The 55549-nt window shown below is 64.2% G+C and carries 56 protein-coding genes and 1 pseudogene (1 of these 57 cut by a window edge); 19 read left to right on the forward strand and 38 right to left on the reverse strand.

The window, feature by feature from the left end:
• The 6 genes and pseudogenes from ACFVTG_RS19300 to ACFVTG_RS19325 form a co-directional block, all read right to left on the reverse strand.
• Positions 1-338 (reverse strand): annotated as a pseudogene (locus tag ACFVTG_RS19300) (urocanate hydratase); the annotation flags it as partial.
• 45 nt (positions 339-383) lie between these two features.
• Positions 384-1301, reverse strand: a complete 918-nt coding sequence (locus ACFVTG_RS19305; RefSeq protein WP_284753631.1) for an ABC transporter substrate-binding protein — start codon at positions 1299-1301, stop codon at positions 384-386.
• 120 nt (positions 1302-1421) lie between these two features.
• Positions 1422-2150 carry an ABC transporter permease subunit gene (locus ACFVTG_RS19310; RefSeq protein WP_284753633.1) on the reverse strand — a complete coding sequence of 243 codons (729 nt, stop codon included), beginning with the start codon at positions 2148-2150 and terminating at the stop codon, positions 1422-1424.
• Positions 2147-2797: an ABC transporter permease gene (locus ACFVTG_RS19315; protein ID WP_059389395.1), complete on the reverse strand. Its 651-nt coding sequence runs from the start codon at positions 2795-2797 to the stop codon at positions 2147-2149. Before ACFVTG_RS19315 ends, ACFVTG_RS19310 begins: the two co-directional genes overlap by 4 nt.
• The gene (locus tag ACFVTG_RS19320; protein ID WP_390282482.1) at positions 2794-3900 is read right to left on the reverse strand and encodes an ABC transporter ATP-binding protein; all 1107 of its coding nucleotides are present in this window, start codon (positions 3898-3900) and stop codon (positions 2794-2796) included. Before ACFVTG_RS19320 ends, ACFVTG_RS19315 begins: the two co-directional genes overlap by 4 nt.
• Positions 3897-4628 carry an IclR family transcriptional regulator gene (locus tag ACFVTG_RS19325; RefSeq protein WP_284753635.1) on the reverse strand — a complete coding sequence of 244 codons (732 nt, stop codon included), beginning with the start codon at positions 4626-4628 and terminating at the stop codon, positions 3897-3899. The genes ACFVTG_RS19320 and ACFVTG_RS19325 overlap by 4 nt, the downstream gene beginning before the upstream one ends.
• Positions 4629-4829: 201 nt before the next feature.
• Here ACFVTG_RS19325 and ACFVTG_RS19330 point away from each other — a divergent pair, with 201 nt between their 5' ends.
• Complete coding sequence (locus tag ACFVTG_RS19330; protein ID WP_390282485.1) at positions 4830-6029, forward strand: allantoate amidohydrolase; 1200 nt, start codon at positions 4830-4832, stop codon at positions 6027-6029.
• Positions 6026-7384 (forward strand): formimidoylglutamate deiminase, encoded by a 1359-nt coding sequence (locus tag ACFVTG_RS19335; protein WP_390282488.1) that lies wholly within the window; start codon positions 6026-6028, stop codon positions 7382-7384. Before ACFVTG_RS19330 ends, ACFVTG_RS19335 begins: the two co-directional genes overlap by 4 nt.
• Positions 7385-7574: 190 nt before the next feature.
• On the opposite strand, the gene ACFVTG_RS19340 is transcribed toward ACFVTG_RS19335, so the two are convergent.
• From ACFVTG_RS19340 to ACFVTG_RS19380, 9 genes are all read right to left on the reverse strand, one after another.
• Positions 7575-8501: a carbohydrate ABC transporter permease gene (locus ACFVTG_RS19340; RefSeq protein WP_390282489.1), complete on the reverse strand. Its 927-nt coding sequence runs from the start codon at positions 8499-8501 to the stop codon at positions 7575-7577.
• Positions 8502-8512: 11 nt separating this feature from the next.
• Positions 8513-9469, reverse strand: a complete 957-nt coding sequence (locus tag ACFVTG_RS19345; protein WP_390282490.1) for a carbohydrate ABC transporter permease — start codon at positions 9467-9469, stop codon at positions 8513-8515.
• Between the two features lie 31 nt (positions 9470-9500).
• Positions 9501-10463: a phosphodiesterase gene (locus tag ACFVTG_RS19350; protein WP_390282491.1), complete on the reverse strand. Its 963-nt coding sequence runs from the start codon at positions 10461-10463 to the stop codon at positions 9501-9503.
• A gap of 29 nt (positions 10464-10492) precedes the next feature.
• A complete protein-coding gene (locus ACFVTG_RS19355; protein WP_390282492.1) occupies positions 10493-11287 on the reverse strand; it encodes a tyrosine-protein phosphatase in 795 nt (264 codons plus the stop codon).
• Positions 11288-11317: 30 nt separating this feature from the next.
• Positions 11318-12673, reverse strand: a complete 1356-nt coding sequence (locus ACFVTG_RS19360) for an ABC transporter substrate-binding protein (RefSeq protein ID WP_390282493.1) — start codon at positions 12671-12673, stop codon at positions 11318-11320.
• A gap of 62 nt (positions 12674-12735) precedes the next feature.
• Positions 12736-13887, reverse strand: a complete 1152-nt coding sequence (locus ACFVTG_RS19365) for an ABC transporter ATP-binding protein (RefSeq protein ID WP_390282494.1) — start codon at positions 13885-13887, stop codon at positions 12736-12738.
• A 159-nt stretch (positions 13888-14046) separates the two neighbouring features.
• A complete protein-coding gene (locus ACFVTG_RS19370; protein WP_390282495.1) occupies positions 14047-14937 on the reverse strand; it encodes a MurR/RpiR family transcriptional regulator in 891 nt (296 codons plus the stop codon).
• A gap of 94 nt (positions 14938-15031) precedes the next feature.
• On the reverse strand, positions 15032-15505 hold the full coding sequence (locus tag ACFVTG_RS19375) for a sensor histidine kinase (RefSeq protein ID WP_390282496.1): 474 nt from the start codon (positions 15503-15505) through the stop codon (positions 15032-15034).
• Between the two features lie 221 nt (positions 15506-15726).
• Positions 15727-16563: an alpha/beta fold hydrolase gene (locus tag ACFVTG_RS19380; RefSeq protein ID WP_390282579.1), complete on the reverse strand. Its 837-nt coding sequence runs from the start codon at positions 16561-16563 to the stop codon at positions 15727-15729.
• Between the two features lie 177 nt (positions 16564-16740).
• On the opposite strand from ACFVTG_RS19380, the gene ACFVTG_RS19385 reads away from it, so the two are divergent.
• The 6 genes from ACFVTG_RS19385 to ACFVTG_RS19410 all read left to right on the forward strand — a co-directional run bounded on the left by ACFVTG_RS19385 (position 16741) and on the right by ACFVTG_RS19410 (position 23339).
• On the forward strand, positions 16741-17781 hold the full coding sequence (locus ACFVTG_RS19385; RefSeq protein WP_390282497.1) for an LLM class flavin-dependent oxidoreductase: 1041 nt from the start codon (positions 16741-16743) through the stop codon (positions 17779-17781).
• A 189-nt stretch (positions 17782-17970) separates the two neighbouring features.
• Positions 17971-19704 (forward strand): ABC transporter ATP-binding protein, encoded by a 1734-nt coding sequence (locus tag ACFVTG_RS19390; RefSeq protein ID WP_284753759.1) that lies wholly within the window; start codon positions 17971-17973, stop codon positions 19702-19704.
• The gene (locus tag ACFVTG_RS19395; protein ID WP_390282498.1) at positions 19701-21671 is read left to right on the forward strand and encodes an ABC transporter ATP-binding protein; all 1971 of its coding nucleotides are present in this window, start codon (positions 19701-19703) and stop codon (positions 21669-21671) included. Before ACFVTG_RS19390 ends, ACFVTG_RS19395 begins: the two co-directional genes overlap by 4 nt.
• A 5-nt stretch (positions 21672-21676) precedes the next feature.
• The gene (locus ACFVTG_RS19400; protein ID WP_390282581.1) at positions 21677-22438 is read left to right on the forward strand and encodes a formylglycine-generating enzyme family protein; all 762 of its coding nucleotides are present in this window, start codon (positions 21677-21679) and stop codon (positions 22436-22438) included.
• Positions 22439-22495: 57 nt separating this feature from the next.
• Positions 22496-22828, forward strand: coding sequence for a metalloregulator ArsR/SmtB family transcription factor (locus ACFVTG_RS19405; RefSeq protein WP_284753649.1), 333 nt, complete (start codon positions 22496-22498; stop codon positions 22826-22828).
• A gap of 13 nt (positions 22829-22841) precedes the next feature.
• Complete coding sequence (locus ACFVTG_RS19410; protein ID WP_390282500.1) at positions 22842-23339, forward strand: SRPBCC domain-containing protein; 498 nt, start codon at positions 22842-22844, stop codon at positions 23337-23339.
• A gap of 89 nt (positions 23340-23428) precedes the next feature.
• Here ACFVTG_RS19410 and ACFVTG_RS19415 read toward each other — a convergent pair whose 3' ends face one another.
• The 13 genes from ACFVTG_RS19415 to ACFVTG_RS19475 form a co-directional block, all read right to left on the reverse strand.
• Positions 23429-23641: a hypothetical protein gene (locus ACFVTG_RS19415; protein ID WP_284753651.1), complete on the reverse strand. Its 213-nt coding sequence runs from the start codon at positions 23639-23641 to the stop codon at positions 23429-23431.
• Positions 23642-23790: 149 nt separating this feature from the next.
• On the reverse strand, positions 23791-24678 hold the full coding sequence (locus tag ACFVTG_RS19420) for an N-acetylglucosamine kinase (protein ID WP_390282501.1): 888 nt from the start codon (positions 24676-24678) through the stop codon (positions 23791-23793).
• 3 nt (positions 24679-24681) lie between these two features.
• Positions 24682-25761, reverse strand: coding sequence for a hypothetical protein (locus ACFVTG_RS19425; RefSeq protein ID WP_390282503.1), 1080 nt, complete (start codon positions 25759-25761; stop codon positions 24682-24684).
• Positions 25762-25799: 38 nt separating this feature from the next.
• Complete coding sequence (locus ACFVTG_RS19430) at positions 25800-27884, reverse strand: hypothetical protein (protein WP_390282504.1); 2085 nt, start codon at positions 27882-27884, stop codon at positions 25800-25802.
• Between the two features lie 55 nt (positions 27885-27939).
• Positions 27940-29022: a glycosidase gene (locus ACFVTG_RS19435; protein WP_390282505.1), complete on the reverse strand. Its 1083-nt coding sequence runs from the start codon at positions 29020-29022 to the stop codon at positions 27940-27942.
• Between the two features lie 5 nt (positions 29023-29027).
• Entirely contained in the window at positions 29028-29783 is a 756-nt protein-coding gene (locus ACFVTG_RS19440; RefSeq protein WP_390282582.1) for a carbohydrate ABC transporter permease, read from the reverse strand.
• A gap of 214 nt (positions 29784-29997) precedes the next feature.
• Positions 29998-30960 carry a sugar ABC transporter permease gene (locus tag ACFVTG_RS19445; protein WP_284753657.1) on the reverse strand — a complete coding sequence of 321 codons (963 nt, stop codon included), beginning with the start codon at positions 30958-30960 and terminating at the stop codon, positions 29998-30000.
• A gap of 13 nt (positions 30961-30973) precedes the next feature.
• A complete protein-coding gene (locus ACFVTG_RS19450; protein ID WP_284753659.1) occupies positions 30974-32284 on the reverse strand; it encodes an extracellular solute-binding protein in 1311 nt (436 codons plus the stop codon).
• A gap of 124 nt (positions 32285-32408) precedes the next feature.
• Positions 32409-33434: a LacI family DNA-binding transcriptional regulator gene (locus ACFVTG_RS19455; protein WP_390282506.1), complete on the reverse strand. Its 1026-nt coding sequence runs from the start codon at positions 33432-33434 to the stop codon at positions 32409-32411.
• Between the two features lie 258 nt (positions 33435-33692).
• Positions 33693-34172: an RpiB/LacA/LacB family sugar-phosphate isomerase gene (locus tag ACFVTG_RS19460; protein WP_284753661.1), complete on the reverse strand. Its 480-nt coding sequence runs from the start codon at positions 34170-34172 to the stop codon at positions 33693-33695.
• The gene (locus ACFVTG_RS19465; RefSeq protein WP_390282507.1) at positions 34169-35899 is read right to left on the reverse strand and encodes a dihydroxyacetone kinase family protein; all 1731 of its coding nucleotides are present in this window, start codon (positions 35897-35899) and stop codon (positions 34169-34171) included. The genes ACFVTG_RS19460 and ACFVTG_RS19465 overlap by 4 nt, the downstream gene beginning before the upstream one ends.
• 33 nt (positions 35900-35932) lie before the next feature.
• Positions 35933-36709 carry an SDR family NAD(P)-dependent oxidoreductase gene (locus ACFVTG_RS19470; RefSeq protein WP_390282508.1) on the reverse strand — a complete coding sequence of 259 codons (777 nt, stop codon included), beginning with the start codon at positions 36707-36709 and terminating at the stop codon, positions 35933-35935.
• A 29-nt stretch (positions 36710-36738) separates the two neighbouring features.
• Positions 36739-37563 (reverse strand): sugar phosphate isomerase/epimerase family protein, encoded by an 825-nt coding sequence (locus ACFVTG_RS19475; protein WP_390282511.1) that lies wholly within the window; start codon positions 37561-37563, stop codon positions 36739-36741.
• 193 nt (positions 37564-37756) lie between these two features.
• On the opposite strand from ACFVTG_RS19475, the gene ACFVTG_RS19480 reads away from it, so the two are divergent.
• The 6 genes from ACFVTG_RS19480 (at position 37757) to ACFVTG_RS19505 (ending at position 43817) form a co-directional block, all read left to right on the forward strand.
• Positions 37757-39094: an MFS transporter gene (locus ACFVTG_RS19480; RefSeq protein ID WP_390282513.1), complete on the forward strand. Its 1338-nt coding sequence runs from the start codon at positions 37757-37759 to the stop codon at positions 39092-39094.
• Positions 39094-40008 carry a transketolase gene (locus ACFVTG_RS19485; RefSeq protein ID WP_390282515.1) on the forward strand — a complete coding sequence of 305 codons (915 nt, stop codon included), beginning with the start codon at positions 39094-39096 and terminating at the stop codon, positions 40006-40008. The genes ACFVTG_RS19480 and ACFVTG_RS19485 overlap by 1 nt, the downstream gene beginning before the upstream one ends.
• On the forward strand, positions 40005-41012 hold the full coding sequence (locus ACFVTG_RS19490; protein ID WP_390282517.1) for a transketolase family protein: 1008 nt from the start codon (positions 40005-40007) through the stop codon (positions 41010-41012). Before ACFVTG_RS19485 ends, ACFVTG_RS19490 begins: the two co-directional genes overlap by 4 nt.
• Before the next feature lie 123 nt (positions 41013-41135).
• Positions 41136-41795 (forward strand): GntR family transcriptional regulator, encoded by a 660-nt coding sequence (locus ACFVTG_RS19495; RefSeq protein ID WP_284753764.1) that lies wholly within the window; start codon positions 41136-41138, stop codon positions 41793-41795.
• A 182-nt stretch (positions 41796-41977) separates the two neighbouring features.
• Complete coding sequence (locus ACFVTG_RS19500; protein WP_390282518.1) at positions 41978-42304, forward strand: type II toxin-antitoxin system PemK/MazF family toxin; 327 nt, start codon at positions 41978-41980, stop codon at positions 42302-42304.
• A 112-nt stretch (positions 42305-42416) separates the two neighbouring features.
• Positions 42417-43817 (forward strand): MFS transporter, encoded by a 1401-nt coding sequence (locus tag ACFVTG_RS19505; RefSeq protein ID WP_390282520.1) that lies wholly within the window; start codon positions 42417-42419, stop codon positions 43815-43817.
• A gap of 15 nt (positions 43818-43832) precedes the next feature.
• Here the strand turns inward: ACFVTG_RS19505 and ACFVTG_RS19510 are convergent, their stop codons facing one another.
• A complete protein-coding gene (locus ACFVTG_RS19510; RefSeq protein ID WP_284753671.1) occupies positions 43833-46223 on the reverse strand; it encodes an excinuclease ABC subunit UvrA in 2391 nt (796 codons plus the stop codon).
• A 57-nt stretch (positions 46224-46280) separates the two neighbouring features.
• Positions 46281-46640, reverse strand: coding sequence for a VOC family protein (locus ACFVTG_RS19515; RefSeq protein WP_284753672.1), 360 nt, complete (start codon positions 46638-46640; stop codon positions 46281-46283).
• A 215-nt stretch (positions 46641-46855) separates the two neighbouring features.
• Between ACFVTG_RS19515 and ACFVTG_RS19520 the strand changes: the two genes are divergently transcribed.
• Entirely contained in the window at positions 46856-47287 is a 432-nt protein-coding gene (locus ACFVTG_RS19520) for a YybH family protein (RefSeq protein WP_390282521.1), read from the forward strand.
• Here ACFVTG_RS19520 and ACFVTG_RS19525 read toward each other — a convergent pair.
• Complete coding sequence (locus ACFVTG_RS19525; RefSeq protein ID WP_284753675.1) at positions 47284-47754, reverse strand: NUDIX domain-containing protein; 471 nt, start codon at positions 47752-47754, stop codon at positions 47284-47286. The genes ACFVTG_RS19520 and ACFVTG_RS19525 overlap by 4 nt on opposite strands.
• Before the next feature lie 19 nt (positions 47755-47773).
• Entirely contained in the window at positions 47774-48406 is a 633-nt protein-coding gene (locus ACFVTG_RS19530; protein WP_390282522.1) for a TetR family transcriptional regulator, read from the reverse strand.
• An 82-nt stretch (positions 48407-48488) separates the two neighbouring features.
• Here ACFVTG_RS19530 and ACFVTG_RS19535 point away from each other — a divergent pair, with 82 nt between their 5' ends.
• Positions 48489-49268, forward strand: coding sequence for an SDR family NAD(P)-dependent oxidoreductase (locus ACFVTG_RS19535; RefSeq protein WP_390282523.1), 780 nt, complete (start codon positions 48489-48491; stop codon positions 49266-49268).
• 6 nt (positions 49269-49274) lie between these two features.
• Here the strand turns inward: ACFVTG_RS19535 and ACFVTG_RS19540 are convergent, their stop codons facing one another.
• Positions 49275-49526, reverse strand: a complete 252-nt coding sequence (locus ACFVTG_RS19540) for a DUF2630 family protein (protein WP_059389430.1) — start codon at positions 49524-49526, stop codon at positions 49275-49277.
• Positions 49527-49684: 158 nt separating this feature from the next.
• Between ACFVTG_RS19540 and ACFVTG_RS19545 the strand changes: the two genes are divergently transcribed.
• The gene (locus tag ACFVTG_RS19545) at positions 49685-50302 is read left to right on the forward strand and encodes a DUF1992 domain-containing protein (RefSeq protein WP_390282524.1); all 618 of its coding nucleotides are present in this window, start codon (positions 49685-49687) and stop codon (positions 50300-50302) included.
• Positions 50303-50539: 237 nt separating this feature from the next.
• Positions 50540-52012: a DUF222 domain-containing protein gene (locus tag ACFVTG_RS19550; protein WP_390282525.1), complete on the forward strand. Its 1473-nt coding sequence runs from the start codon at positions 50540-50542 to the stop codon at positions 52010-52012.
• Here the strand turns inward: ACFVTG_RS19550 and ACFVTG_RS19555 are convergent.
• The 3 genes from ACFVTG_RS19555 to ACFVTG_RS19565 are packed head-to-tail and all read right to left on the reverse strand — an operon-like array spanning position 52009 to position 53819.
• Entirely contained in the window at positions 52009-52230 is a 222-nt protein-coding gene (locus tag ACFVTG_RS19555) for a nuclear transport factor 2 family protein (RefSeq protein WP_390282527.1), read from the reverse strand. The two genes, ACFVTG_RS19550 and ACFVTG_RS19555, sit on opposite strands and share 4 nt — an antisense overlap.
• A gap of 33 nt (positions 52231-52263) precedes the next feature.
• A complete protein-coding gene (locus ACFVTG_RS19560) occupies positions 52264-53079 on the reverse strand; it encodes an SDR family NAD(P)-dependent oxidoreductase (RefSeq protein WP_390282528.1) in 816 nt (271 codons plus the stop codon).
• Positions 53076-53819: a hypothetical protein gene (locus ACFVTG_RS19565; protein WP_390282530.1), complete on the reverse strand. Its 744-nt coding sequence runs from the start codon at positions 53817-53819 to the stop codon at positions 53076-53078. The genes ACFVTG_RS19560 and ACFVTG_RS19565 overlap by 4 nt, the downstream gene beginning before the upstream one ends.
• 98 nt (positions 53820-53917) lie before the next feature.
• Here ACFVTG_RS19565 and ACFVTG_RS19570 point away from each other — a divergent pair, with 98 nt between their 5' ends.
• Entirely contained in the window at positions 53918-54439 is a 522-nt protein-coding gene (locus ACFVTG_RS19570) for a MarR family winged helix-turn-helix transcriptional regulator (protein WP_390282531.1), read from the forward strand.
• 4 nt (positions 54440-54443) lie between these two features.
• Here ACFVTG_RS19570 and ACFVTG_RS19575 read toward each other — a convergent pair whose 3' ends face one another.
• Positions 54444-55505, reverse strand: coding sequence for a Gfo/Idh/MocA family protein (locus ACFVTG_RS19575; protein WP_390282532.1), 1062 nt, complete (start codon positions 55503-55505; stop codon positions 54444-54446).
• 1 nt (position 55506) lies between these two features.
• Positions 55507-55549: the 3' portion of a sugar phosphate isomerase/epimerase family protein gene (locus ACFVTG_RS19580; protein WP_390282534.1), read on the reverse strand. It continues 812 nt past the right edge of the window; 43 of the gene's 855 nt are visible here — the last part of the coding sequence; the start codon falls outside the window, past its right edge; the stop codon is at positions 55507-55509.

The following is a 55549-nucleotide window of genomic DNA, read 5'->3' on the forward strand; positions in this document are numbered from 1 at the left end:
CAGTCGCCCACGAGGTTGGAGTTGGCCAGCAGCACCCGCGGCGCCCACTCATGGGTGCGGAACACCCCGACGGGCTTGCCGGACTGGACCAGGAGCGTCTCATCCTTCTCCATGGTCTCCAGGGTCCGGGTGATCGCGTCGAACGCGGCCCAGGACCGGGCGGCCCGGCCCGTGCCGCCGTACACGACCAGGTCATCCGGGCGCTCGGCTACCTCCGGGTCCAGGTTGTTCATCAACATGCGCAACGGCGCTTCGGTCTGCCAGCTCTTGGCCGTCAGCTCGGTGCCGCGGGCGGCCTTGACCGGACGAGCTCCGGTGGTGAAATCGGCGGGTGCCATTCTTCGTACTCCTTAGTCTTCTGGACTAGTTGCTTCTTGCTCGAACTAGGCCAGGTTCTTGGATTTGAGCCAGTCTTGGGCGATTTGTCCCATGTCCTCGAACTTGGCGGTCCTGCCGTTCATCTGGATCAGGTCATCGGTGGTCAACGCTGCAGACACCTTGTCCAGCACGCTCTTGACGGTGTCCGTGGACTTCTTCTGGTTGATGAGGGGGACGATGTTCTCGGACAGGAACAGGTTCTTGTTGTCATCCAGGGCAACCAGGTTGTTGGCGGCGATTGCCGGATCGGTGCTGAAGAGATCGGCAACCTGTACCTGACCGGAAAGGAGGGCGTTCAGCGTCAGCGGACCGCCGGCGTCGAGCGCTGAGAAGTCCTTGAAGTCGAGGTTGTAGACAGACTTCAGGCCGGCGACACCGTTAATACGGGTCTTCCACTCCGGCGGGCCGCCCAGGACCAGGTCCTTGGCAGCAGGCTGGAGGTCGCTGATGGACTTGAGGTTGTACTTGTCGGCAGTTTCCTTCTTGATGGCCAGGACGTCCTTGTCCTGTGCCTTGGATGCCGTCAGCTGGGTCAGTCCGGAAGGGATCTTGGTGCTCAGCTCTTTGGTGACTTCATCCGGGGTGACCGCTTTGGTGGCTGCGTCAAGATACTGCAGCAGGGCTCCGCCGTATTCCGGCATGAGGTCGATGGAACCGTCCTTCAGCGCCGGGATGGTGACTTCGCGGCTGCCGATGCTGGGCTTTTCGGTGACCTTGACGCCCTTGGCCTTGAGGGCCTCGGCGTAGATCTTCGCGATGAGCTGGCTTTCCGGGAAATCAGCGGAACCCACGATGATGCTGTCCGTGGAACCCGCGGCCTGGGAGTTGTTGTTGGAGGAGCTCATGGGATCCCCACCGCCACAAGCGCTCAGGGCGATGGCGGTGGCTGCCGCGAGGGCGAAGCCGCTCAGGTACTTTTTCATGTCAATTCTCTCTGGGGAGGGCCGTTGCAAAGGCATGCGGTGGCCAAGTGGGGGTGGATTGGGTGGTGTTGCCGCCGCGGGACGAGGGCGCCCGACGACGGATGAAGCGGGGGGAGATGTCTAGGCCGCGACGGGGGTTTTCACGGTGTCGGTCGCAGCGGTCGGGGCGGCCGCCTTGACGGTGCGCCGGGTCAGTCCGGGTGAGACGACCCTGCGGGTGATGAAGGCGAGCAATTGGTCGAAGAACAGGGCCAGCAGCGCAACCAGCACGGCGCCGGCAACCATCTGGCTGTAGTCGTTCTGGGCTTTGCCGTCGATGAGCAGCCGTCCGAGGCCGCCGAGCGAAATGTACGCGGCGATGGTCGCCGTCGAGATGATCTGCAGCAGTGCGCTGCGGACGCCGGACAGCATGAGCGGGAGTGAGCAGGGGAGCTGGATGTCCGTGAGGATTTTCATGGTGCGGAAGCCCATGCCCTTGGCGGCGTCGACGGCGGCAGCATCCACAGCGCGGACGCCGGCGTAGGTGTTGGTCAGGATGGGTGGGACCGCGAGGAGCACGAGGACGATGAGGCTCGGCAGGATGTAGCCCATTTTGGACGGGAACGCGGGCGAGATCAGCAGGACCAACAGGATCAGCAGGCCCACGCTGGGGAGGGCACGGAGGGCGTTGGCCAGGCCTGCGATCATGAAGACGCCCTTGCCGGTGACGCCGATGTAGATGCCGAGTGGAACCGCGATGATTGCCGCGACCGCCAGGGCGATGAGGGAGTAGAGCAGGTGCTCCCCGATGAGGGTGGGGATGCCGTCGGCGCCGCTCCAGTGCGCGGGATTGAACAAGTAGTTGATCATGATGCCACCACCTTGGGGGTCCACGGTGTCAGCCACCGGTTGAGGAGGATGATCAGTCCGTCGAGGATCATGGCCAGGACCACACAGAGGATGATGCCGGCGATGATCGGGGTGAAGAACCGCAACTGGAAGCCTTGGGTGAAGAGCGAGCCGAGCTGCGGGATGCCTAGCAACGCTGCCACGGAAACGAGGCTCACGTTGGAGACCGCCGCGACACGGAGTCCGGCACTGATGACGGGGACGCCCACGGGTAGTTCCACTTTCACCAGGCTTTGGTAGCCGCGGTAGCCCATGGCCTTGGCGGCTTGGACCGTGTCTTCCGGCACGGAATCCAAGGCATCGGCCACCACGCGTACGAGCAATGCGACGGTGTAGATGGTCAGGGCCGCCACGATGTTGAGGGGGTCCAGGATCTTGGTGCCAAGGACCAGCGGCAACAGGACGAACAGGGCGAGGGAAGGGACCGTGTACAGCAGGCCTGCCACGCCCACCAGAAGGGGGTAGATCCGGCGGCTGCGGTGCGCCCACCAGCCGAGCGGCAGCGCGATGAGCAGTCCCAGGATGAGGGGAGTGACGGCGAGCAGCACGTGCCAGCCGAGGAGGAAGACGATGTTGTCGGACTGACGGCCGAGCCATTCAAAGTTCATCGCGCCGTCTCCAAGTGCGGCTCGGCCTCGATCGCCTTGACGACGTCGGTGGCCGTCACTGTGCCGATGAGCTCGCCGTGTTCATTGACGACGACGCCACGCCGGCTGGGGGAGGAAAGCGCCGCGTCGAGCAATTGGCGCATGGTCCCGGACGATGATGCGGAGGTGCCGCTGAGGTTGAGGTGCTCCCTCTTGAGTTCGCCCTTGATGAGATCGGCTTGCGCCCAGCCGAGCGGTTTCCGGCCGCCGTCGACCACGAGCACCCAGGCTCCCGTGGCCTTGCTTTGCGCCTCGGCGGCGGAGGCGCCGATGGTGACTACTGCTTCCTCTGAAACAGTTACCGTGCCGGCCGCGTTGGTGAAACCGAGCGAACGATAGCCACGGTCACGTCCCACGAAATCGGCCACGAATTCGTCAGCCGGGGAAGTCAGCAGCTCCGACGGCGTCGCCATCTGGGCGAGTTTTCCGCCGACGCGCATCACGGCCACCTGGTCGCCGAGCTTGAGGGCCTCGTCGATGTCGTGGGTGACCATGATGATGGTCTTGCCGATCTCGCGCTGCAGCCGGAGGAACTCCTCCTGGAGCTGTGCCCGGACCACGGGGTCAACGGCACTGAAGGGTTCGTCCATGAGCATGAACGCCGGATCCGAAGCTAGGGCCCGGGCCACGCCGACGCGCTGCTGCTGTCCGCCGGACAGTTGCCACGGGTAGCGCTTTGCGAAGCTCGCGGGAAGGCCGACGCGCTCCATGAGTTCGAGGGCTTTCATGCGGGCCTTCTGCCTGCTCTCGCCGAGCAGAACGGGCATGGTGGCCACGTTGTCGATGATGGTGCGGTGCGGAAAGAGGCCTGCGTGCTGGATGACGTAGCCGATCCGGCGGCGCAGCAGCGCCGCGTCCATGCCCGACGTCGGCTGGTCATCGAGGTAGATGGTTCCGCTGGTGGGTTCGATGAGGCGGTTGATCATCCTCAGCGAAGTTGTTTTGCCACAACCGGACGGGCCAACCAGGATGGTCAACTTGCCGGTGGGCGCCTCGAGGTTCAGGCCATCGACGGCGACCGTCCCATCGGGGTACGCCTTGGTGACATTTTCGAACTTGATCATTTCTTTTCCATGCTTTCCTGGGGCACTTCATGGTTTCCGGAGGGTTCCACGAGGATGTTGTTCGCCACCCTCGCCAGTTCCTCGCCAAATGTCTGGGCCTTCGCTTCGCCCAAGCGGTAGCTCGGTGCGACGATGCTGAGGGCTGCCACGGTGCGGCCGCCGATCACGATAGGTGCGGCGACGGCCGTAATGTCGTCTTCTACGCCGCTTCGCACGATGGCGAAGCCGCGGCCGTTTTGTCCGCCAGTCAGGACCTTTCCGGCGGCGGATCCTTCCAGCGGAATGCTCCTGCCGACCCAGCTGGTGTGTCGGACAGAGTGGGTACCTTCGACAATGGCGATGTAGATTCCGGTTTCCCCAGGACCGGGAATGCTCAAATAGCAGGACTCGCCCGTGTCGGCCACCAGCCTCTTCATATGCGGTGTGCATAGAGACACGAGGGATTCCTGACCCAGCGCGAGTGCTCCCAACTGGATCACACTGGCGCCGGGCCGGAAGTTTCCGCTCGGATCCCGCTTCACGAATCCGCTGCCCTCCAGTGTGCGGAGGAGGCGGAGTGCGGTGCTGGCCGACAAGTCGACAACGCGTGCTGCGTCGCTCAAGCTGATGGCGCCATCGGTGCAGACCGCGCTCAGGAGGGCCAACGCCCTTTCGACCGTCCGGGTGGAAGAGTCTGCTGCCACTGGCTGACCTGCTTTCAAGTGGTCTGAATCACCATGTCTTGCCACTTAGTAAAAATCAACTTTCATCGAATGGCAATAGATTTCGAGAAATTACCTGAGATTCCGGGATTTGAGACGCTCAGTGGGAACAAGCCGTTTCGGCGGTGTTTCAGGCCTGTTAATTGTCATGCTTCTACGCTCAAGGTCTTGTCATTGGGTGACATGTGGTTTTTACTTGGTGGCAGTCTTCATTAATCGGAGGAACACGTGGAAACCGTCAATCAGCTCCTTGACTCAATCAAGGACGTGGGCCGCGATGCGGTTCGCGGAGGATACTCCAGGGCCGTCTACTCGACACCCGAGCTCGACCTCAGGCACTGGTTCATCGAACAGGCCCAGCAGCGCGGCCTCGGCGTCGAGACCGACCGCAACGGCATTATCTGGGCCTGGTGGGGAAAGCCCCAGGACGGTGCGCTCGTTACCGGCAGCCACCTCGATTCCGTCCCGGGCGGGGGCGCCTTTGACGGGCCGCTTGGCGTCGCGTCCGCACTCGCCGCCGTCGACATACTTAATTCCCGCGGTCTTGAGCCTGGACGTTCCCTGGCCATCACGGTCTTCCCGGAAGAAGAAGGATCCCGCTTTGGCGTGGCCTGCTTGGGCTCGCGGCTCCTGACCGGTGCCATCGACGTCGACAAGGCGCTGAACCTGCGCGACGTCGACGGCAACACCTTCGCCGACGTCGCGCGCGGTAACGGCATGGATCCCCGGCACGTTGGTCCCGACCCGGAAACCATGGCTCGAATCGGCGACTTCGTTGAACTGCATGTGGAACAGGGAAAGGGGCTCGGCCAAGGCGGTCCGGCCATCGCCGTCGGAAGCTCGATCCTGGGCCACGGCCGCTGGAAGCTGAGCGTCAGCGGCCAAGGCAACCACGCCGGGACCACGCTCATGGCCGACCGCGCCGATCCCATGGTCGCGGCCGCGCAGATCGTCGTTGCCGTCCGCGACGCCGCGGCGAAACAGCCGGATGCGCGGGCCACGGTCGGCCGCTTGACCCCGGTACCGGGAGGCACCAACGTGATTGCCTCCAGGGTCGATCTGTGGCTCGACGCCCGCCATCCCGACGACGCCGTCACGGCGCAACTGATCGAATCGATTTACCGCGCGGCCCGGGAAATCGCGGCAGGTGAGGGGTGCACTGTCAGCCTCACCGAGGAGTCCTACAGCGACACCGTGCACTTCGATCCCGAGCTGAGCCGACGCGTTGGCGAACTCCTGCCGGGCGCGCCGGTGCTGGCAACCGGCGCAGGGCACGACGCCGGAGTCTTGGCTGGACATGTCCCCTCGGCGATGCTTTTCGTCCGCAACCCGAGCGGAATCTCGCACTCCCCGGAAGAATACGTCGCTGACGAGGATGCCTCAGCCGGCGCCGTTGCCCTCGCCGACGTTCTGGAGGGACTCCTGTGAGTGGGATCTGGTGTGAATCGGCGCTATTGAACGTCGACGGCGGTTCTGTCGGGGGCGGCGCGGTTGTCGCCACCGGTGTTCGGCTGGAAGTGCACGAGGGCCGCATCTCCGGGATCTCTACCGGGGTCCAGCCCGAAGCCGCTGACCGGATATTGAACGGGGTCGTCTTCCCCGCCGCGGCCAACGCCCATTCGCACGCTTTTCACCGGATCCTGCGCGGACGGACGCATGACGGGCGCGGTGACTTCTGGGTGTGGCGGGAGCAAATGTACCGGAGCGCTGCGGAACTGACACCGGAGAAATACGAGAAGCTCGCCACGGCAGTCTTCACGGAAATGGTGGTCTCGGGCTTCAGCAGCGTGGCGGAGTTCCACTATGTCCACCACCAGCCGGAAGGAACGCCGTACCCGGAGCCGCACGCGATGGAACTGGCGTTGGCCAGGGCAGCCGTGGCGGCCGGGATCCGCCTGACATTGCTGGACACCCTGTATCTCGCGGGAGGGATCGGGACGCCGCTCAGTCCGGAACAGGCACGGTTTGGCGACGCCGACGCCCAGGCCTGGCTGGACCGGCTCGCCTCGTTGCGGGCCGAGGTGGCTCGGACTTTCCCGCCGGACAGGGTGAGCGTGGGAGCCGCACTGCATTCCGTCCGCGGCGTACCGGAGGAGGCTCTCAAGACTGTCGCACAGCAACTGCCTGCGGACATCCCGCTGCACATCCACCTCAGCGAACAACCGGCGGAGAACGAGGCCTGCCTGCAGGCTTACGGTGTCACACCGGCCGGACTTCTTGCCCGGCATGGCCTACTGTCCGGGCGGCTTTCCGCCGTCCACGCAACCCACCTGACGCCGGACGACATCCAGCTCCTCGGGGATGCTGGATCTACTGTGGTGATGTGTCCCAGCACTGAGGCCGATCTCGCCGATGGCATCGGGCCGGCACGCGCATTGTCCGACGCCGGCTCCACCATCGCCCTGGGCACGGACCAACACGCGGTGATTGATCCCTGGGTTGAAATGCGCACCTTGGAACACGGGGAACGCCTAGGTTCCGGTCAGCGGGGCAGGTTCTCACCCCAGGAGCTGCTCCGTGCCGCTACGGTTGGTGCGGCGGCATCCATGGGCACACCCGTCGCATCGGCATTGGAAGTCGGTGCAATCTGCGACTTGATGGCCGTGGCCCCGGACTCGGTTCGAACCGCGGGCTCCATGCCGCAACAGTTCGCGTTCAGTGCGACGGCGAGCGACGTCACCGCCGTCGTCATAGCTGGCGAACTCGTGGCTTCGAACGGAGCCCATGTTCGGCTCGGGTCTCCGGGCAGCCTGCTGACCGAGGCGTTGAAGGAGTTTTCCTAGGGGGCTTCCTTAGGTGATATGACGGGACTCCTTGGCTTGACTCGCTCACCCAAGACGCTCGCTCACTTATGTGGTTGTTTTCCGGATCCCTCGCTCACATCTAGTGAGCGAGGGATCCCGGAATTGGGCCTGTATGTGAGCGGGCGTCGGCCGAAACGGCCCTATATGTGAGCGGGCGTTCGGGGCGGGGCTACTTCAACCCTGAGCGGACAAAGGCGTCCACCACGTATCGCTGGAGGAAGATGTAGATCAGGAAGATCGGCAGGCAAGCGAGCGAAGACGCTGCCATGATGGCTCCCCAGTTGTTGCCTTCGGCGCCAAGGAAGCCGCGGATGCCGACCTGGATGACGGCGTCGGACTTCTGCATGATCAGGGAAGGCCAAAGGTATTCGTTCCAGGCGCTGATGAACAACATGATGCCAAGGGCCGCTAGTGCTGGCCGCAGGTTCGGAACCACCACTTCCCACAGCGTCCTCCACGAAGACCGTCCATCCATCTGGCTCGCATCCAGGAGGTCCTTCGGGAAGGCCTCGAGGTGCTGGCGCAGCATCATCACGGCGAAGGCCGAACACAACTGCGGGATGACGACGCCGGTGATGGTGTTGAGAAGACCCATCTGGGACACCAGCAAGTAGTTGGGAATCATGGTGACTTGGAAAGGCACCAGCCAGGACCCCACAAACAACAGGTACAAGGCCTTCTTTCCGAGGAAGTCCCAACGTGCGAAGCCGTAGGAAGCCAGGATGGCCACGAGCAATTGGGACACTGCCAGCGTCAGCGCCATGCCGAAGGTATTCGCCAGCATGCCCGCGATGGGGATGGTCTTCAGGACGTACTGGAAATTCTCCAGGCTCAGCGGTCCCGGCAACGGGTTGGTGGACAGGGCGTCCGACGACGGCCGGAAGGCCGTGACGAACATCCAGTAGATGGGGAAAATGGAGACGACCGCGAGGGCGATCAGCAAAACGTGGCTGGGGACCGTCCGCAGTGAAGCCGACCGCAGGCGTCCGCGCCCGGCGGCGGGCGCCGTCGTCGGCCCTGGGACTTTCGTCGGCCCTGAAAGGGGAGCATCCAAGGAACCAGGCTGGGCCGGCGGGGCGATGGTGATGAAGGCCATGGTGGTTCTTTCTAGTTGTCGTAGAAGCTGAGTCGCTCCGAGAGTTCCACGAAGACCAAGGCGATCAGCCCGAATCCGAGGAAGAAGAGCGTGCCCGCCGCGGAGGACAGGCCGGCGTCGAAGTTCCTAAAGCCGAACTGGTACAGCAGGTAGTAGATGTTCGTTGATGAATTGCCCGGCCCGCCCTGCGTCACGAGGTCGATGATCGGATATGTCCACTGCGCGGACAGCAGGATGGTCATGAGCGAAAGGAACACCAGGCTCGGCGAAAGCAGCGGGATGATGATCCGCCACGTGATCTGCCTGCCGCTGGCGCCGTCGATCGAAGCGGCTGCGGCATAGTCGGGGCTGATGCCTGCTAGTCCGGCCGAAACCACCAGCACGCCGAAGCCGAGCATCTGCCAGCCGACGATCACGATCACCGCCGTCATCGAACTGTCGGGATCGCGGAACACGTTGCCCATGGGTGCGCCCAGCGCGGCGGCGATCGCGGGAATCGTTCCGCCTTCTGGAGCGAACAGCCACCGCCAAATGGCGCTGCTGGCAACTGGAGTGATGAGGAAAGGAACGAAGATCAAGGCCTGGTACGCGGTGCGGGCCTTGCCCTGGACCTTGCGCGAGAGCAGCGCGAACACGAGCGGCAAGGCAACCGAAATACCCAGGAACGCCAGGATGTACAAGCCGGTGTTGATGAGCGCTTGGTGCAGTTCGGGCAGGCTCAGGACCTTCGCGTACTTCTGCACGTCAACGTATTGCTTGGGCTTGGTGGGGATCAGGTTCCAGTCATTGAAGGACAGGTTGACGGTCTGTCCCAGAGGCCAATACGTCCAGACGAGCAGCAGGACGACGGCGGGCAGGATGTAGAGGTAGGGGCTCAGGGCGCGGCGCTTGGGACGCCTGTTGGCCGGGAGCCCCGCCGGGCCGGCAGGGGCAATGCCCGTTGCCGGCCCGGCAGTCTCGATGAACATTCTTTAGGCTTCCTTCCGGTGCTGTGACTGGTTAGCGAACGCTTTCGGCGAGTTCGCCGTCGCCCGCTTCGGCAGCGATGGAGGGCTCGACGTCGGACTCCTCACCGGGAGCGGTCATCGCTGCGGTCGCCTCTTCGAGGGTCATCTTCTCGAACGCGGCCATCTGCTCAGCCGTGACGGAGTACACCGTGGAGAACTCGCCGATCGGCACAACCGAGCTGAGCATCTTGTCCTGGTGGAGATGGATCAGGTTGAACGCCTGGGCACCGTTCTGGCCGCGCATCGACTTCGGCGCAACGTTCAGGTCCTGCGTGTAGCACGTAGCCGAAGCGACCGTCACGGGGGCGCCTCCGAAGGTGCTGAAGGTGGAGTAGTGCAGGTGGCCGGCCAGGATGCCGCGGACGTCGGTGCCTTCGATGACCTTCTCGAAGCGGCTCTGCTCACGCAGTTCGAACATGGCCATCATCTCCAGCGGGCTGGGAACCGGCGGGTGGTGCAGGGCAATGAGGGTGCCATGCGGGGCCGGGGTGGCCAGGACATCAGACAGCCAAGCGAGCTGCTCGTCCGAGATCTCGCCGTGGTGCTTGCCCGGAACCGTGGAGTCCAGGGCGATGATGCGCAGGCCGTTGACATCGTGGACCATGTCCACGGATTCCTCGCCGGCGTCGGAGTCAAGGAGGCCCGAACGGAAGGCGGTGCGCCCGTCGTGGTTGCCCATGACCCAGATGATCTTGGCGCCGAGTTCCTCGGCCACGGGCTCCACGATGTTGCGGAGGCGGACGTAGGCGTCCGGGCGGCCGGTGTCGGCGAGGTCGCCGGTGAACACCAGCGCTTCGGGCTTGACCTGGGCCTTGACAAAATCGCGGAACAGCTGGCGGAGGTTCTCGTCGCTGTCCACGCTGCCGTGCAGGAGGTTGTTGTCGGCCACGAAGTGAGTGTCGCTGATGTGCAGGATGAAGTGCTCGGGGGCGGGGTGCTGGAGTTCGGCGTTCATGGTCTTGTCTCCTTGTAAGTGAGTGCTTCTTAGCGGATGGAGCTGATGGTCAGGACATCCCTGAGCCGTTCGAGGTCGGCGTCGCTGAAACCGTGTGCCTGGAGAAGGCCGGTAGCGCTGCCGTACATTTCGTCCACGAGGTCCAACGTGGTTTCCAGGACGGCGGCGGGGCTCGCGGAAATGATTTCCCGGAGGTCCTCGCCGATGCCGGCAAGGCCCGGGTGGCTGGAGGCGGCGGCCATCATGGCCTCGCTCCATTCGCCGCGAAGGTTTTCCTCGCTGGCGGTGTAGTCGAGGATCACCTGCTCGCGGTCCACACCCGCGGCCAGGAGGGCCAGGGCGATCACGACGCCGGTGCGGTCCTTGCCCGCGGTGCAGTGCACCAGGACGGGGTCCGTTCCGGAGCTGGCTATGAGGCGAACGGCGTCGGCAAGGCGCTGGGCGTGGCCCTGGATCATGAGCCGGTAGATGTGCGCGAGGGTGGTGGTCTCCGCAGCACCGGGGACGTTGCCCTCTTCGAAAATCTGGTTGTGCCTCGTGTCGACGGCGAGTCCGTCAAGGTTGCTGGGCGCCTTCGCCAACTCCGTGCGATCGCGCAAATCGATCACCAAGCGGATGCCGAGCTCGGAGAATTGCCGGCGTCCGGCGTCGGTCAGTCCGTGCAGCGCGTCCGAGCGGTACAGCTTGCCCTCGCGGATGGTGCGCGCGGAGGCGGCATCGCTCCCCGCGGCATAGCCGGCCGTGCTCCGGAAGTTGTAGGTGCCCTCCACGGGGTAGGGGCGGTTGCGGGTTCCGAAGACAGCGTCCTCGGTAGTGGTTGTCACAGTTGGTGTCCTTCCGGATGGGCAGGGAGCTTAGGGGATCAGGTCCTGGGCGCGTTTCTGGGCGTCGGCCATGGTGGTTTTTGCGTCCTTGCCGTAGTAGACGACGTTCTCGACGGCCTTGCCGAGGATGTCGTCGATCTGTACGTAGCTGTTTCCGGGGTAGGAAACCCACGGCTGGAGGCGGTCAAGCTGGGTGAGGTTCGGCGCCAGGAGCGGGTTCTTCTGGGCCCAGTCGTAGAGCGAGCCGCCGGGAGCGGTCAGCGAGGTGCGCAGCGGCAGGTAGCCGATCTTGGTGGAGATCTGCTCGTAGGCGTGGTCGCTGGTCATGAACTTGATCAATTCCCAGCCGGCGCGCTGCTTCGCGGGATCCTGCGAGAGGACGAACAACGCCGAGCCGGAGTTGGTGGGCACTGCAGGCTTGCTACCGAAGGAGGGCATGCCGGCGGCCTTGAGCTGCCATCCGCCCTTCGTCGCGGCCGACATGAATGAGCCCTGCAGCGCCGAAGTGGTGAGGATGAAGGCGGTGTCGCCCTTCGCGAGGCCTTCGGACTGGGCGCTGCTGTCCGCGTTGCGCAGCACGCCGTCCTTCGTCAGCTGTGCGAGCTTCGTTACGGTGTCCACGGCCGCGTCCGAGCCGAATCCGATGGTCTTGCGGTCATCGGAGAGGACCTGGGCCCCGTTCGACTTGAAGACGCCCTGCATGCACCAGTTCCCACCGATGCTTGCGCACGAAATGTCCAGGGACGGCTTCCCGGTCTTCGCGGAAACCGCCTTTGCAGCTGCCTCGACCTTGTCCCAAGTGGAGAGGTCAGGGTTGGTCACTCCGGCGTCGGCGAGCTTGGTGGCGTTGTAGAACAGGACGGGCGTCGAAAAGACGTAGGGAATGCCGTACGTCTTGCCGTTCCAGTCGGCCAGGTGCTTCGCGTTGGGGTGGAAGGGGTGGGCACCGCCGAGGGCGTCGTCAACGGCTTTCTGGCCGACAAGGTCGCTGATCGGCTGGGCGCCGAGCTGGGTGGCGGCGAAGTCCAGGGAATCGAACGTCAACTGCGCGACGTCGGGCGCGTGTCCGGCAAGGAGCTGCGTCTGGACGCTGCTGACAGTGTTGGACCCGACGGCGCCGCCGCCCTGCGGTGCCTGCGCGGAGACGTGGATGTTCGGGTGGGCCTTCTCGAAGTCGGCTACGAGGCCTTTGACGGTATCGGTCCACACGCCGGCTTGGGCCAGGTTGTAGCTTTCGAAGGTGATGTTGACTTGCTGGTCTGCTTTGAGCTCCGGGATGACTTGGTTGCTCACGGTGCCGGCCTGCGAGGCGCCGGAACAGCCCGCGAGTGCCAGGGCGGCCGTGCCGGCGGCGATGGTCAGTGCAATTGAACGGAGAGGGCGCACAATATTTCCTTGCTGGGTTGGGTGGGTTGCTGATTCCGGGTTGGGGTCCGGAAAGAGGAAGGCTAGACGGACGCGGCCGGCTGCGCCGAGCTGGCGGTGGACGCGTGCTTCGCGTGTGCTTGCCATTCGAGGCGCCGGCCGCTTGCGCGGTCAAAGAGGTGGAGGTTCTTGGCGTCGGCGCTGAGAACGACGGCGTTGCCCGGCTCCCAGTGCAGGCCCCGCGGGGCGCGGACCGCCACGCGGTTCTCGCCGACCCGGCAGTAAATGACCTGCTCGCTGCCGAGGTTTTCGGCCAGGTCAACGATGCCCCGAAGGGCTGCCCCGGAGCTTGGCGCGGCTGCGGAAGAACCGGGCGCGTGGATGCTCAAGTGTTCCGGGCGGATGCCCAGCACCACGTCCCGCTGGGGCGTTTCCCCGTCCCACAGCACGGCCTCCACAGAGGGCGCCATGACGGTGATGGAGCCGTTGCTGGTGGAAAGCTCGGCGTCGATCAGGTTGGTGGCGGGGGATCCCAGGAAGCCCGCGGCGAACACGGAAGCCGGCTTGTCGTAGAGCTCCTCCGGCGTGCCGAGCTGCTCGAGCTGGCCTCCGTTAAGGAGCGCGATCTTGGTTGCCATGGTCATGGCTTCCACCTGGTCGTGTGTGACGTAGATGAACGTGGCTCCGAGGCGCTTGTGCAGTCCGGCCAGTTCCTGTCGGGTTGCGGTGCGGAGCTTGGCATCCAGGTTGGACAGTGGTTCGTCCATGAGGAAGGCCTTGGGTTCGCGCACCAGGGCGCGTGCGACTGCAACGCGTTGGCGCTGGCCACCGGAGAGTTCCTTGGGTTTGCGGTCCAGGAGGTGGCCGATCTCCACCATTTCGGCTACGGCTTCGACGCGCTTCTTGACTTCCTGCTTGTCGGTCCGCCGCACGTGGAGCGGGAAGGCAAGGTTCTTCGCCACGCTGAGGTGCGGGTACAGGGCGTAGCTCTGGAACACCATGGCCAAGTCGCGCTTCTTGGACGGAGCGGCGGTGATGTCCGTTCCGTCCAGTTCGAGCGAGCCCGACGTCGGTTCCAACAGGCCCGCGATCATGCGGAGTAGGGTGGTCTTGCCGCAACCGCTGGGGCCGAGCAGGACCAGGAAATCACCGTCTTCGACGGTGAGGGATACGTTCTTTACCGCCGACACGTTCTTGAATGAACGCGACAACTGGTTGAGCACTAGTCGGCCCACGAGCACCTCCGGGGAAACGATGTTTCCTAAATCGAATTATTTAGGAAACGTCTTACCCTTGAAGGGTGGGGCTCGATTATTAACGGTTGGTGCGGGGTTGATGAACTCCCCGTACGCGGACAGGAAACAGTTGAAACTGCGCGCATTTCGCGCCGGAAGCTATTCGGGGTTTTCCACCATGTGGAGGACTTCTTCGAACACGGCGGAGCGGGCGCGCTCAACATCGGGAGAATCTGCAGTCACCGCGGCGTGCAGGGCGGACAGCACCAGCATCTGGACGATATTCCCAATAGGCAACTGATCGTTCCAGGAATGGAATTCCGCCCCGGCCACGAGTGTGTGGGTCGAGAGAGCGGCGAGCTCGGATTTCGCGTAGCTGGTCACCCCGATCACCGTGGCCTGGCGTTCGGCGGCTATCCGCGCCGAACCAATAGTGAAGGAGTTCATTCCGCTGTCACTCACTGCGATGCAGACGTCGCCCGCTGAAAGGAGCTTGGCGGAGATGTGCTGCGAAACAATGTCGGATGGCGCTTCGCATTGCACCCCGGCAGACAGGAACCGCAGGGCAAGGGATTGCGCAGGAGCCAAGGATCCTCCGTTGGCCACCACCAGCAGGCGTCCACCCTGGCGGATCGCCTTCACCGCGGCGTCGAACGCCTCGAAGTCCAAAGACCCTAAAGCTCCGCGGATGTCGTGGGATGCCCGGGAAAAGATCCCCGAGACCAAATGCTCCGAGGACCCGGGTTCGCCGGTTGCCCCCGATTCTTCCTGCTGGATGCTGTCCCGTGCCGCGGCGCCCAGATCGCGCAGCAGGACTTGGCGCAAGTGCTGGAATCCGTCAAAGCCCATGCTCTTGCACGCCCGCACGATCGTCGCCGGCGACGTCCCGGTCTGGGTGACAAGGTCCGCCACTGACATCCTGGCCACGGTTTCCGGGGAATCGAGGCATAACTGCGCCACGCGCTGTTCGCTGCGGGCCAGCGACGGGAAAATCGACTTGATGTGAGCGCGGGAACCGCCCAGGGGCGGTTCGGACTTGTACGGGGTCATTGGCCTTTCATACCAGATTCACTTGAATAGCGAACCAGCAGCGCCGAAACCGACGACGGCGGCTGCCCGCCGCCGTCGTGGGCTGGACCTAACGTCAGTCGAGCGGCAGGGTGACGGTTACGCAGGTTCCGTTGCCCGGACTGGAGACGATGGAGACCTCGCCGCCCACTTCGCTGACGGCGATGGACATGAGGCGGAGGCCGAATCCGTGGTGTGCTCCGGTGGGCGTTGCCTCGCTGTCGAAGCCGGCGCCGTTGTCCGTGACTGTCAGCCGGATCCCGTGGTAGACGGCGGCGAGCCGGACGGTGATGTCGTGGGCGTGCGCATACTTGAAGGCGTTGCTGAGGACTTCCTTGGCGGCGTGGTAGAGCAAGGAAGCGGAGTCGGACGAGATTTCGACGCCATGGTGCGGCGTCTCCCAGTGGATTTCGGTCCCTTGGCGGCGGAGCGGAGCGGCCAGGCGGTCGATGCAGCCGGCGAGCCCCAAAGAGTGGAAGTCAACGGGTTGCTGATCGGTGATCACGCCGTTGATGGCGGTGACTTCGTCCAGGGCTGTTGTTGTCTTCATGGCCGGTCCTGCTCCCCTTGCAGCTTTGGTGCTTTCGCCGGCGGGTGGTCCGCCTGTGCTTGCATTAAGACTGGACCCGAGGAGTTAAGGTTCCCGCGATATTCGCTCAGTTTCGTCCTAATTTTTTGTCAGGAATCTTCCAAGTTCCGCTCAGGCGAAATGAGGACGACGACGGCGGGGGCCCTCCCGCCGTCGTCGTCCTCGTCGCCCTCTGGGTCGCGCTACTTCGCGAGGAAGCCCAGCAAGGCCTGGTTGATCTCGGCGCCATGCGTCCACAGCAAGCCGTGCGGGGCGCCGTCGATCTCCACATATTCGGCGCTGGGGAGCGCTTCGGCGAACCTCCGGCCGGTGACGTCGATGGGGAGGATGTTGTCCGCGGTGCCGTGCACGATCAAAGCAGGCACGTCGATCTTGGGGATGTCGGCCCTGAAATCCGTGAGCCACGTGGGCTGCGCCGCCACTGAGGCGTGGGCTCCTGATTGGGCCGCGAGGTTCCAACTGGCTCGCACTGATTCCTCGCTCAAGCGGTGCGTTCCGAGGAAGGTGGAGGCGTTGTAGAAGTTGTTGAAGAATTCGGTGAAGAAGGCGTAGCGATCGGAAATGACGGCTTCGGAAAGTCCGTCGAACACGGACTGCGGGACGCCTCCAGGGTTGTCCGCGGTCTGCAGGAGGAACGGCTCCAAGGAAGCCAGGAATACGGCCTTCGCCACCCGGGCAGAGCCGTAAGTGCCAAGGTAACGGGCCACCTCGCCGGTACCCATCGAGAAGCCCACAAGTACGGCGTCGTTGACATCGAGGGTGTTCAGCACGGTGTTCAGGTCCGCGGCGAAGGTGTCGTAGTCGTAGCCCGCAGTCGGCTTACTGGACTTTCCGAAGCCGCGGCGGTCGTAAGTGATGACGCGGTAGCCGGCGTCGAGCAGTGCGGCGGTCTGCTTCTCCCAGGACGAACCATCCAGGGGATAGCCGTGGATGAGGACCACTGCCTGGCCGGTCCCGTGGTCCTCGTAGTAGATCTCTATCTCGGTGCTGTTTTCATTTCCGACGGTGATGTATGCCATGACTACGGTCCTTTCGTAGCGGATCTTGCCGAGCGTTTCCAGCCTACTGTCCGGGTACGACGGCGGCACGCCCCCGGCGCCATCAAGACGCTCGCTCACGTATGTGGGGGTTGCGGCGGACGCTCGCTCACTAACGGCTCCGGGAATGAATCCAAATACTTGAATGTTCAATTAATTATGGATTTTGGAATCTTCACTTTCGGTGAGCTATCCCGCGACATCAAGACCGGAGTCTCCCTGTCACCGCACCAGCGGGTCAAGGACATCATTGAGCTGGCGAAGCTTGCCGAGCAGGCAGGACTATCGTTCCTGGGCCTGGGGGAGCATCATCGGCACGATTTCGCCCTCTCTGCCCCGGAAATGGTGCTCGCGGCCATCGCTCGGGAAACCACCAACCTTCGGCTGGGCACCGCCGTCACGGTTCTCTCCACCCAGGACCCTGTCCGGCTCTTCGAGCAGTTCTCCACTCTGGATCTAATTTCGGGCGGGCGGGCAGAGATCATTGCCGGCCGTGGCGCCTTTGTGGAGTCGTACTCGTTGTTTGGCCACAGATTGGAGGACTATGACGAGCTGTTCGAAGAGAAGCTGAACATGCTGCTCGCCCTGCGTGACAACGACAACCTTCGCTGGGAGGGAAGCCTGACCCAAACCGTCTCCGGGATGGACATAGCGCCCCGTCCGATCCAGGAAAAGTTGCCCATCTGGGTGGGCGTGGGCGGTACTCCGCAGAGTTTCGTCCGGGCGGGGCGGTTGGGCCTGCCGCTGTTTATCGCTCTGCTGTCCGGGCCGACACGATTCCGCCGGCTCGTGGAACTGTACCGGGAGACCGCCGAAAACGCGGGACACGATGCTGCCGCCCTGCCAGTCGGTGCTGGGGGCCATTTCTATGTGGCGCCGACGTCGCAGCAGGCCAGGGACACCTTCTACCCCTACTATCGCGCCTACTTCGAGCAGAACATGCCCCGGCCAGTTGACCATTTCCCGCGGAACACCTTCGATGAATGGACCGAACCGGGTGGCGGCCTGCTTGTGGGAAGCCCCCAACAGCTCGTCGAAAAGCTACTGGAAATTCATAACGCCCTCGGTAACACGCGGTATCTGGCTCAGGTCGGTCTCGGCGGCTTGCCTTTCGCTGAGACGGCGCGGTCCATCGAGCTCCTGGCTACCGAAATCATCCCTGCAGTGAATCGCGAGATCGGCGTTGCTCTTGCGCGGTAAACCCCACGATCTGAGCGAGGGTTGGGGAAAGAGACCCTATAGCTGAGCGAGGGTTGGGGAAAGAGGCCCCATAGCTGAGCGAGGGTTGCACCTGATCACCCGCCGCACTTCGCCCTGAGGGAAAGCTCTAGTTGCCCCCAGCAACCAGTCGTAGACTGGCCTTCGAATCACTACGTGAGTTGGAGAACGATGCTCTGGAAACTTCTCGTTCAGTACCTGCGGCCACATCGGCGGCTGCTGATCGCCGTCGTCATTTTCCAGTTGGCGCAGTCGATAGCTTCCCTGTATTTGCCCACGCTGAATGCCGACATCATTGACGAAGGCGTGGCCAAGGGGGATACCGGGTACATCCTGGGGACAGGCAGCCTCATGTTGCTCATCACCCTCCTGCAGATCGCCTGTTCGATCACGGCCGTGTACTTCGGCGCAAAAGCCGCCATGGGCTTGGGGCGGGACCTGCGCGGCGCTATTTTTACGAGGGTGGGGGAGTTCTCCGAGCAGGAGGTCACCCGCTTCGGTGCGCCCTCGCTGATCACGCGCTCCACCAACGATGTGCAGCAGGTCCAGCAGCTCGTCCTGATGTCCTGCACCCTCATGGTTGCGGCGCCCATGCTCAGCATCGGCGGCGTCATCATGGCTGTCCGTCAGGATGCGCAGTTGTCCTGGCTGATTGCCGTGAGCGTCCCCGTGCTGCTCGTTGCGGTGGGCCTCATTGTGAGCCGGATGGTACCGCTGTTCCGCAAGATGCAGGTCCGGATCGACACCGTGAACCGGGTGCTCCGCGAACAGCTCGCCGGCATCCGCGTTGTGCGCGCGTTCGTGCGCGAGGACATGGAGACGGAACGCTTCGCCTCGGCCAACCAGGACGTCACCGAGATGGCGCTTCGGGCCGGGCGGCTCATGGCCCTCATGTTCCCCGTGGTGATGCTGGTGCTCAACGTCTCCAGCGTGGCCGTGATCTGGTTCGGATCTTTCCGGATCGACGACGGGTCCATGCAGGTGGGCACCTTGATCGCCTTCCTGAGCTACCTCATGCAGATCCTCATGTCCGTCATGATGGCCACGTTCATGGCCGTCATGATTCCTCGTGCGGCCGTTTCGGCGGACCGCATTGGACAAGTGCTGGAGACCCAATCGAGCGTGCGGCCTCCCGAGAACCCGGTGACCGAGACTGCCGGCCGCGGCGAGCTTGAATTGCGCGACGTCGGATTCGCCTACCCGGGTGCCGAGCAGCCGGTCCTCAGCGGCATCAGCTTCCGGGCACGCGCAGGCCAGACAACGGCTATCATCGGCAGCACGGGCGCGGGCAAGACCACCTTGGTGAACCTGCTGCCGCGGCTCTTCGACGCGAGCAGCGGCTCGGTGCGGATCGACGACGTCGACGTCCGCGAACTTCACCCGGACCTCTTGTGGGGGCACATCGGGCTGGTCCCGCAAAAGCCCTATCTGTTCTCCGGCACCGTCCGAAGCAACCTGCTCTACGGCAAGCCCGACGCCACAGAGGAAGAACTTTGGCGGGCGCTCTCCATCGCACAGGCCCAGGACTTCGTCGAGGAAATGGAGGGTGGGCTTGACGCTCCGATCTCGCAGGGCGGCACCAATGTTTCCGGCGGCCAGCGGCAGCGCCTCGCCATCGCCCGGGCACTCGTGAAGCAACCCGAGCTCTACATCTTCGACGACTCCTTCTCTTCCTTGGACACCGCCACCGACGCCAGGCTCCGCCAGGCGCTCAAGCGCCACACTTCCGGCGCCACCATGGTCATCATTGCGCAGCGGGTGTCCAGCATCGCCGACGCTGAGCAGATTCTGGTGCTCGACGACGGGCGGCTCGTGGGGCGCGGAACCCACGAAGAGTTGTTGGAGGCTTCAGAAACGTACCGCGAGATAGTTTCCTCGCAACTGGCAGCGGAGGAGGCGGCATGAGCGGCACAGCAGGCACCGCCAACCGCCCGCAGCGTCCCCCGATGGGACCAGGCCGCGGCGGACCCTTCGCGGGAATGAGTATCCCGGCCGAAAAGGCCATGAACTTCCTGCCCTCGGCCAAGCGGCTCCTGGGCACACTGCGGCCCGAGCGCTTGTGGCTGACCCTGGTCCTCTTCCTCGCCGTGGCCAGCGTGACCCTGTCCGTGATCGGCCCCCGGCTGCTGGGCGAGGGCACCAACTTGATCTTCGCCGGCGTCGTGTCCAAGCAGCTTCCCGCCGGGGTGAGCAAGCAACAGGTCATCGACGGGCTGCGCGCTTCCGGCCAAGGCTCCAAAGCGGACATGTTGAAGGGCATGGACCTGACTCCCGGCGTCGGCATCGACTTCGGGGCGTTGTCCTCGATCCTGCTGTGGGTGCTGGTCTTGTATGTCCTGGCCTCAGCGTTCGGCTGGATTCAGGCCTACGTGCTCAACGGCGTCGTGCAGCGGACCGTGTACCGGCTCCGCGAGCAGATCGAAGCGAAGATCAACCGGCTTCCGCTGCGCTATTTCGATTCGGTGCAGCGCGGCGAGCTGCTCAGCCGCGTGACCAACGACGTCGACAACATTTCGCAAAGCCTCCAACAGTCCATCAGCCAGGCGGTCACGTCCCTGCTCACGGTGGCCGGCGTCATCTTCATGATGTTCCTGCTCTCGCCGATTCTGGCGTTTATCACCTTGGTCACCGTGCCGTTGACGCTGGTGACCACCGTGCTGATTGCCAAGCGCTCGCAGAAGCTGTTCGTGGCCCAGTGGAAGAACACCGGCGAGCTGAACGGCCAGATCGAAGAGACCTACACCGGCCACGCGCTCGTGAAGGTGTTCGGCCGCCAGCGCGAAGTGGAGGAGCGCTTCCGCGAGAAGAACGCAGAGCTGTTCTCGGCCAGCTTCGGCGCCCAGTTCATCAGCGGCTTGATCATGCCGGCACTGACATTCATCGGCAACCTGGTCTATGTCGGGATTGCAGTGGTGGGCGGCTTGCAGGTGGCCTCCGGCGCCATGCAGTTGGGCGATGTCCAGGCCTTCATCCAGTACTCCCGGCAGTTCACGCAGCCCTTGGCCCAGCTCGGCTCGATGGCCAATCTGCTCCAGTCCGGCGTCGCGTCCGCCGAGCGCGTCTTCGCGCTCCTCGATACCGAGGAGCAAAGCGCTGATCCTGAGCCTTCAGCTGTTCCCGAGGTGACGCGCGGACGACTCGTGTTCGAGAACATTTCCTTCTCCTACTCGCCAGACAAGCCGTTGATCCAGAATCTGAGCCTGGTGGCCGAGCCCGGACAGTCCGTGGCGATCGTCGGGCCTACCGGGGCGGGCAAGACCACCCTGGTGAACCTGATGATGCGCTTCTACGAGCTGGACGCGGGGCGGATAACGCTCGACGGCGTGGACGTCGCCTCGATGTCGCGCTACGAACTGCGCTCGCGGATGGGCATGGTGCTCCAAGATACGTGGCTGTTCGGCGGCACCATCCGGGACAACATCGCCTACGGACGGCCCGAAGCTACCGAAGCCGAGATCCTGGAAGCCGCCCAAGCAACGTACGTGGATCGCTTCGTGCACTCCCTCCCGGAGGGCTACGACACAGTGCTCGACGACGAGGGCAGCAACGTTTCCGCCGGTGAGAAGCAGCTGCTCACCATCGCCCGGGCGTTCCTGGCCCGTCCGTCAGTCCTGATCTTGGACGAGGCCACGAGCTCCGTGGACACCCGGACCGAGGTCCTGGTTCAGAAAGCCATGAACGCCCTGCGTTCCGACCGGACGAGCTTCGTGATCGCACACCGCCTCTCCACGATCCGCGACGCCAACCTCATCCTGGTGATGGAGTCCGGCCAGATCGTAGAGCAGGGAACCCATACGGAGCTGTTGGCTGCTGGTGGCGCGTACTCGCGGCTCTACGAAGCCCAGTTCGCGGCGCCGGTGGCGGAGGTCTGAGGCTCATCAACCCGCCAGAGCTCCTCAGCCTGCCTGGTGGCCGGATTGAACTCCGCGATGCGCGCAGTGGCAGCACCAACTCGGTGGACCTGGTGGGCTTTGAAATTGGAAGGACGGCGGTTACTCGGGCCGAGTTTGCCGGTGTCAAGCGCGACCCCAGCCCTGGTCATTCTCCAAACGCGCCGGCACACGGTGTCACCTGGCTTGAGGCCATCGATTGGTGCAACGCGGCCTCGGGAGCGGAGGGTCTCAGCCCGGCATACGCCCGCACCGGACGAAACGTCGAATGGAACGTCGCGGCCAACGGCTACCGGCTGCCCACCGAGGCGGAATGGGAATACGCCTGCCGCGCCGGGTCCTCGGGTCCGCACTATGGTCCGCTCAACGAGATTGCATGGACCGCGAAGGACGGCTTGTCCGCACCCGCCGGCGTCGCGTTAAAGGCTCCCAACGAGTTCGGCGCCTACGACATGCTCGGCAACGTCTGGGAGTGGTGCTGGGACTACGCGGATCCGGCGAGATACGGCGACTACAGGACATTCCGTGGTGGTGGCTGGGCTGACGAAGACTGGAACGTGCGTGGGTCGGTACGGCGGGGCAGCGCTCCGGATGCCGTCCTGGAAGACGTTGGATTCCGGGTGGCACGTGGCGCAACGGGCATTCCAGCCGCAAGCTCTGGGCAGGGTTGGTCGGACGAAGCCGACAGGAGCCGGGCCAAAGTGCGCGGCCCGATTCCGTTCGGTTGGACTCCGCTGAAGTTCGACTAAGGGCGATATACCTATGCCCATTGACTCCCCTCCGCCGTCGGCATATCCTACAACCAAATGGTTGTAGATCAGCTCAGTGAAACCGAACTTGACCGCCTGTTCCAGGCACTTGCCGATGCCACGCGCCGGGATATCGTCCGACGAGTGACTATCGGGGAGTACTCAGTGTCCGGCTTGGCCGCTCTCTACGCCATGAGTTTCGCCGCTGTCCAGAAACACGTGGCGGTGTTGGAACGCGCGTCCCTCATAACGAAGGAGAAGCGCGGAAGGGAGCAGATCGTGCGGGGCAACCATGATGGCTTGCAAAAAGCCCGCCAGCTGCTCGATGAGTACGAGGCGATCTGGCGGCAGCGCGTCGAGCGGATCGCAGACATCCTCGCCGAAAAATAGGAAGGCTTCCGCAATGACGGTCATCAGTTCCACCAAGAATCCCGAAGCGTTGACCTTGACCCTCGTCGCTGAGTTCGATGCCAGCCCCGAACAGGTCTGGCAAATCTGGGAAAACCCGCGCCAGCTCGAGCGCTGGTGGGGTCCACCCACCTGGCCAGCCACGTTCGAGCAGTTCGAGTTCGAGCCGGGCGGGAGGGTCAGCTATTACATGACCGGTCCCGACGGCGAGAAGCCCCGCGGCTGGTGGCGCATCACGTCCGTCCAAGCTCCGACCCGGCTGGAGTTCGACGACGGTTTTGCCGACGAAAATGGCGCTCCCGTCGAGGACATTGGTGCCGGCCACGCGATCGTGACCATCGAGGAGATAGGCGACCGCACCCGCATGACCATCCTGTCCATCTTTGAATCAGAAGAACAGATGAAGAAGATGATCGACATGGGAATGGAAGAGGGAATGCAGGAGGCGGCCGGCCAGATCGACGCGCTCATTTCCGAGCACTCCCGCGCCTGACCCTTCCCTTTCGGACTGGCCCGGAACAGCGAACGACGGCGGGAGGTGACTCCCGCCGTCGTCGTCGCTTTGCGTCCGAAAGGGCGCTGTTACAGGGAGTGTGCGTCGAAGGCGGTGGCCTTGGCCGCGCCGCCGTTCAGGCTGACAGTGAAGGTGTTCGGCCCGCTGCAGGTAACCGCGATGCTGGCCTTGGGGGTGTTGTGGCGCACCGAGAAGTCGTGCACCAGCGCGTCCAGCGTGTGGTGGGTGGTTGAGCGGTCCCAAATCTTCAGGGTTACGGAGTCGGCAGTTTCAAACGTCATTGTTCAGTGCTTCCATTCATGAATCCGGATATCCGGCTATCGCGCCAGTGCGAAAGCCGCCGTACAAGCCTTTCCATAGTGCACAGTGAGGCGATGGCGGCTCAAGCCAGAACGGCGTTTGTTGCTAGTGAGACTCATCACAGCGGTGTCTAGTGGGATGCAAGGTGCAATGCGCCGAAGACGGGGTCCCGGGTGAGGACCTGCAGAGTGTCGAGGCCTCGAGTGGCAAGGGCTATACGCATGGCTGTCTGCAAAGGGGGCTGGTTCATGCCGAGGCCACCGCCGAGGACAATGGGCCCCTCGATGTTCAGTTGCTCAGCGCATTTTGCTGCCAACGAGGCAAGATCGGCGCCTGCCTGGAGGATCATGTCCAAGGAGGCGGCATGCCCCGAGGCCGCGCACTCAAAGACAATCGGTGATTTGGAAGCCCAATATTCGCGCCCGGTGTCGCCGTGGAAAAGGGCAATCAAACCCTCCGGGCCGAGGAGTCCACAAGATTTCACAAGCGCTTTCGTCAGTTCGTCGGGGCGCAGCCCGTTGTTCATGCGCTCGAGGCTGTACTTCACCGCCTCACGACCGAACCAGTAACCGCTGCCTTCGTCGCCAAGCAAGTAACCCCAGCCGCCCGCACGCGCCTCGTCCTCGCCGTTAGTACCCCAGGCCGCGGATCCAGTGCCGGCGATTACGGCGATTCCGGTGCTGCAACCTGCGGCAGCCAGCAGAAGGCGCGTGTCATGGACAACGGAGACGACGGCGTCGGGAGCCAATGGCTGGATCAGTTCCGCCAGTGCGTTCGCATCTTCGGCGGTGTCGATCCCTCCGGAACCAACCACCACGCGCGCAACGGACTCAGCGCGGAGGGTGGCAAAGACGCCCTCCAGGTTGCTGCGGGCCTGGGTCCGGCTTACGTTCTGGACATTGGCGCTGCCGCCGGCAGTATCGGCAACGGCAGTGCCATCCAACCATTTGATGCCGCGCGTCTTTGAACCTCCGATGTCCAAACCTACAACTGCGCCGATCGTACTGGGGTGTGTCACTGCTTAGCCCTGGTCTGCCCGGTAGAAGTACATCTCCCGCGATCCCGAAGGGGCATCCCAGCCTTGGGCGAACATCCACGTTCCGTCGAACTTGAGCAGGCCGCCCCAAGCCAGTGAGCCTCCCCTGTGCATCGCCTTCTGGGTGAACGGTTTGTCCACGTCGTAGAGTGCCTGCGCAGCGGAGAACTGGCCGTCTGCATCATCGTAGAAGAAGTCCAGCACTAGCTTGCCGCCGCCGCTCCCGGTGCTGCCGCCGTCGTCGACAATGGCGCAAGCCACTTCGTGCAAAGAGCCGCCCAGCGGCCCGAGGTCCAGATACTCCTGCGGCTCAAACGTCCAATTCACCATGTCTGTGGACCGTCCCACGTGCGTGGTCCCGCCGCAGCCCTCGGACAGATACATCAGGTAGTGCCCGCCGATCTTGACGGCGTCGCCCTGGGCGTTCCTGGGGATGACGGCCCCCTTGGCCCAGAACCGCGAAACCTCGTAAGGGACGGCCAAGCCGAGCTTTTCCCAATGGATCAAATCGTCGGACACCGCGACATTGATGTCGCAGCCGACATCGCCAAGGGGATAGACATCCGGGTCCTGGCCAGACTGCTCCTCGCTGCGGTCGATCGTCCAGATCCCGTTGTAAAACATGTAGTAGCGGCCATTGGCCTGGTACACCTTGGGATCTTCGCAGCCAAGGATCTCATTGTCCTGGGTGGGGTAGATCACCGGATTGGACGGGCTGTCCTGCCAACCGGTTTCGGGATCGTAGACGGCGACGCCGATGCGGCTCGAGACCGATTCCTTGCGCGGTGATGCGCGGTAGAAGAGGTAGAGCTTGCCGTCGCGCTCCATCACGGAGGGATTGAAGATCGAATCCGCGGTCCAGCCGATGCCGGTTGGATCGGCCCAGTCCTGGACTTGCCGGAACGTCAGGGAATCGTCCTTGTGGAACGGGCCAACGGCCCATTCCGGGTGCTCAGGATACTCGGCGGAGAACTGGTCGGTGGAAATGGTGTCGGTCAGCGGATTGCTGAACGTGAGCGCTCCCTCGTAGCTGTGGAGCAAGGCTTCTTTAGTGATTTTCTGCATGGGTTCTTCCTGTTGCGAAGGCTGGGAGCCGGTGGGGACTAGTTGCGGACCAGGGTCACCCAGGTGAAGCCACCCGGGGCTACAGTGACGCGGCCGGAGTGGTCTGCGCCGTTCTGGTCAGGACCTGGTGCGACGGGCTGGCCTGAAGCGTCAAAGGCTTGCTGGCTCACATGGAACCCTGGGGGCATGTCCACTTTTCGGTCGATGTTTCCCGGGGCCGCGCTGATGTACAGGGTCGATTGGCCTCCGGAGCCGGAGACGGAAACCGAGGAGATCTGCGGCTGCAGCAGCACACCGTCGATCGACACATCGCTTCCGGCCTTGGCGGTCAGGCTGTCCTGGCCGGCCGGCATCGCGTGGTCAAGGGAGAACGGGAAGAGCTTGCCCGGAGCTGCCGTGATGCCTTGCTCTCCGGCGCCACCGTTGGGCGTGGTGCCGAGGAAAGTGCTCCCGGACGTCCACGACGTCGTGCCGGCGGCTTCTGGGCGCTGGTTCACGATCGGGTACGCGTTCCGTGCCTGGTCCGAAACCGGGACCGGGATCGTCAGGGTACCGCCCGCGTTGAGGACGACGTATGCACCGCCGGACCAGTTCGCTTCACCAGTCCATGAGGAGGCAGGTTTGACCACTGCGCCGCCGGTGATGGTTCCGGATTCGGCTTCGGCCACCATGAGTCCGTCCGTCCCCACCGTGCTGCTGATCCCTAGGGCCTTGGCCTTGAGCTCCGGATCGGCGTCCAAGGCGAGCATGGACAACAACGTGTGGATGGTGGATTCCGCCCCGGAGTTGGGGTTGACGCGGCCGTCGGTTTCGATGCCGTCGATCGCTGTGCCTGTTGCCGGGTTGTACGCAGGCTTTCCACTGCGGTTGGCACCGAAGTACCAGCCGGCAGCAACCGCCGCGACGTCCAGCAGGCCGGGAGCATTCGCGGCTTTGGCGGTCGCCACGAGTCCTTCAACCCGCGAGTCCACGCCGTAGGCTATCTGCGCCTCACCCGGGGTCGGGCTCCAGGCATTATCCGGTCCGCCCGCGGCGAGGAGCTGCGGCGTGAACTGGGCGGAGTCCTTCACCGCGGCCGTCAGCAGATCAGGGCGATGCAGCAATGGTGACGCGTTCGCGACGGCGGCCGCGGCCATTCCGCCCCAAGCGTGCCACAGGGTCCGGGACTGGTTCCACGGAAGAATCGCGCCAAAGGGCCACTGCTGAACCGATCCCGAGGACATCCCGGCGATACCCTCGGTGAGCTGGCTCAGCGCGGTGGCGGCAGCGCCGTCGTCGGGCGCGGCCTTTGAGTAGGCGGAGAGTCCGAGCACGGCTTCCGCCGAGGCATCCGCCCCTCCGGTGATGAGCCAGGCAGGGACCTTGGCGCCGTCGGCAACGTCGTACTTCCCGTACTTGGCGAGCGACTGCTTGTTCAGGGACCCGACGGCGAGGTCCAGCCTGGACTGCAGGAACGCGGCGAACTGGGGATCGGCGGACTTGAACGCCGCATACCCTTCGCCCAGCGCCCACACGGTCCGGGCAAGCCAGTAGGACTCGGCTGAATCGCTGGGGTCGGGAAGTTCCACAGGCTTGGCGCTCGGCGTCAGTGCGCCATCGGCTTGCTGCCACAAGACCACGTTGCCGGCATTGGGGCCGGAAGTTGTCTGCAAATACGTCAGCTCGCGCAGCACGTCGAAGGCACGGGTGCGGCTCGAGGCGTCGCCGGTCTGCTGCCAATGACGCAAGTAGACGACGGCGGTGCGCGCAACGTCGTCCGCGTTGAAGGCCCCCTGGCTCCAGTTGCCTGTGACAGGGTCCTTGGAACCTCCGCCTACCCGCGTGTAGCTGCCGTCGGCATTCTTGTTGGCGTACGTCCACGGTGCTTGTGCTGCTGGGTGTTCGCCGATCTGGTACGTCGTGTGGCCATCCACGGCGTGCAGGGGAACCGTGTCCAGCAGGAAATTCAGGTGGGAAAGATTGGTCAACGGCGCCTGCGACGCAGCAGCTTGCGCCTGAGACGCCGTGGCCGGAACCGGCTGCGTCGCTGAGGCCACGCCTGCCCCGGCCAGGAGCATCGACAGCGTTGCAACAACTGCCACCGGGGCGGATTTCAGCCGTGCATAAACAAGGGGAGGTGTCATGTCTAACTCCTAGGGGCGTGGAAGAGGGGCTGGACTGCCGGGCGCGGTACTGCTTTTAGGCGCGGTCCAGGCGCGCCACGCCGATCTTCGAATCAGCCATGCCATAGAAGACGAACAGCTGCTCGCCGATCTTCTCTATTGCCGTCGGGAAAACGACGTTGGGGACGATGCCGGAGATCTCGTCCTCCGTTTCCGGTGCCAGGAGCGGCTTGTCACTGCGGGCGATCACGATCGAGGGATCGTCACTGTCGAGGATCATCGCAGCGGCGGTGTAGTTGACGTTCTGCTGGTGGTCGAAGGCGGACTTTTCCATCGATCCGGAGACGCCGTGGTAGATCAGGAGCCAGCCCTCGTCGACCCGGATCGGTGCCGGTCCGCCGCCGATCTTGAGTTCTTCGAAGGGGAACTCGCTCAGGGCGACGAGCTTGTGCTTGCGCATGTGGACGAGGTTGCGGATGTCCTTTTCGACGTCGGCAACTGCGACGTAGGAAATCCAAATGCCGGGGCGGTTGTCATCGAGGCCGGCCGGCAGGTGCTCGCCTTCGCCCTCGCGGATCCAACCGAGGTCCCACATGGGGCGGTGCAGCAAAGCGTAGGAGGGAACGCCGTCGGGATCGTTGACTGGTTCCGGGAAGAACACGGCATCCTTGTTGGCGAACAAGTTCAAGTCCATGGACAGGTCGGCCTGATACTCGAAGTGGCAAGGCCCCAGGCGGTCCCACGTGCGCAGGTCTTCGGAATGGGCGAAGGCCAGGCGGGGGCCCAGCGGTCCGTACGCAACATAGGTCATGAGGTGGCGGCCGAGGGACGGCACCCAGGTGATGCGGGGATCTTCCGTTCCCGCGTTGTTGAGGCCCCTTTCCCATCCTTCGTCCGGTGCCAGGACGACGCCCTGGCGTTCGACGCCGGACGGCACGCCGTCGTCGTCGATGATCACCTTGGCGAGCCCGACGCGGGAGACGTTGCCTTTCGCCACGAGGCGCGGCAGGAGGTACAGCTCACCGTCGGGTCCGCGGCCGCTGGCCGGGTTGAGGACGCCTTCGGCTTCGAACTCGTTCCCGTCCTCCGGAGTCATGATGACGCCGGCGCGGGTGAGGGTGAAGGGGACGGTGGGGAGTGCTGAAGTTGGGGAAGTCATAGAGCTTAGCCCTTTACGCTTGAACCGATATTGGTGGAAATGAATTGGCGCTGGAAGAAGATGAACAGCGCGACGGCGGGGGCCGCGAGGACGCAGGCACCGGCAAGGATGGCGCCGAACGGGTTGGATGCCGTGGCGGCAATGTTCGAGATGTAGTTCGCCAGGGAGACGGCGAGCGGTTGAATGGCTTGGTCCTTGGTGACGAGGAACGGCCACAGGAACTCATTCCACGGACCGATGAAAGTCAGCAGGACTGCCGTGACGATGGCGGGCCGGACCAGGGGGATCGCGATCTGCCAGAGGATCCTCAGCTCGCTGGCTCCGTCGATGCGGGCGGCTTCGAACAAGGTGGAGGGCAGCTGCATGAAGTACTGACGGAAGACGAACACCGCGGTCGAATTGATCGCGAACGGCAGGATCATGCCCAGGTACGTGTCCGCGAGGCCGTAGTCCCGGACGATCATGACGTACAGCGGGATGAGCAGGAGCTGGAACGGAATCATCTGCACCAGCAGCATCATCCCGAAGACAAACCCCTTGCCGCGGAATTGCATCTGGGCGAGCGCGTAGCCCACCAGGAGCCCGAAAACCACGGTGAAGAAAATGACGCCACCGGTGAAGATACCCGAGTTGACCAGGCCTTTCAGCAGGTCGATCGAGTTGTTGATGTTGCTGTAGTTCTCGCCGGTGATGTTTGCCGGGCTTGGGAACGCGCCGGCCACTGAAGTGTCCGGGGAGGTCTGCAGCGAGCCGATGAACATGTAGTAGAACGGGAACAGGAAGACGAACGCTCCTAGTGCCAGCAACACGAAGCTGCCCACGCCGAGGTTCTTTCGCTTCGCCACGGAACTGCCCTTGCGGGAGGCCGGCGCTACGTGTGCCGGGGCTTCGGAAGTCGCTCCTTCGTGAGCGCCGGCACCAGGCCGGCGGGCGTCGTCGTCGTTCCTGAGAGGCGCTTTATTGAAAATCGACACGTTAGTCCTCCTTCCCGCCTACGAGGCGTTTCTGGATCAAGGCGATCAGCAACACGCCGATCACCAGCACCACGCCCAGCGCTGCTGCCACATCGGGATTCCCCTGCAGGATTCCCTTCTGGTACATGAGGAACACGGGCGACGTCGAGGCTCCGTCCGGTCCGCCTCCGCCCGTGAGCAGATAGGGCTCAGTGAACAGGTTCGCTCCTGTGATGGTGGCGAGCAGCGTCACCAATACGCTGGCCGAGCGCACTCCCGGAACGGTGATGTTCCAGAACTGGACCCATTTGTTCCCGCCGTCCACCGAGGCCGACTCGTAGAGCTCGTCCGGGATGTTTTGAAGGGCGGCCAGGTAGAGCAGGATGAAGAACCCCAATTGCTTCCACGTCACGTACAAAGCGACGGTCGGCATTGCCAGCCAGGAGTTCGTCAACCACGAGGGGTTCGGGGCCAGCGGCCCCAGAATGGAGTTGACCAGCCCGTCCTGCTGGAACAGGAAAAGCCAGACCCCGACGACGGCGACGCTCGCCGTGACGTATGGGACGTAGTAGCTGACCCGGAAGAAGGTCTTGAGCCGGGTGACGCGGTTCAAGGCGTTGGCCAGGACCAGGGACAGGCCCACGGTCAGCGGCACGTTGATGATCAGGAAGACGCCGATATTGGCGAAGGAACGCTGTACTTCGGGATCGGACAGGACGCTGATGTAGTTGTCCAACCCCACGAAGGGACGGTCAACCTGGACGCCCGGAGCAGTGAAGAAGAATTGGTGGAAGGAAATGTAGACGGCGTACCCAAGCGGATAGGCCAGCACCGCAAGGACGAAGATGACGTAGGGGGCGCTGAACAGCAGTCCCAATGGCTGGCGGCCCAGGAAGTTCTTGCGTTTCCTGGGCGCCTGCCGCTGGTCCACGGTCCGCCCGGCAGTGTCTCCCGTGGCGGGACCCCCAGCTGAGCGAAGTGACATGGGGATTCGCCTGCTACTTCTGGGCTGCCAGTTGGTTGATCTTGTCAGATGCACCCTTGAAGGCGTCGTCGATGCTCTGGTTGCCGAAGATCACGGACTTGCTCCAGGCGTCACGGAAGGTCTGCCAGATCTGGACTGAGTTGGAGACGTTGGGGACTTCCACGGTCCGCGCGGCTTCGTCGGCGAAGGTCTTGTAGGCCGGGTTCTGGTTGAAGTAGTCCGCGTAGGTGGTGGCCAAGTCCTTGCGCATCGGCATCTGGCCGGTTCCGGAGAGGAGCTTGCCGTCTTGTTCCTTGCTGGTGGCGAACTTCATGACCTCCCACGCGGTGCCTTGGTTCTTGCACGAGGAGTACATGGCGATGTTCTTGGCGTCGGAGAAGGTGGAGCCGTCGGTCTGGGCTTGAGTACCCGGGACCGGGACCGTGCCCCAGTTCACCTTGCCCTTGTAAGCCGCGACTGCCCAGGGGCCGGCGAGGGACATGCCGGCCTTGCCATCAGCGAAGGAGTCACCCTTGTACGCTTCCTTGGATGCCAGGTTCTCCTTGTAGAGCGTCTGGAACATGGTGGCGACCTGCTTGCCTTGATCGCTGTCAAAGGTGGACTTGCCATCCTTGAGCAGCGTGGTGCCACCCGAATTGGCGGCATAGAACGGGTAGAAGTCGAACCAGGGCTGGTAGAAATCGCTCGTGGGCGAAGGCCACACGGCGTTCGCGACTGCGCCGGACTTCACGAGGGTGCGGGCAGTGTCCAGGAACTCGGACTGCGTGGCAAGCTTGGGCTTTTCCGGGTCCAGGCCGGCCTTCGCGAAGACGTCCTTGTTGTAGAAGAGGACCACCGGGTTGGACTTCCACGGAAGCTGGTACGTCTTGCCGTCGGAGGACTTGTACTGATTGGCGAGGTCGCCGGTACGGTCCTTGATGTACTGGGCGCCGTCCGGGAAAGAGTCCAGCGGGACCAGGCCACCCTGCTTCTGGAACTGCGGAACAGCTACCGGGGCAGTGTTGAAGACCAGGCAGGGAGCGTTGCCGGCAGTGATTGCTGCCCCGATGACCTCTTCGGAGCTCTTGCCAGCGGGGATTTCCTGCGCATCGACTTGCTGGTCAGGGTGGGCAGCGTTCCATGAAGCCACCATGTCCTTGCCCCACTTCACCTCGAACTCGTTGTTGGAGTACCAGATCTTGATGGGTCCCTTGGCCGTGGTGGCGGAGTTCGCTCCAGAAGCTGTGCTGCTGGAGGCGCCTCCACCGCATGCTGCCAGGCCGGCTCCGATAACGGCAATAGCGGTAAGGGAGAGGACTCTCGAACTGATTTTTCCGTGCTTCATTGCAACTCCTTTTGCGGGTAAAAACAGAAAATGCGGTGGCGGCATTGCCTTCAAACGGGAATGGCAAATAGCCCCACCCAATTGCGGGTAAATCGGTAATAGTCAGGCTGGACGTCTGAGGCGGCTAGTTTGTCGGCATGCTGGGGGCCGGCCCGGTGGATGCACGGACTACCAGTTTTGGCGATGGCAGATAGACGTCTTCAGCCGGGGCTCCGCCGAGGAGGCTCAGCAACTGCTGGGCGGCAACCCGCCCCCAGAGCAGTGGATCGGCGGGAACAGTTGTCAACGGAGGGTTGAGATATGTCGCGAGCTCGGTGTCGTCGTAGCCCGTGATGGATAGATCGTCGGGAACAGCCAGTCCGAGGGACTGGGCGTAGGACTGTCCGGCAGTGGCCATCAGATCGTTCGCGTAGATGATCGCAGTGGGTCGCTTGGGCGAGCGAAGCAGCTCCGCGGTAGCAGCCAATCCGCCGGCTGCGGTGAAGTCGGCTTCAATGAAGGAACCGGCTTCGAGCCCGGCTTTCGACATGGCGTTTTGCCAAGCCAACCGCCGGCTTCGGCCGTGGATGTAACTCTGCGGTCCGCCCACGTGCCCGATTCTGGTGTGTCCCAGGGAAACGAGGTGCTCGACGGCGGCCGCTATGCCTTCCGTATCGTCCATGCAGACGGCAGGGAACGGCGAGGGGGTTTCAGGCCGGTTGAGGGTGACGGCCGGAATCTTCAGGCTCGTCAACAAAGCGATCCGGGAGTCGTCAACCCTCATGTCCGTAAGGATGACGCCGTCCACGCGGCTGTCGGCAGCCAGCTTCCGATAGCCCAGTTCCTCAGCTTCGGCGCTGGCGGCGACCGTGAGGACCAGCGCGTATTCGTGCTCAACGAGGGTGGTCTCGATCCCGGCGATGAACGCGGGGAAGAAGGGGTCCGTTCCCAAAAGCCTGGGATCCCTTGCCACCACGAGCCCCACGGCGAAGGCTTTGGCGGACGACAGGCTCTTGGCGCGAAGATTCGGCTTCCACCCCAGTTCCCTGGCTACCCTGAGAATGCGCTCCCGGGTGTCATCACTGACGCCGGGCTGCCCATTCAACGCGTACGAGACGGCACCCTTGCTCACGCCGGCTGCCTGCGCAACGTCGTTGATGGTCACTGTCATGTTTGCCTCATTGCCACTTGGTGATTGGGGTCACTGAACCGGTTTTGTTATCTCTACTGAACCGGTTCAGAGAACTCTTGTCAAGGGCAAACGAGAAATTGATGGGTATTTGCGCGTCGTTTCCAGGCAGTCGACGACGCTGGCGATCGCTCAGACGGCACTGGCGGCCGGTATAACCCAACTGACTCGCAGTTGTTGTCGTTATGAGGGCTCATAACGACAACAACTGCGAGTCAGTGGGGAACGCGGGGACGGGAATCAGCAGCCCTCGAAGTCCGTGAGCACCTTCACTTTGTCGGCCGACGCCGAGGCCGGGTCGAAGGCATAGCCGAGCCATTCCCGTGCCAGCCTGCTGGCCAGTTCCACCCCGACTACGCGCTGGCCCATCGTGAGCACCTGGCAATCGTTGGACAGGATGGATCGCTCGACGGAGAAGGAATCGTGGGCCGTGGTGGCGCGGATTCCGTCCACTTTGTTCGCCGCGATGGCCACGCCGATTCCGGTGCCGCAGAACAGGATGGCCCGGTCTGCATGGCCGTCCCGGATGAGTTCTCCCGCCTTGATCCCGACGTACGGGTAGGGAGTGGTGAAGTCTTCCAAGGAGTCGCCGCGGTTGACGCCGATGTCGATGATTTCGCTGATCCGCGGATCGTCCCGCAGGTCTGCCATGATCCGGTCTTTGTAGTCCACGCCTGCTTCGTCGGCACCCAGGATGAGTCGGAAACCTTTCGTGGTCATGCCGCGACCTTCCCAGCGCTCACAAGATGCGGGCCCATGACCGTGAAGATCATCGCCAACGAGGTAGCTCCAGGGTCGGCGGTGCCCACGCTCTTCTCCGCGAGCGGACGGGCCCGCCCCTTGAGGGGACGGAGCGAGGCGGTGGATTGCGCAGCCAAAGTGGCCGCTGCGGCAGCTTCAGCCCAGGCAAGCTCCGGAAGGATGCCTTCGGAGACGCGCTCGCTGAAGGTTTCGGCGAAGGGGAGCAGTGCATCCACCATGGTTTTGTCACCGATCTCGGCCTTGCCCAGGTCAGTGATCCGCGCAGCGAACGCTGTCACGGCAGCGGCAAGTTCAGCCGGTTCCGGCGCCTCGTCATTGCCAAGGGATTCGCCGAATGCCCGGAGCCCTGCGCCCCACAGCACGCCCGACGTTCCGCCGGCTTTGTCCGCCCAAGCGTCGCCTGCGGCTCCCAACATATCGCCGGCTCCGGCGCCATTGGCCAAAGCAGCACACGCTGCCGCAGTGGCGGCATCGATGCCGCGGACCATCCCGCGGCCGTGGTCGCCGTCGCCCGCTACCGCGTCCATGTCGCCGAGGTGCGATTCGGCGTCGTGCAGTGCTTTCCGCGCGGCCTCAAGCGCGGCCGCGCAGTTCGCGGCATAGTCGCGCGAGTCCAGGGTGGCCGCGAAAGCGATAGCCTCAGCGCCGCCGTCGTACGCCTCCTCCGAAAGCAAACCGCCGGCAAGGGTGGCGTTGCCGCGCCGGTAAGCGGGTGTTTCGGCGGGTGCCGTCCAGAGCGGCTCGAGTTCATCGTCCAGCCACGTGATGGTGAGGGAAACGCCGGACATGTCCAGGCTCGTGACCAGTTCGCCCGCCTCCGGCATGACCAAGGTGTAACCGGCTGCGCGCAGCAACGGGGCCACCGTCAGCCACAGGACGAAGAGTTCCTCGTGCTTGGTGGAGCCGAGTCCGTTGAGGATGACGGCGAGGCGGTTTCCCGCTCCGTGCGGGGTCTCTGCCAGTAGCCGAGCGACGAGTTCCTGGCCGAGTTCCTTGGCCGGCGGAAGGTCGGTGTCGAACAATCCGGGCTCGCCGTGGATGCCCAGGCCAAGTCCCATCTGCTTGTCCTTGAGCGTGAACAGCGGCGTGTCGGCGCCGGGGAAGGTGCAGCCGTGGAATGCGCTGCCGATGGTACGGGTCAGGTTATTGGCTTTCCGGCCCAGGCGCACGACGTCGGCCAGTCCGGCTCCCGCTTCGGCGGCGGCGCCCATGATCTTGAAGACCGTGAAGTCGCCCGCGATGCCGCGGCGTTTGGCCGATTCCGACGGCGGCGCGCTCGCGATGTCGTCCGTCACCAGCACGTTTTCGACGGCGATGCCTTCCGCAGCCAAGCGCTCGCTGGCCATGCCGAAGTTCAGGACGTCTCCGGCGTAGTTGCCGTAGGTGAACACCACGCCGGCGCCGGAATCTGCAGCCTTGGCCACGGAGTAGGCCTGTTGGGCGGACGGCGAGGTGAAGATGTTGCCCACGACGGCGCCGTCGGCCAGTCCAGCACCGATGAGTCCGGCGAATGCCGGGTAGTGGCCGGATCCGCCGCCGGCCAGGACGGCCACCTTGGGCTGCTCGGGACGACGGCGGCGAACTGCGCCGCCGGGAACCTGGCGCACCAGGCCGGAGTGGAGGTCGCAGAAGCCGGCGAGGGCTTCGTCTGCGAAATCGGCGGGATCGTTGAAGATTTTGGTCATCGTGGGCTCTTTCGGCTACGGATGCGGGGGTTGCTAGTGGATGTGGCTTCCACCGTTGATGTCGATGGTGGTTCCTGTGAGGTAGGCGGATTCCTCGGAAGAGAGGAACGTGATGACGGCGGCGACTTCCTCCGTGGTGGCGTTGCGGCCCAGGGGGATGCCGGCGTTGATGGCGGCTTCCTGCTCATCGGTGCTGCCGACGCGGATGTTGGTGTCAACGGCGCCCGGAGTAATGGCGTTCACGGTGACGCCGGTGGCGCCGATTTCGCGCGCCAGCGCCTTGGTGAAGCCCAGGATGGCGGCCTTCGCGGCGGAGTAGGGGACCTTGCCGAACACGCCGCCGCCACGCTGGGCGGAGACCGAAGACATGTTCACGATGCGGCCCCAGCCGTTGGCGATCATGTCCGGCAGGAAGGCCTTGGTCACCAGGTAGGTGCCGGTGGCGTTCACGTCCATGACCTTGTGCCACAGTTCCAGCGTGGTTTCGAGGAACGGCACGGGCGAGGTGATGCCCGCGATGTTGGCGAGGGCGCCGACGGCGGGGAGGTTGCCTGCGCTGATCTCGGCGGCGACTACTTTGTAGGCCGCGTTGACGGAAGCTTCGTTGGCGACGTCGATCTCGTAGCCGAACGCGGGGACGTTGAACTGGTTGCCGATTTCCGCTGCGACCTTGGCGGACTTCTCGCCGTCGAGGTCCAGGATCACCACGGCCCAGCCGGCGTTGGCGTAGCGGCGTGCGGTGGTGATGCCGATGCCCCGGTCCGAGGTTGCCCCGGTGAGGACGGCGGTGCGCTGGATGGTGGTGGTCATGATGCTCCTTGGGTTTGTTGTTGTGAAAGTCAGATGAGGTCTGTGATGAAGCTGGCGGCTTTGGCGGCCGCCGCCGGTCGTTCGTCGTGGGTGACGTCGCGGGTTTCGAGCTCGAGCGAGAAATGGCCGCTGTAGCCGGTGGCTGCGAGCGAGCTGAGTCCGGCGGCGAAGTCCGCCTGGCCGTTTCCGATGCTGAGGTTGATGTTGCCCGGAACCGCGTCCCGCAAGTGGACATGTGCTATCCGGCCGCGATGGCGTTCGATGTATTGCAGCGGTTCTTCGCCCGCGGCGACGATGTGGCTGAAGTCCATGACAATCCCGACGCCGGAGCCCGCCAGCCGCGCCGCTAGCTGTTCGGCGCGCTCCAGGCTCCAGCAGAACCGGAGGAAATGCAGGGATTCGGTCCAGAGTTCGACGCCGAACTCCGCCGCGCGCTGTCCGGCACCGATGAGTTGGGCTGCGATGGTGTCCAGGTCCTCGTCGAGGCCGCGGACCGGATCGCGGGACAACGTTCCGCACGGGAGGACCAAGGCCTTCGCTCCGGTGTTGGCCGTGAGGGTGAGGAGTGCGTCAAGGTGACTTTCGCGGGCGGCGCGCTGGCCGGCGTCGAGCACTGCGTTGAGGTCTCCTATGTCGCCGTTGACCGAACGGACCCGCAACCCTGAGGCGGCGACCTCCGCGGTCACGGCCGCGACGGCGTCGGAATCAAGCTCATAGGGAACGTGATCGCAGACACCCGGCAGCGCGCCGAGGTCGATCTCCTCAAAGCCCAAACCGCCGATGGTGCGCAGGGCGGTGGGCAGATCCTGGTGCCGGAAGCTGATGGACGAGCAACCGAGTCGGGAGTTGAACATCTTCGTTTCCTCCAGTCGTGCCCGAAGGCAGTAGTGATGGGAACCACAGTAGCTAGGTTAACTGTTAACAGTCAACCCTTGAAGTTGACTGTTGACAGAAACGGATGATGCAGGTCACACTGGCGTATCATGTGTTAACAGTCGACAGTGCTGAAGCGCCTAGCCTCAGTCGCTCTTCGAAAGGGATTCACCAATGAGCAAAGAAGCTCTGACCATGCGCGGTCCGGTCCATGGAACCAAGGACGCCAGACGCGTCGCCATCGGCTCCGGCGTCGGCGCGGTCATCGAAACTTATGACTTCATCGGCTTCGGCACCGCGGCTGCCCTGTACTTCGGAACGGCGTTCTTCCCCACGGGTGATCCCGTAACCGGCACCCTCGCCGCTTTCGCGACCCTCGGCGTCGGCTTCGCGGCCCGTCCCATCGGCGGCATCATCGGCGGCCACCTCGGCGACAAGCTGGGACGCAAGCCCGTCCTCGTCGCTTCCCTCATCCTGATGGGCGTGGCCACCTTCCTGATCGGCCTTCTTCCCACCTACACCCAGGTGGGCCTGTTGGCTCCGGCGCTGCTGGTGTTCGTCCGCATCGTCCAGGGCCTGGCCTTCGGAGCCGAATGGGGTGGCGCCATCCTGATGAGCTATGAGCACGCTCCATGGAAGAAGAAGGGGAAGTACACGGGCATCGTCCAGGCCGGATTCCCCGTGGGCCTGCTGCTGGCCAACCTGGTTTTCCTTGTCAGCGTCCAGCTCGGCGGCGAACTCGCCTGGCGCATCCCGTTCCTCGCCAGCATCGTCTTGGTCGTCGTAGGCCTGATCATCCGCTCCAAGGTCCCCGAATCTCCCGTCTTCGACGAGGTCAAGGACAGCGGGGCCATCGTGAAGTCGCCCATCGTGGAGGTCCTGAAGACCGATTGGCGCAACATCGTCAAGGGCATCGGCCTCCGTATCGCCGAGACCGCAGGCTACGCCGTCTCCATCACGTACATGATTTCCTACCTGAACAGCCAGCACTTGGCAGATAAGACCCAAACCCTGGTGGCCCTCTGCATCGCTTCCGCCATCGGCATCTTCGCAACCCAGGCCTGGGCGCGGCTCACGGACAGGATCGGACGGCGTCCCGTCTACATCTGGTCCTGCGCCTTCGCCGTGCTGTTTGCCATCCCGATGTTCCTGCTGGTCAACACCGGCTTGTTCATCTTCATCATTGCCACGATCGCCGTCTCCTATGGCGTCTGCCAGAACTCCCTTGCCGGCGCCCAGGGCGCCTGGTTCCCCGAGCTGTTCCAGGCCAAGACCCGCGCCTCCGGCGCTTCGCTGGCCTACCAGACCTCGGCAATGGTCTCCGGCTTTACACCCTTCATCACCACGCTGCTCTTCGTCGCCATGGGATGGATGGGCCCGGCATTGCTCTTCGGCCTGTACGCGGCCATCGGCCTCTGGGCGGCTTTGGCTACCCGTGAAACCTGGGGCAAGCGGGAGCGCCAGTTGGCCGATGAGGCCACCAAAAGCACTCCCCAGTCGGTGAATGTCTAATGACTGTGGCGCAGGAACAAAATACGGCAGGACGGGTCGGAAAGACCGTGACGGAACGCATTGAACGCGTAGCTGCAGCCGCCAATCGGATCAGGCACCACGCCCTCAACATGGGCGAAGTCCAGGGCCAGGGCTACGTTGGCCAGGCGCTAGGAGCGGCGGACATGCTCGCCGCCGTCTATGCGGACCAGCTCCGCTACCGCGCCAATGACCCCGAGTGGGAGGGCCGGGACCGCTTCCTGCTTTCCACGGGCCACTATGCAATCGGCCACTACGCAGCGCTGGCCGAGGCTGGGATCATTCCCGTGGAGGAACTCGAAAGCTACGGCTCGGACGATTCCCGCCTGCCCATGTCCGGGATGTCGACGTACACGCCCGGCATGGAAATCTCCGGAGGGTCGCTTGGCCACGGGCTCTCCATCGCTGTAGGAATTGCCCTTGGCCTCCGGCATCGCGCTCCATCGGGAGAGGGCTCCAGTGCGAGGGTGTACAACTTCCTCTCCGACGGAGAACTCGACGAAGGATCCACGTGGGAAGCCGCCATGGGCGCGCACCACCATCAGTTGGGGAACCTCACTGCCATGGTGGACATCAACGCCCTGCAGGCGGACGGTAAGACCGACACGGTCCTCCGGACCGAACCCGTGACGGAGAAGTGGGAAGCTTTCGGCTGGTACACGCAGCGGGTGGACGGGAACGACGTCGGTGCGTTGCTGGCGGCGTTCGACAACGCAGCCGCCCAGGCCGCCGCCGTCGGACGTCCTTCCGTCATCTTGTGCGACACGAAGGTGGGGCGCGGAGTGCCGCTGCTCGAAGAACGTGAAAAGGCGCACTTCATGCGCATCGAAGAACACGAATGGCAGCTCTGCCGCGAGCAACTGACCGCAGGATCCAACGGGAGGGCCGGCCGATGAGCACCGTCACCGCTTTGAAAGGCGCAGCACCCAGGCTGAAAACGTCGGCCATGATCGCGTCCTTCGCGGACCCGGGCCAGAAGACTTCGTCGGCGCCTTTCGGCCATGCGTTGGTGAAGGCCGCCGAGGCTGACCCGCGAATCGTCGGACTCACCGCCGACCTGGGCAAATACACGGACATGCATATCTTCGCGAAGGCGTTCCCGGAGCGGTTTTTCCAGATGGGCATGGCCGAGCAGTTGCTCTTCGGTGCGGCGGCAGGCTTGGCCGAGACAGGTTTGATTCCGTTTGCCTCAACCTATTCCGTGTTCGCCGCGCGCCGGGCCTACGATTTCCTCTGCCTCGACATCGCCGAGCCGAACCTGAACGTGAACATCGTGGGCGGCCTCCCGGGCCTGACCACGGGCTACGGCCCCAGCCACCAGGCCACGGAGGACATGGCGATCTTCCGCGGAATGCCGAATCTGACCATCGTCGATCCGTGCGACTCCGTGGACATCGAACAGGCGGTGCCGCAGCTGGCCGCCAGCGACGGACCTACGTACCTGCGCCTTCTTCGCGGCAACGTCCCCACTGTGCTGGACGAGTATGACTACACCTTCGAACTCGGCAAGGCGAAGGTGCTTCGTGGTGGCAACGACGTCGTGTTTGTCTCCAGCGGGTTGATGACCATGCGCGCGCTGCAGGCAGCAGAGGCGCTCGCCGCGCACAAGGTGGATGTCGCCGTCGTGCACGCGCCCACCATCAAACCGTTCGACGCCGCCACCGTCCTGGCGGAACTGGACACCGACCGCCTGGCCGTCACGCTGGAGAACCACAGCGTGGTGGGCGGCTTGTTCGAAACCGTGGCCTCGGCAGTGGTCACAGCCGGGCTGGGCAAGCGCGTGGTTCCCGTTGCCCTGCCGGACGAGTTCCTCGACGCCGGTGCGCTGCCGACCCTGCACGAACGCTACGGACTGTCGGTGCAGCGGATCGTGGCAAAGGTCCTCGCGGAACTGGGCTGACCCGGTTCTTCAAAGAGGCGGGAGCGCGGAACAGGCATGAGCCGGTTCCGCGCTCCTGCCGTAAGATCAACAGTTAACACACCGACTGTAAACAGTCGACCACTGACATTGAGGACGGACATGATGGCCGGAGCAACAGCACCCCTTCTGGGACTGGAAAAGAAGAGCCTCCGCGAGCAGGCGCTCTCCGCCCTGCGCACCGCCATTACGAGCGGCGAGCTGGCGCCAGGACGGCATCTCGTAGAGACTGAGCTCTCGGACATGCTCCAGATCAGCCGCGGGACGCTCCGGGAAGCCCTGCGGCAACTCGAGCAAGAGGGCCTGCTGTCTGCAGGACCCCGCGGCCGGCTCTCCGTCCGCCACTTGGATGCCAAGGAAATCCGCGATATCTACTCAGTGCGGGCAGCCCTGGAGTCCCTCGCCGCGCGCACGCTCTGCGAGTTGGCGGACCGCCAACAGGTGATCACCTCGCTGCGTGCCGCCATCGACGCCATGGCCGCCGCGACCAAGGGAAGCCTTGAAGAACGGATCGAGTCCGATCTGGAATTCCACCGCACGATGTGCCGCCTCACCGGCAACGAGACCCTGCTCCATTCCTGGGAATCGCTGGAGGGATCCATCCGGATGTCCATCATGTTCGCCGGATTGGAAAAGGGCGTCAAGAACATGAGCGTCGAGCGTCACCACGACATCGTGGCCGCCATCGAGACCGGGGACGTATCCCTGGCCCGCAAGACCATCCTCGAGCACATGGACAGCGCTGCCGCGGAGCTGGTCGCTTAAGCGCCCGACGGCGGCGCCTGACTTTCACGGTGGCGGCACTTCGAGTGAGGGCGTCTCTGAACCTGTCGCCAGAGTGACGTTACATGTAACATTGATACCATGGCAGTTCGAGATCGGGTCAGTGACCGCCACTCCGATGACCAAGAGTTCATCGAGGCCGTGTCAGCGCCCTGGGACGGCGAGTGAACCGTGGAGAACTTTGGACTGTGGCCGGCGGCGTCTACGCCTCCAAGCCACGGCCGGCGCTTGTGATCCAGGATGACCGATTCGATGTCACCGATTCCGTCACGGTTCTTCCTCTGACAACAACCCTCATCGACGCACCTCTCCTTCGGGTCAGTGTCTCAGCTTCAGAGCTGTCCGGCTTGCGGCAGGAAAGCCGCGTGATGATCGACAAGTTGACGACGGTCCGGCGTTCCAACGTGCAAAGCCGTATCGGCCGTTTGACATCCGCACAGCTCGTAGAGATTGAAAGAGCTTTGCTAGTGTTCCTTGGACTTGCCGGGTAGCACATCGTCGGGTGGCGCCGACGGCGCTCGCCACATTTCCGTTGAGGGTCACTGCCAGTACCCCTCACGACAGAGACTCCCTCATCTTCTCCAGGGGCTGTTTCCTTAATCCATGACTCGCCCCGAAACCACTTTGCCGGCTCCGGTTCCTCCCTCGGCCACGGCCGATGCGCCACGGGCACGGCTCACGCTCATGATTGCGTCGCTGGGGTTCTTCCTCATCACCCTCGACATCCTGATCGTCAATGTCGCGCTCACCAGCATCGGCAAGGAACTCGGGGGCGGAACTGCCAGCCTCCAATGGGTGATCGACGGCTACACGCTGATGTTCGCCGCGTTGCTGCTGTTCGCGGGGAACTTGTCCGATCGGATCGGCGCGAAAAGGGCGCTCGGGTGGGGCATCGCACTGTTCCTTGTGGCGTCGGTCGCGTGCGCACTAGCGCCAACGTCGGGGGTCCTCATTGCCGCCCGTTTCCTCCAAGGAGGTGCGGCATCGATCATGCTGCCGGCGTCGATGGCGCTGATCCGGCAAGCGTTTCCCGATCCCCGCCGCCGCGCACATGCCCTCGGGATCTGGGCGGTCGGCGGGGCCGTGGCCGGAGCTGTGGGCCCACTTGTCGGTGGCCTTCTCACGACGCTGGACTGGCGGCTCGTCTTTGGCATCAACCTTCCCGTCTGCATCGCGATGCTGGTGCTCCTGGCTTCCGTTGCCACGTCCCCGCGACGGCCAACCCCATTCGACTGGGCCGGCCAGGCCGCGGCGATCGTTGCCCTGACCGCCTTGATGTACGGCCTCATTACGGGAGGAACCGAAGGCTTCGGCACGGCGCCCGTCATCGGAAGCCTGATACTGGCAGCCGTAAGCCTCGCGGCTTTCCTCTTGATCCAGGCGCGCGGCCGGCACCCGATGATGCCGCTTGAACTGTTTCGCTCCACTGGCATGAGAATCTCGCTCTCGGTGGGGTTCGCGTTCATGGTGGGCCACTTCGGCACGGTCTTTGTCGTCAGTCTCTTCCTCCAACAGCACCTCGGGCTAACACCACTTCAGGCCGGTTTCACGTTCCTTCCGTCGGCGGCGTTCAGTATCGTCGGCAACATCGTCAGCGGAACCCTCTCGAACCGCTTCGGGACGCGGGTGCCGGTGGTCGTCGGATTGACGTCCATGGTGGTGGGCCTCACCGCCATGCTTCTCACAGCGCCGCTGGGATCGCCGCTGCTCGTCGGTACTTTCCTGATTTTCACGGGTTCCGGCGGATCGATCGCGATGCCGCAGGTTACCGCCGTCGTGCTCGCGAGCGTGCCGAGCGAAAAGGCGGGCACGGCAAGCGCAGTCTTCAACACCTTCCGCCAAGTGGGCGGCGCCGTAGCCATCGCCGTCTTCGGCGCCCTCATCGCCGACCGCGGCAACTTCGTCCACGGGATGCAGACCAGCTTCATCATCGCGGCGTCGCTTCTCCTCCTCACCGCGCTCGCCAGCCTCTTCATCCACTCACCGGGCGCCGCCAAAGACTAAGAGCCGTCCCGCTAGTCACCCTCCCACGTAAGCCGCCAAATGCTCGCCGGTGAGGGTGGAGCGGGCTGCGACGAGATCGGCGGGAGTGCCCTCGAAAACGATCTGTCCGCCGTCGTGACCGGCGCCCGGGCCGAGGTCGATGATCCAGTCGGCATGCGCCATGACCGCCTGGTGGTGCTCGATGACGATGACAGACTTCCCGGAGTCCACGAGCCGGTCGAGCAAACCGAGCAGCTGTTCGACGTCGGCGAGGTGCAAGCCCGAGGTGGGCTCGTCGAGAATGAGCACGCCGCCCTTTTCGCCCATGTGGGTGGCCAGCTTGATCCGCTGCCGCTCGCCGCCGGAAAGGGTGGTGAGCGGCTGGCCGAGGCTGAGGTATCCGAGTCCGACGTCGGCCAGCCTCTGCAGGATCGCGTGGGCTGCGGGGATCCTGGATTCACCCGCGGAGAAGAACTCCTCGGCCTCTTTCACCGACATCGCCAACACCTCCGCGATGTTCCGGCCACCGAGGCGGTACTCGAGCACCGCTGCCTGGAACCTCTTGCCCTCGCATTCCTCGCACGGAGTGGCGACGGTGTCCATGAACCCGAGGTCGGTGTAGATGACGCCCGCGCCGTTGCAGGTGGGGCACGCTCCCTCGGAGTTCGCGCTGAACAGCGCCGGCTTCACGCCATTGGCCTTCGCGAACGCCTTGCGGATGGGCTCGAGCAGCCCGGTGTAGGTCGCGGGGTTGCTCCGCCGCGAGCCTTTGATGGCCCCTTGGTCAATCGAAACGACGCCGTCCCGCTTGGACAGCGAGCCATGGATCAACGAGCTCTTCCCTGAACCGGCGACGCCCGTGACCACAACCAGGACCCCGAGCGGAATGTCGATGTCGACGTCGCGCAGGTTGTTCTCGCTCGCGCCACGGATTTCCAGTGCGCCGGCGGATGTCCGCACCGTCTTCTTGAGGGTTGAGCGATCCTCGAGGTGACGCCCCGTGAGGGTGCCGCTGGAACGCAGCCCTTCGAGGGTGCCTTCAAAGACCACTTCGCCACCGGCGGTGCCCGCGCCGGGACCGAGGTCGACGACGTGGTCGGCGATCGCGATCGCTTCCGGCTTGTGCTCCACGACGAGCACGGTGTTGCCCTTGTCCCGCAGTTGCAGCAACAGCTTGTTCATGCGCTGGATGTCGTGCGGGTGCAAGCCGATCGTGGGCTCGTCGAAGACGTAGGTGACGTCGGTCAGCGAGGAGCCCAAGTGCCGGATCATCTTGGTGCGCTGCGCCTCGCCGCCGGAGAGCGTACCTGCCGGCCGGTCGAGGGAGAGATAGCCGAGTCCGATCTCAGCGAACGAGTCGAGGAGGTGCCGCAGCCCTTTGAGGAGCGGTGCCACCGACGGTTCGTCGAGACCGCGCACCCATTCAGCGAGGTCGCTGATCTGCATCGAGCACGCGTCGGCGATGCTGATTCCCTTGATCTTGGACGAGCGGGCCGCCTCGGTGAGCCGGGTGCCGTCGCACTCGGGACAGGTGGTGAAGGTGATGGCCCGCTCCACGAAGGCACGGATGTGCGGCTGCATTCCCTCCGGGTCCTTGGAAAGCATGGACTTCTGGATCTTCGGGATCAGGCCCTCGTACGTCAGGTTGATTCCCTCGACCTTGATCTTGGTGGGCTCCTTGTGGAGCAGGTCGTGGAGTTCCTTCTTCGTGTACTTGCCGATCGGCTTGTCCATGTCGAAGAATCCCGAGCCGCCGAAGATGCGGCCGTACCAGCCGTCCATGCTGTAGCCGGGTATGGTGAGCGCGCCCTCGGCAAGCGACTTGCTGGCGTCGTACAGCGCGGTGAGGTCGAAGTCGGTGACCGAGCCCCGCCCTTCGCAGCGCGGACACATGCCGCCGGTGATGCTGAAACTCCGCCGCTCCTTCGTCGTCGTGCCACCGCGCTCGAAAGTGACCGCTCCCGCGCCGGAAACCGAGGCGACGTTGAACGAGAACGCCTGGGGCGATCCGATGTGCGGTTGGCCAAGCCGGCTGAAGAGCATGCGCAGCATGGTGTTCGCATCAGTGGCGGTACCGACCGTTGAACGGGTGTTCGCGCCCATCCGCTCCTGGTCGACGATGATCGCCGTCGTGAGTCCTTCGAGCAGGTCCACATCCGGCCGCGCCATGGTCGGCATGAACCCCTGCACGAAGGTGCTGTACGTCTCGTTGATCATGCGCTGCGACTCCGCCGCGATCGTGGCGAACACCAGGGAACTCTTGCCCGAACCGGAGACGCCCGTGAACACCGTCAGCCGGCGCTTGGGCAGCTCGATGCTGATGTCCTTGAGGTTGTTCTCCCGCGCGCCCTGCACGCGAATCAGATCGTGGGTGTCGGCGGTATGCAGCTCTGGCGACTGCGTGTCCGTGCTCGTGGCCGTGCTCATCGTGTCTCCATCTGGTACGCGGGTCCGTCTTCGGTCTTGGTCGGCAAGTCTGGTTGGCTACTGAGGATCCTGAAGCAGTCCGAGGACGTTGCCGTCCGGGTCGGTCACGGTGGCCACCAGACGGCCGCCGCCGACGTCGCGGGCTGCTTCCTTCAGGGTGGCGCCAGCGGCAGTCACCTCGGCCAGCTTTGCTTCGATGTCCGAAACGTGCCAGTAGGCGACGGGTGAGGTCATGGCCTGCGGGCCGCCTCCCGGAACGAGCCCGATGTGCTGGCCCGCGACATCGAAGCCGACGTAATACGGCCCGTCGGCCTGCGGCGCTGTCCCGAGCAAAGCGGTGTACACCGCCTTCGCCGCGGCGAGGTCGGTCACGGGATGCAGCACGGTCTTGATTCCCTCGTTGGAAGAGTCACTCATGATCACTCCTGAAGTCATTAGTGGACGAAGCTGGCGTGGACGGTGTTGTCCATGACCGCCATTCTAGGCGCGGCCCGGGAGCCGCGCTTCTCCATTCCTGACCGGTCTTGTTCCGCGAGATTCGTTGTATGGACATCCCTGGTGAGTGGTGCCACCATGGCCGAATACGGGGGCCTGGCGCGCCGCGCCAGCGTAAAGCGAGGCTGGAGGAACCAATGCCGGAATCCGATCTCGAACTGATGGTGGAGAAATACCATCGAGCGCTCGATGCGTTCGTCAAGGGAGACCCGGAGCAGCAGAAGAAGCTGTTCTCAAAGCGCGACGACGTCACGCTCGCTAACCCGCTCGGCCCGCCTGCGCGGGGCTCGAGTGCGGTCGAGGCGACCATGGATCGGGCGTCTTCCCAACTGAGGGAGGGCGAGCCCATCAGATTCGAGCGAATCTCCGGGAACGCCGGCACGGAGCTTGCGTACATCGTCGAAATTGAATGGGCGCGGGCCAAGCTCGGCGGATCTGATGAGGTATCCCCGATACCCCTTCGAGTGACGACGATTTTCCGCCGGGAAGACGGCGAGTGGAAGGTCGTCCACCGTCACGCGGATCCCATACTTTCCCCGCGGCCGATCGAGTCGCTCGTCCAGAGCTAGTGTGGCCCAAGGTGCCGGATCAACGCGTCGAGGATCGGCACCTGCCCGCCCACCAATTTGGCGCGGGCTACGGTCTCCGTGGCCCAGATGGCGTCGTCGATCTCCGGGTAGCTTCGGATGACGCCTGATCCGCGCGGCCATTCGAGATCGAAGGTGTTGCTCACGATTCTCTCCGGGTCGAAGTCCGATTCCGCTGTGAAAACCGCCACGAGTTTGCCCGACGGTTGCCGGAAAATGCCCAGCTGGTGATAGTCGACGGCGGGAGCAGCAACGCCCATCTCCTCGGCGAATTCACGCTTGGCGGCTACCAGGGGATCCTCGTCTTCGAGGTATTCGCCTTTGGGAATGGACCAGGCGCGTGCATCCTTGTGCGCCCAGAAGGGTCCGCCCATGTGGGCTATCCAGAATTCCAATTCCGCCGCGGAATTCCGACGGTACAACAGAATGCCCGCGCTTCGAACTGTCATTTGCCCTCCCAGGCATAGGTTATCCGCCGGGTTCGGCGGCCGGAACCCGCAGCACGGCCATGGACTCAAGCAAATACGGCACCGGATCCGCCTCCGTCCCCGTGGCCCACTGCATCCACGCCTGGAAGGTCGCCCCGAGATAGGCGGCGCACAAATAGCCTGCCGCGCGTTCGCTGACGCCCTGCGCAACGAGGTAGATCCGTGCCCGGTCCCGCTGGGGAGCCAGGGCATCGTAGCTCCTGCTCGCCAGCTCCGGGTGCTCTGCGATCAGGCGCAGGCGCCCGCGCGTCACGGAAAGGTCCGGGATCGCCGAAACCCCGGCGATGGCGGCCGCCCGAAGTCCGGCGAGGATGCCGCCGTCGGAAGTGTCGCCGTCGGACTGCTCGGCTGTGCGAGCGGCCTCCAGCGCCCGGCCCGAGGCTTTCACCACCGGTTCCATGCCGCCCCACACAAGGTCAGCCTTGCTGGGGAAGTAGCGGTACAGGCTCTTCCGCCCGATTCCCGCCTCTCGTGCGATGTCCTCCATTGACGTCCGCTCGTAGCCGTTCTCGGCAAAAAGCCGGAGTGCGACGCCAGCCACGGCGTCCGGGTCAATCGTCGCCGGGCGGCCGGTGGTGCGCGCGACGGCGGGCTTCGTATGGTCTGAGGGCATCTTTCCAGTATCCACTCTTACATAATGACACGGAGTGTCATAAGGTGGATGGAAAGCCATCAACACGTTCGGGAGGAACAACATGGGCAACGAAGCTGCATGGCAGGAAGCCACCATCAATGGCCGTTTTGCCGGAAAAACGGTGATCATCACAGGGGCGGGCTCGGGCATCGGCCAGGCCACGGCCCTGCGCGTCGCGAAGGAAGGCGGCCGGGTCATCGCCGCCGACATCAGCAAGGAGCGCCTTGACGCCTTGGTGGAGGAAAACAGCGGCCTGGACCTGGTTCCTGTGGCCGGCGACATCTCCACGGAGGAGACCGTTGCCGCGGTTGTCGTCGCCGCCGAAGGCCGTGTGGACGCCCTCGCCAACATCGCCGGCATCATGGATAACTTCGCCCCGATCCACGAAGTGGACGACGCCATGTGGGAGCGCGTCTTCCGGATCAACGTCACCGCCCTTATGCGCCTGACGCGCGCCGTGGTGCCCTTGATGCTGGAGACCGGCACCGGCTCCGTGGTCAACGTCGCCTCCGAGGCCGGGCTGCGCGGCTCCGCCGCCGGCGCCAGCTACACGGCGTCGAAGCACGCCGTCGTCGGCCTTACCAAGAACTCGGCCGTGATGTACGGGCCGAAGGGGCTTCGCTTCAACGCCGTTGCCCCCGGGCCAACCATCACCAACATCGAGGCAACGTGGGGGTCCCAGTTGGCCGCCGAACGCCTCGGCCCACTCATGCAGGCCACTGTCCCCAACCCAGCGACAGCCGCGCAGTTGGCTGCGTCCATCACCTTCCTGCTCAGCGACGACGGCACCAACGTCAACGGCGCCATCCTCGCCTCCGACGGCGGCTGGTCGGCGCTGTAGGGCGGCTCAGCCGGTGTAGCCTTCCACCTGCTTTGGGGGCCGTGGTTTGGCCTCGTTCGGGTTCTCCCCGTATTGCCTCTTGGCCCGCCGTTGGCGCAGCAGGTCCCAGCTCTGATCCAGGTCCTGTTCGATGCGCTCCAGCCTTGCACGGTCGGGGGCGTGCGCAGGACCCGGCGGGGCCGCCTCTGCCTTCTCCCGGAGTTCCCGCTCCTCCTCCACAAGTGACTGGATGTGGTGCAGAATGCCCTGTTCGTCCATGGTTACCTCTTCCTGAACTAGCCGTTACCAGTCAGGTTAGTGAGCTGCGCTAGGCGTGAACAGAGGCCGTGTTCGCGGGAGCCATCCCGGCAATCTCCCGTTTGCGGAATACTTGGACGCAGATCCAGGATTTCCGCAAGCGAAGGCGGTGGTTGGCCGTGAACGGCGAAAACAGCGTGTTCAAGCGCCGGCTGGAGCGAGCCATGGAGTTGCGAAATATCCGCGCAACCGGCATGACGGCCGAAGAAGAAGCCGAACTGGAGGCTGCCGAGGAGGAAGAGCGTCGGAAGCGCAAGAAGGTGGACGACGCCGCGCGCGTGGAATACCTGATCCGCGATGCCATGGCGCAGGGGAAGTTCGACAACCTGAAGTACGCAGGCAAGCCGATCCCCGGGCTGGGGGAGCGTTACGATCCCGATTGGTGGGTCAAAGGCCTCATTCAGCGCGAACATCTCAGCGGACTTGGCCCGAAAGCCATTTTGCTCCGCACCGAGGATGCCGAACTGGATGCGAAGCTTGACGCCCTGCATTCGGAAAATCAGGTGCGCGAGCTGGTAGAGGACTTCAATGCCCGGGTCATTGACGCGCGGCGCCAACTCCAGGGCGGCCCTCCGGTGATCACGAAAACCCGCGACGTCGGCGTCGAGCTGGAACGCTGGCGCGAGCGCCGGGTGGCGGCTGCTGAGGCTGCCGAGAAAGCCGCTGCGGCGGCCGCCGCGCAGAAACGTGTCACCGAGCGGTCGTGGTGGCACCGTTTCTGGGGCACCCCCAGCTAGGGAACGCTTGGGAAACCCGGTAGTGGAATCCGGCCCGCGGCTCCACGCATCGACGTCGTCGTTGTCCGAGACAAGCCAGGCACCCGCGTTGTTGCCGAGGACGTCGTTGCGATGAATGTTCGCGGTGACCGCCCGGCCGGCACCTTAAATGTCAGACCCTCCCCCTAGCCTGAAAGTGTCAGGCAGCCGAGTGGCCTCGCATGGTTGAGGGGCAGGAATCCAGGAAGGGGGGCAGGCGTGGAAAACCGGGTGTTCGGAGCGGAAGGCGATGCGTGGGTTCCGGCCGTCAGCTTCACAGACCGGGAGGATTCGCCGCTGGTTGGCACCGTGAGCCTGCCGCTCGCATCCTTCCTCAGTGCCGACGATGCGCTCAGTGTTGTGGAATCGACCGACAGGCTCATTGCCTGGGCCACGGCCGTGAAGTATCAGGCCCTGGTCCGCGTTGAAGAAGTAATCGGTGAAGAATCCCCGAGGAGGCACGAGAGGCAGCCGGTACGGTTCGGTGGGGACGAGGCCCATGCCTTGGCTGTCTCCGAAGTGTCCACCGCCTGCGCCCTGACGGAGGGCACGGCCGCGCGCTTGCTGCATGATGCCGCGGATCTTGCTACGTCCCAGTGGGCAGTCCTCGAGGCGGTCGAGGCCGGGGAGATCTCCGAGATGCACGCCCGGATCATTCTCGACCAGGCCCGTTCCCTCCCGGCCGAGCACGCCGAAAAATTCGCTACCGTGGCCCTGCTGCGCACGCGGACGCGGCAGGGCCGGCGCCGCACGCCGTCAGAGTTCCGCGCTTGCCTGCGGCGGCTGCGGGAGCACGTGCACCCCGAAAGCATCATCGCCCGCAAAGAGTCTGCCCAGCGTGAGCGCGGCGTGTGGTTCACAGCCGAGCCGGACGGCATGTGCACGTTGTCCGCGTTCCTCACGGCGGAGGTCGGGATGGCCATTTACAACGGCCTCGACCATGATGCGCGGCAGGCCAGTGCGCGGGCTGCGGAGCTTGGAGATCTTCCGGGGCCGCACCCTACGTCCGATTTTGGTGCCGCCCTCGATTCCCGCACGCTGTCGGAGCTCCGCGCGGATGCGCTGGCCTACCGCCTCTTTGGTGGATCTGACCGGCTTTTGAGTGGATCAGGCGAGCTGCTTGGCGGATCTGACGTGCCCGAATCCGGGGCATTCCGCGCCGAGGTCGTGGTAACCATTCCCGTTGGATCCGTCTTTGGCGGCAGCATCGTGCCCGACGGTGGCGAGTTCGAAACAGCTGAACTCGAAGGATACGGACCAATAGACGCTGCAACGGCCCGGCGCATGGCGGCCCTTGCGCCAACGTGGCAACGGCTGTTCACGGACTGCACCAGCGGCCAGGTCCTGGGTGTGGGGCGCACGGCCTACCGTCCACCGAAGGCGCTTCGCCGGTACCTGCAGTGCCGTGACGGGACCTGCCGGTTCCCCGGGTGCACGCGGAGGGTTGTCGTTTGCGAACCCGACCACATCACCGAGTGGCAGGATGGCGGCACCACTGACGCCGACAACCTTGCAATGCTCTGCCGAAAGCACCACGCGCTGAAGTCCATAGGCGCCTGGAGCTATAGACAGTCCTCACCAACCGGCGACCTCGAGTGGAAGTCGCCCCTCCGTCGGCAATACAGGACCGAGGCGGCAGATGTTGGCAGGACGGTCCATTTGCTCCAGCGGCCAGAACCCCCGCCTTTCTAGGGCGGGGCCTGCAGTGGTGCGGTTTGGGTGGCACGGTTTGGGCGCCGTAAGTTCTGCGTGTCCTCGGGTTGTGCCATGGGTGACAAGTGCAGGCCTGCTAACTGCCACCGTTCGTCCTCCCTGACCATGATCTGCGTAACGCGGAACTGGCCGTTGGACGGTTGTCCGCGGTAGGCGGACTGTTGGTGCTGGACCCGGATGAGGCGGCGCTTGCCCAAAGAAAGCTGAGTTCTTCGAGGTCGGGATGGTATTCATTCATGGCTGGTTCCCTTTCTCCTGGTGTTGAACGCCGGCGTTCCCGCCAGCCGGCCGCCGTCGACGGCGAGCACGGTTCCGGTGACGAACGACGACTGCTCCGAGCAAAGCCAGACGGCGGCAGCGGCAACCTCGGCCGTGGAGCCGATGCGTCCCAGCGGCACGGCGGCGGCGACGCGGTCCTGGGCCGCTTGGCCCGCCCCTGCGAGTCGCTCGGTGAGGATGGGGCCGGGAGCGATCGCGTTGACCCTGATCCCCTGGGAGGCGTAGTCGAGCGCGGCCACCCGGGTCAGGCCACCGACGCCGAACTTGCTCGCCACGTAGCCGCTCATGCCGGCAACGCCCTGTTCGCCCGCGGTGGAGGACATGTTGACGATCGCCCCGCCGTCTCCGCTTTCCAGCATGAGCTCGATTTCGTATTTCAGGCAGAGGAACACTCCGCGCAGGTTGACCGAAATCGCGCTGTCGAACTCCTCGCTCGCCCACTCGGCCAGGGGCGCGGGGATCCGCCCGCCGCCTGCGGCGTTGTTGACCGCGGCGTCGAGCCGTCCGAAGCGGTCCCGGATCTGTGCGATTAGGGCTTTCACCGAGTCCTCATCGCCCACATCCACGGCTATGGCCACCGCTTTTCCGCCGCCCGAAGTGATGTTGGCGAGCTGCTGTGACAGGCTTGCGCTGTCGCGCGAAGCAAGGACGACGTCCGCTCCGGCGCGAGCCAGCGCAGTTGCGATCTCCGCACCGATTCCGCGGCTCGCTCCGGTGACGAGCGCGACCTTGCCGGACAGCGGCCGGGTGGGATCCGACGTCGTCATGGCGTTGTCCGGCTCGTGTGCGGCGCGTGCGCCCGTGGCTCTTGGTTCGCGGCTGCCCGGTTGCGGGGGAGCAGGAAGCCTGCGGCAACCAGCCAGAGCAGCCCGCCGAAGCGTCCGATCGGCAGTAGGAACTGAAGAGGCTCGATCGCCATCGACAGGAAGCTCAACTCGGACAGTGCGGCAATGACAAGGCCGGTCCAAGCCAGCCAACGGGGCATGAAGCCAAGGATCAGGGCCGGGACGGCAATTCCCGCCATGAGCAGGCCGGTCCCGACGACGAAGCCGACCCCTCCCGTGATGAACGCGAGGAAGTCGAGCGCGTGGGTGAGCGTCACATCGGTGGTGATTTCCGGCCGGCTCAGCAGCCACGTCACGGAACCCGACAACATCAGGAAGATGGCCGCGCTGACGCCGCCAAAGAAGCCAATTGCCGGTCCGGGAACACGCACGCCAAGCCGGAGCTGCCGGGCGTAGACGGTGGCCGCATAGATTCCCAATGGCACTGCGGAGCCGAATTGGAGCATGCCGCCGAGCCGCGTCGCAGCGACGTTTTGCTGGAAGAACGCGGCCACCTGCCCCGCCGGGGCAAAGGGCGAGACGAACGCCTGGCCGCCGGTCAGGACTGCGGACGTGATGAGGCTGGCGAGGAAAATGCCCAGGCTGACGAGGGCAAGAACGCCGGGGTGTGGGCCGCCTGACCGGGCTGGACGGCCTTCATCGGGAATCGAACGACTACTCATGGCTGAACCTTTCTAGCAGTGGCAGGACTTTCGTAATTGCATCACTACTGAAATGGTTCACCTCTGGAATTATTCTGTCAAGCATGTATTCTGAAGACATGGACTTAGCCACACCGGGCCGGCCGAGACGGACCGCATTTCTCTTGTCGCAGCTAGGCGCCGCGGCATCGTCCCGCTTTGCGGACCGCACACGGGATATCGGGCTCACGCCCAGCGACGCCGGTGTCATCCGCCTGATCGGTCGCGCCCCCGGGTTGAGCCAGCGCTCCCTTGCGGACAGGCTCGGTGCCGTCCCCAGCCGGGTGGTTTCACTCATCGACTCGCTGCAGGAGCGCGGCCTGGTGGAGAGGATGCGCAGCAGTACGGATCGGCGGAACTATGAACTGCACCTCACGGAGGCCGGCAAGCGCGTGCTGGGGGAACTTCACGGGATTGCCGAACAGCATGAAGCGGAGCTGCTGGCCCCACTGAACGACGAACAGATCACGCAACTTGGCGAGCTGCTCGCGCAGCTCGCCAACGGCCACGGGCTGGACAGGGACCTCCACCGCGATGTCGGCCGCCAGTCCGGACGCGATGTCGGAGCTGACGGCGGACCTGAGCGGGCACGAAAGGTCTGAGCGGCTACAGCACCACCTCGTGGCCTGTCCTGCTGGACTCGTAGATCGCAGAGATGATCTTGATGAGCTCAAGGCCGTGGGTGGCCGGAGCGGCCTCGGCGGCATCGCCCCGGGCAGTAGCCAGGAACTGCTCCACCTCATTGCGGTATGCCACAGTGCTAAAAGTCGGCGAATCCAGCACGGGCGAAATATCCAGCAGCGTGTCGTGCTGTTCGGTGAAGATTTCCAGCGTCGGCTCCAGCTGCGCGCCGCCTTTGTCTCCGAAGATTTGGACCTTGGTTTCATCCGCGCCGTGCATTGAGTAGCTGGTGTCGAAATGCATCACTGCGCCATTGCTGAACTTGATCAGTGCTGTGGCAAGATCCTCGACGGGGTCCGCCGGGGGTCGTGCCGGATCGAAATCGGCGGAGAGATACCGGCTGAAGTTCGAGATATTGTTCCGTGCACCGATCTTGTGGAAGACGGTCCCAGAGACCGAAGCCACGGAGGGGCAGCCCATGAGCCACCAGCAAATGTCGATGAAATGGACGCCCAAGTCGATGAGCGGACCTCCGCCGGACAAGGCTTTGTCGGCGAACCAGCCGCCGGGATTTCCTACCCGGCGCAGGCAAGTGGCCTTGGCGTAGTAGATCTGCCCGAGGTCGCCGGCGTCGATGAAGCGCTTGAGTACCTCGGCGTTGGGCGAGAAACGGCGGACATACGCTACCTGCAAGACGGCCGCACTCCGCTGGGAGGCAGCAGCAACAGCCAAAGCCTCCTCCAGGGAGGCCGTCATGGGCTTCTCGACCAGTACATGTTTGCCGGCCTCGAGCGCCGCAATCACGATTTCGGCGTGCGTGTCATTGCGCGTGCAGATGCTGACGGCGTCGATCTCGGGATCGGCCAGGAGCTCCTTGTAGTCCGTGAAGACCTTGACCGCTCCGTATTCCGCGGCCCGGCTCCCGGCACGCACAGCGTCGATGTCGCAGACAGCCACCAGGTGCGCCGACGGCGAATCACGGTATGCGTCCAGGTGCATGTCCGAGATTGTCCCCAGCCCGATGACCCCAACGTTCAATGCCCCCATGTCAGCAGCCCTCCCACAATGCGGCGGCGTTGCGCAGCGATTCG

Origin of the sequence: Arthrobacter sp. NPDC058127, assembly GCF_042884555.1 — a bacterium.
Lineage (GTDB): Bacteria > Actinomycetota > Actinomycetes > Actinomycetales > Micrococcaceae > Arthrobacter.

What these genes read in the sequence shown, in the direction of transcription:
- ACFVTG_RS19305 (WP_284753631.1), bottom strand. Translation starts at nt 1,301, where the DNA reads ATGAAAAAGTACCTGAGCGGCTTCGCCCTCGCGGCAGCCACCGCCATC.
- ACFVTG_RS19310 (WP_284753633.1), bottom strand. Translation starts at nt 2,150, where the DNA reads ATGATCAACTACTTGTTCAATCCCGCGCACTGGAGCGGCGCCGACGGC.
- ACFVTG_RS19315 (WP_059389395.1), bottom strand. Translation starts at nt 2,797, where the DNA reads ATGAACTTTGAATGGCTCGGCCGTCAGTCCGACAACATCGTCTTCCTC.
- ACFVTG_RS19320 (WP_390282482.1), bottom strand. Translation starts at nt 3,900, where the DNA reads ATGATCAAGTTCGAAAATGTCACCAAGGCGTACCCCGATGGGACGGTC.
- ACFVTG_RS19340 (WP_390282489.1), bottom strand. Translation starts at nt 8,501, where the DNA reads ATGGCCTTCATCACCATCGCCCCGCCGGCCCAGCCTGGTTCCTTGGAT.
- ACFVTG_RS19345 (WP_390282490.1), bottom strand. Translation starts at nt 9,469, where the DNA reads ATGTTCATCGAGACTGCCGGGCCGGCAACGGGCATTGCCCCTGCCGGC.
- ACFVTG_RS19350 (WP_390282491.1), bottom strand. Translation starts at nt 10,463, where the DNA reads ATGAACGCCGAACTCCAGCACCCCGCCCCCGAGCACTTCATCCTGCAC.
- ACFVTG_RS19370 (WP_390282495.1), bottom strand. Translation starts at nt 14,937, where the DNA reads ATGACCCCGTACAAGTCCGAACCGCCCCTGGGCGGTTCCCGCGCTCAC.
- ACFVTG_RS19375 (WP_390282496.1), bottom strand. Translation starts at nt 15,505, where the DNA reads ATGAAGACAACAACAGCCCTGGACGAAGTCACCGCCATCAACGGCGTG.
- ACFVTG_RS19380 (WP_390282579.1), bottom strand. Translation starts at nt 16,563, where the DNA reads ATGGCATACATCACCGTCGGAAATGAAAACAGCACCGAGATAGAGATC.
- ACFVTG_RS19385 (WP_390282497.1), top strand. Translation starts at nt 16,741, where the DNA reads ATGGATTTTGGAATCTTCACTTTCGGTGAGCTATCCCGCGACATCAAG.
- ACFVTG_RS19390 (WP_284753759.1), top strand. Translation starts at nt 17,971, where the DNA reads ATGCTCTGGAAACTTCTCGTTCAGTACCTGCGGCCACATCGGCGGCTG.
- ACFVTG_RS19395 (WP_390282498.1), top strand. Translation starts at nt 19,701, where the DNA reads ATGAGCGGCACAGCAGGCACCGCCAACCGCCCGCAGCGTCCCCCGATG.
- ACFVTG_RS19405 (WP_284753649.1), top strand. Translation starts at nt 22,496, where the DNA reads ATGGTTGTAGATCAGCTCAGTGAAACCGAACTTGACCGCCTGTTCCAG.
- ACFVTG_RS19410 (WP_390282500.1), top strand. Translation starts at nt 22,842, where the DNA reads ATGACGGTCATCAGTTCCACCAAGAATCCCGAAGCGTTGACCTTGACC.
- ACFVTG_RS19415 (WP_284753651.1), bottom strand. Translation starts at nt 23,641, where the DNA reads ATGACGTTTGAAACTGCCGACTCCGTAACCCTGAAGATTTGGGACCGC.
- ACFVTG_RS19425 (WP_390282503.1), bottom strand. Translation starts at nt 25,761, where the DNA reads ATGCAGAAAATCACTAAAGAAGCCTTGCTCCACAGCTACGAGGGAGCG.
- ACFVTG_RS19430 (WP_390282504.1), bottom strand. Translation starts at nt 27,884, where the DNA reads ATGACACCTCCCCTTGTTTATGCACGGCTGAAATCCGCCCCGGTGGCA.
- ACFVTG_RS19435 (WP_390282505.1), bottom strand. Translation starts at nt 29,022, where the DNA reads ATGACTTCCCCAACTTCAGCACTCCCCACCGTCCCCTTCACCCTCACC.
- ACFVTG_RS19440 (WP_390282582.1), bottom strand. Translation starts at nt 29,783, where the DNA reads ATGTTCATCGGCTCGCTGCAGACCTCCCCGGACACTTCAGTGGCCGGC.
- ACFVTG_RS19445 (WP_284753657.1), bottom strand. Translation starts at nt 30,960, where the DNA reads ATGTCACTTCGCTCAGCTGGGGGTCCCGCCACGGGAGACACTGCCGGG.
- ACFVTG_RS19450 (WP_284753659.1), bottom strand. Translation starts at nt 32,284, where the DNA reads ATGAAGCACGGAAAAATCAGTTCGAGAGTCCTCTCCCTTACCGCTATT.
- ACFVTG_RS19455 (WP_390282506.1), bottom strand. Translation starts at nt 33,434, where the DNA reads ATGACAGTGACCATCAACGACGTTGCGCAGGCAGCCGGCGTGAGCAAG.
- ACFVTG_RS19460 (WP_284753661.1), bottom strand. Translation starts at nt 34,172, where the DNA reads ATGACCACGAAAGGTTTCCGACTCATCCTGGGTGCCGACGAAGCAGGC.
- ACFVTG_RS19465 (WP_390282507.1), bottom strand. Translation starts at nt 35,899, where the DNA reads ATGACCAAAATCTTCAACGATCCCGCCGATTTCGCAGACGAAGCCCTC.
- ACFVTG_RS19470 (WP_390282508.1), bottom strand. Translation starts at nt 36,709, where the DNA reads ATGACCACCACCATCCAGCGCACCGCCGTCCTCACCGGGGCAACCTCG.
- ACFVTG_RS19475 (WP_390282511.1), bottom strand. Translation starts at nt 37,563, where the DNA reads ATGTTCAACTCCCGACTCGGTTGCTCGTCCATCAGCTTCCGGCACCAG.
- ACFVTG_RS19480 (WP_390282513.1), top strand. Translation starts at nt 37,757, where the DNA reads ATGAGCAAAGAAGCTCTGACCATGCGCGGTCCGGTCCATGGAACCAAG.
- ACFVTG_RS19485 (WP_390282515.1), top strand. Translation starts at nt 39,094, where the DNA reads ATGACTGTGGCGCAGGAACAAAATACGGCAGGACGGGTCGGAAAGACC.
- ACFVTG_RS19490 (WP_390282517.1), top strand. Translation starts at nt 40,005, where the DNA reads ATGAGCACCGTCACCGCTTTGAAAGGCGCAGCACCCAGGCTGAAAACG.
- ACFVTG_RS19495 (WP_284753764.1), top strand. Translation starts at nt 41,136, where the DNA reads ATGGCCGGAGCAACAGCACCCCTTCTGGGACTGGAAAAGAAGAGCCTC.
- ACFVTG_RS19505 (WP_390282520.1), top strand. Translation starts at nt 42,417, where the DNA reads ATGACTCGCCCCGAAACCACTTTGCCGGCTCCGGTTCCTCCCTCGGCC.
- ACFVTG_RS19510 (WP_284753671.1), bottom strand. Translation starts at nt 46,223, where the DNA reads ATGAGCACGGCCACGAGCACGGACACGCAGTCGCCAGAGCTGCATACC.
- ACFVTG_RS19515 (WP_284753672.1), bottom strand. Translation starts at nt 46,640, where the DNA reads ATGAGTGACTCTTCCAACGAGGGAATCAAGACCGTGCTGCATCCCGTG.
- ACFVTG_RS19520 (WP_390282521.1), top strand. Translation starts at nt 46,856, where the DNA reads ATGCCGGAATCCGATCTCGAACTGATGGTGGAGAAATACCATCGAGCG.
- ACFVTG_RS19525 (WP_284753675.1), bottom strand. Translation starts at nt 47,754, where the DNA reads ATGACAGTTCGAAGCGCGGGCATTCTGTTGTACCGTCGGAATTCCGCG.
- ACFVTG_RS19530 (WP_390282522.1), bottom strand. Translation starts at nt 48,406, where the DNA reads ATGCCCTCAGACCATACGAAGCCCGCCGTCGCGCGCACCACCGGCCGC.
- ACFVTG_RS19535 (WP_390282523.1), top strand. Translation starts at nt 48,489, where the DNA reads ATGGGCAACGAAGCTGCATGGCAGGAAGCCACCATCAATGGCCGTTTT.
- ACFVTG_RS19540 (WP_059389430.1), bottom strand. Translation starts at nt 49,526, where the DNA reads ATGGACGAACAGGGCATTCTGCACCACATCCAGTCACTTGTGGAGGAG.
- ACFVTG_RS19560 (WP_390282528.1), bottom strand. Translation starts at nt 53,079, where the DNA reads ATGACGACGTCGGATCCCACCCGGCCGCTGTCCGGCAAGGTCGCGCTC.
- ACFVTG_RS19565 (WP_390282530.1), bottom strand. Translation starts at nt 53,819, where the DNA reads ATGAGTAGTCGTTCGATTCCCGATGAAGGCCGTCCAGCCCGGTCAGGC.
- ACFVTG_RS19570 (WP_390282531.1), top strand. Translation starts at nt 53,918, where the DNA reads ATGGACTTAGCCACACCGGGCCGGCCGAGACGGACCGCATTTCTCTTG.
- ACFVTG_RS19575 (WP_390282532.1), bottom strand. Translation starts at nt 55,505, where the DNA reads ATGGGGGCATTGAACGTTGGGGTCATCGGGCTGGGGACAATCTCGGAC.